Genomic DNA, 56,550 nt, shown 5'->3' on the forward strand with positions numbered 1-56,550 from the left:
CGGCCGTTGCTGTTCGTCGGAGCGCCACAGGGCGGTGGCCCGCTCCACGAAGCCGGACAGCGGTGAGCCGTGCGTGACGGCCGCCTCGCCGGGGACGCCGAGCCCGATGTCGTCGAGGGTGACCGGCCGGTGCAGCCGGGCGCCGAGCACCTCGCAGATCAGGTCCGGCACCTGGCCGCGCGGCCGCTGGCCCTTCAACCAGCGCGCCACGGCCGTGTGTTCGTACCGCAGTGCCAGGCCTCTGGCGCGGCCGGCCTGGTTGACGTGGGCGGCCAGGCCCGCGTGCGATATCCCCGCCTCGTCGAGCAGGGCGTCGAGCAGGGTGTTGGGCTGCATGGGTGCCCCTCCGGTGACTCGGTGTGCCCAGAGTAGTGGAGCCGGGTTCGCACGGGGTGTGAACGGAATGCCCGTATCCGTGCCCCGCGCGCTCTGCCGCCATGCCCCCGGCGCCGGTTGACTGGGCGGTCTCTCACAGAGGCGGCCGGGCCGTCGGCTCCCCCTCGTACAGTGCGACGGCCCGATGGAGCGCCGTCCGTCCTGCCGGATCTGCCCGACACTCCGCGGCAGGGCGGGCGGCGCGGCCGCACCGTCCCTGCCGGTCGCTATCGATTGGAGGGTGCAGGCCGGGTGCGGCGCGGCCCTGGGTCCGCGGACTGCGCCGGTACCCGGGAACGGTCGTGACGACAGTCGTGACGACGGTCGTCGCGACGGTCGTTGCGCACGACCATCAGGGCCACATCGTCGGTGAGCCGCCCGCCGGTGTGGCGCAGCAGCGCCGCGTGCACCCGGTGGATCAGGGCCGCCGGGGGCACCGGCGCCTCGCGCAGGGCCTGGTCGAGTACGTCCCGCAGCCGGAAGAACCGCCCCGAGGCGTCCCGCGCGTCCTCGGCGCCGTCCGTGTGCAGGAACAGCGCCTCACCGGGCGGCAGCGTCACGCACCGGTGCACGGGCAGCTCGTCCGGCAGCGGGAAGGCGCCGAGCGGCGGCAACGTCTCCCCGGCCACGACCTGCTCGGTCCGGCTGCCGAGCTGATAGGGCCACGGGTGCCCGCAGTTGAGGGCCAGCACGGCACCGTCCCGGCGGATCTCCAGCAGCAGTACGGTGACGAACTCCTCCGCCACCGGACTGTCCGGATCCCACCCGCCGACCGCCGGGTGCTCCTCCCGCGCCCGCTCCCGCAGGTGCCGCCCCAGCGCCCGGTCCAGCCGCCGCAGCACGCCGCCGAGTTCGGGCTCGTCGTGCGCGGCCTCCCGGAAGCTGCCCAGCACGGCGGCGACCGCCCCGAGCGCGGCCAGCCCATGACCGCGTACGTCCCCGATGACGATCCGTACGCCGTGCGGGGTGGCGACCGCCTCGTACAGGTCGCCGCCCACGGCCGCGCCCCGGGCGACGGACAGCTGGGCGGCGGCGACGGACAGGCCGTCGAGGCGGGGCGGCAGGGGGCGCAACAGCACCTGCTGGGCGGCCTGGGCGACGGCGCGCACCTGCTTCAGCTCCCTGGCCAGGCCACGGCGGATGCCCAGGACCAGGCCGGTGCCGACGGTGAAGAAGACGGCGCTGGTGGCGATCCGTGTGGCCGTCCCCTCCTGGTGGGCGAGGGGACAGGTGAGCTTCCACAGGGCGGCGACGCCGCCCCAGAGGGCGGGCAGGGCGAGCGGGGCAAGGCGACGAACCCAGGCTCGCGTACGCAGCATGCGGACCGCCCTTCTCCAGGCCCCTCCTCGCGGTCGGGACGATTCTGTCGATCGTCCACGGCAAGGGGGAAAGTCCACCAGGCTTCCCACCCGAACGAGTGAGGGCCATGGCCGGTGTTCCGGCCATGGCCCTCGGACGTCAAGCGGGATCAGGCGCCGCGCAGCACCGCGCCCGTCCGCTCGGCGGCGAGCGCCACCGCGGCGTCACGCGCGGCCGAGGCCTCCTCGACGGTCAGCGTGCGGTCGGCGGCACGGAAGCGCAGCGCGTACGCGAGCGACTTCTTGCCCTCGCCGATCTGCTCGCCCTCGAAGACGTCGAACAGCCGGATGGACTCCAGCAGGTCGCCCGCACCCTCGCGCAGGGCCTTCCCCACCTCGGCGGACGGCACCTGACGGTCCACGACCAGGGCGACGTCCTGCGTGGCGACCGGGAAGGCCGAGATCCGCGGCGCGCGCACGGCACCGGCCGAGGCGCGCTCGACGGTGTCGAGGTTCAGCTCCATCGCGCACGTACGGGCGGGCAGGTGCAGCGCCTTGACGACACGCGGGTGCAGCTCACCGGCGTACCCGACGACCTGCTCCTCGCCGTCCACCACGACGGCCAGCTCGGCGCAGCGGCCCGGGTGCCACGGCCCGTACTGACCCTGGCGCACGATCAGCTCGGCACCGGCCTCACGGGCGACGGTCCGGGCGGCCTCGATGGCGTCGGCCCAGTCGGACGGGCGGCCCTTGCCCCACCAGCCGGCCTGCTCGCGCGCCCCGGCGAGGACCACGGCGGCGTGCCGCGGCTGCTCGGGCAGGACGGCGTTGACGCCGGCGATCTCCTCGTCGGTCGGGCGCCGGTCGACGGGCAGCCGCACCGCGACGCCCGGCTCCCCGGCGGCCCGGAAGACCAGACCGGTCTCGAAGAGCGCCAGGTCGTGGCTGCCCCGGCCGTCGTTGCGGCGCAGCGCGCCGAGCAGGCCCGGCAGCAGCGCCGTACGGAGCGCGGGCTCCTCGTCGGAGAGCGGGTTGACCAGCTTGACGACCTGGCGGCAGGTGTCGTCCGCCGGGATGTCGAGCTGGTCGAAGACCTGCTCGCTGATGAACGGGTAGTTCAGCGCCTCGACGTACCCGGCGCCGGCCAGGGCGCGGCCCACGCGGCGGTGGGTGCGCTGACGCTCGGTGAGCCCGCGGCCGGCCGGGGGCTTGGGGAGCGTGGAGGGGAGGTTCTCGTACCCCTCCAGCCGGATGACCTCTTCGGCGAGGTCGTTGGGCTCGTTGAGGTCGGGGCGCCAGGACGGGACGGTGACGATCAGCTCGTCCTGCCCGTACACGTCGCAGCCGACCTCCTGGAGGCGGCGGACGACGGTCTCGCGGCCGTACGTGACACCCGCGACACGGTCCGGGTGGTCGGCGGGCATCGTGATCGTGCGCGGCGCGGACGGCGCGAGGATCTCGGTGACGCCGGCCTCGGCGCTGCCGCCCGCGAGGAGGACCAGCAGGTCGACGGTGCGCTGCGCGGCAGCGGCGGCGGCCTGCGGGTCGACGCCGCGCTCGAAGCGCTTGGACGCCTCGGAGGACAGCTTGTGGCGGCGCGCGGTGCGGGCGATGGAGATCGCGTCGAAGTGCGCGGCCTCGATGACCACCTCGGTGGTGCCCCGCACCTCGCCCGTCTCCGGGTCGGTCTCGGAGTCGGCGATCTCGGTGTTGGCGCCGCCCATGACGCCCGCGATGCCGATGGGGCCGCGGTTGTCGGTGATGAGCAGGTCGGCGGCGTCGAGGACGCGGACCGTGCCGTCGAGGGTGGTGATCTTCTCGCCCGCCTCGGCGCGGCGGACCCCGATGGGGCCGTCGAGCCGGGAGCGGTCGTAGGCGTGCAGCGGCTGGCCGAGCTCCAGCATCACGTAGTTGGTGATGTCGACGGCGAGCGAGATCGGGCGCATGCCGGCCTTCTGGAGGCGGCGCTTCAGCCAGATCGGCGAGTGGGCCTCGGGGTCGAGGCCGACGACGGTGCGCGCGGTGAAGCGGTCGCAGCCGATCGGGTCGGAGACCTTGACCGGGTAGCCGTACGAGTTGGGCGCGGGCACGTCGAGGAGCGCCGGGTCGCGCAGCGGCAGGCCGTACGCGATGGCGACCTCGCGGGCGATGCCGCGCATCGACAGGCAGTAGCCGCGGTCGGGCGTGACGGCGATGTCGAGGACCTCGTCGTACAGCTCCAGCAGCTCGGTGGCGTCGATGCCGACCTCGTACTCCGGCGGCAGCACGATGATGCCGTGCGTGCCGTCGTCACCCATGCCCAGCTCGTCGCCGGAGCAGATCATGCCGCGCGAGACCTTGCCGTACGTCTTGCGCTCGGCGATCCGGAAGTCGCCGGGGAGGACGGCGCCGGGCAGGGCCACGACGACCTTGTCGCCCTCGGCGAAGTTCCGGGCGCCGCAGATGATCTCCTGCGGCTCACCGGTGCCGTTGGCCTGGCCGACGTCGACGGTGCAGAAGCGGATCGGCTTCTTGAACTCGGTGAGCTCCTCGATGGTGAGAACCCTGCCCACCACCAGCGGGCCCGTCAGGCCGGCGCCGAGCTGCTCGACGGTCTCGACCTCCAGCCCGGCCGACACCAGCTTGGCCTGTACGTCACGGCCGGTCTCCGTCGCCGGCAGGTCGACGTACTCCCGCAGCCACGAAAGCGGGACCCGCATCAGATCTCCATCCCGAACGGCCGGGTGAACCGGACGTCACCCTCGACCATGTCTCGCATGTCTTCGACGTTGTGGCGGAACATCAGCATCCGCTCGATGCCGAACCCGAAGGCGAATCCGCTGTACTTCTCGGGGTCCACACCACAGGCGACGAGCACCTTGGGGTTGACCATGCCGCAGCCGCCCAGCTCGATCCAGCCCTCGCTGCCGCAGGTGCGGCAGGGCCGGTCGGCGTTGCCGACGGACTCGCCGCGGCAGACGTAGCAGAGCATGTCCATCTCGGCGGACGGCTCGGTGAACGGGAAGAAGTTCGGGCGCAGCCGGGTCTTCATGTCCGAGCCGAAGAGCGCCTGGACCATGTGGTCCAGGGTGCCCTTGAGGTCCGCCATGGTCAGGCCCTCGTCGACGGCGAGCAGCTCGATCTGGTGGAAGACCGGGGTGTGCGTGGCGTCGAGCTCGTCGGTGCGGTAGACGCGGCCGGGGCACACGACGTACACGGGCGGCTCGCGGTCGATGAGCGTGCGGGCCTGCACCGGGGAGGTGTGCGTACGCAGCACGATGCCGGACTCGTCACCGGAGGTGCCCTCCGGGCCCTCGACGAAGAAGGTGTCCTGCATCTGGCGCGCCGGGTGGTCCGGTACGAAGTTCAGGGCGTCGAAGTTGAACCACTCCGCCTCGACCTCGGGGCCCTCGGCGACCTCGTACCCCATGGAGACGAAGACGTCCGCGACGCGCTCCATGAGGGTGGTCAGCGGGTGGCGGGCGCCGGAGGGGACGCGGTCGTAGGGCAGCGTGACGTCCACCGCCTCCTCGACCAGTACGCGCGCGTCGCGCTCGGCCTCCAGCTCGGCCTGGCGGGCGGCCAGGGCCTTGTTCACGGCACCGCGCGCCTGGCCGACACGCTTGCCGGCCTCGGCCTTGGCGTGCGGCGGCAGGGCGCCGATCTCCCGGTTGGCGAGCGCGAGCGGCGAGGTGGGGCCGGTCTGCGCGACCTTGGCCTCGTGGAGCGCGTCGAGGTCACCGGCGGCGGCGAAGGCGGCGAGCGCCTCGTCCCGCATGCGCTCGATCTCTTCCGGTTTCAGTGCCTCGACCTCGACTGGGTCGTACGACTTGTTCGGTGCCGACATCTCTTCCCGTACTTCCGATGGGCTGGCTGGGGCCCCCGCTCGACGACCGAGGACGCAAAGGTGCCAAAGGACGAGTCTAACGGGGTGTGGGCAGGCGGATGAGCCGCGGATCAGCCCGTGGACGTCCTGGACCCTCGGTCAGGTGAGATACGAGGGGGCGCCCACGGGCAACGTAAATCGGAACTGGGCGCCACCGGCGGGTCCGCGGCCGACGCTGATCGTGCCGCCGTGCGCCTCGACGATGCCCTTGACGATGTAGAGGCCGAGGCCGGTCCCGCCGCGCTTGCTCCCCCGCCAGAAGCGGGTGAAGACACGGCCCATCGACTCCTCGGGGATGCCGGGGCCTTCGTCGCTCACGGTGACGGCCGTTCCCTTCTCGTCGTCGGTGGGGCCGGTGGGGGCCACCTCGATGGTGACGGTTCCCTCGCCGTGGCGCACGGCATTTTCGAGCAGGTTGCCGAGGACCTGGTCGATTTTGTCGGGGTCCGCCCACAGATCGGGCAGCGGGCGGCGTACGCGGACGAAGAACCGGTCCGGCGACTGGCCGCGCGTGGTGTGTGCCTGGATGTGGCGGCCGATGGCGGCGGCGATGTCGACCGGCTGGCGGCGCACTTCGAGGCGGCCGGAGTCTATTCGGGAGATGTCGAGGAGCTCGGCGATCAGCCGGGTGACACGGTTGGCGTCGGCGTCGACGGTCTCCAGCATCAGCCGCTTCTGGTCGTCGGTGAACCGCTCCCACTTGGCGAGCAGGGTCGCCGTGAAGCCCTTGACGGAGGTGAGCGGCGAGCGCAGCTCGTGGGCGACGGTGGCGATCAGCTCGGCGTGGCTGCGCTCGGTACGGCGCCTCGCCTCGGTGCCGCGCAGGGTGACGACGACCTTCCGTACGGGGCCGAGGGGCTCCTCGCGTACGTAGCGGGCGGCGACGAGGACCTCCCGGTTGCCGGGCAGCAGCAGGTTGCGCTCGGGCTGCCCGACGCGGATGGCGAGGCCGCCGTACGGGTCGGTCAGCGCCCACCAGCGCCGCCCCTTGAGGTCCTCCAGCGGCAGCGCCTGCTCCAGCGGCCGCCCGAGCGCCTCCGCGGCCGGTACGGCGGTGAGGCGTACGGCCGTGGCGTTGAAGCACACCACCCGGCCGTTCTCGTCGGCGACGACGAGCCCGTCGGGAAGGTCGTCGGGGTCGATCCCGGGCACGCCGGGACCCGCTGAAGCGCCCACGCCCACTAAGGCGCCCTCCCGTGCCGCGGGCCTGCTGGTGCCGACCGTCATCCCCGTCTCCCACCCCTCCGTGTGACGCAGTGGGCCCCCGAGCCCGTCACCCTACTAGCTGGAGGTGACGGAGCGGCACCCTCCGGCAGCACGCTGCGCACGCGCGGAGCCGTAGAGACATACGGCCGCGGCGGTCGCCAGGTTCAGGCTCTCGGCCTTGCCGTGGATCGGCACGCGTACGACGGCGTCCGCGAGGGCGCGGGTCTCCTCGGGCAGGCCCCACGCCTCGTTGCCGAAGATCCAGGCGGTGGGCCCGCCCATGGTGCCCGCGTCGAGCTCGGCGTCCAGGTCGTCCTCGCCCGCCCCGTCGGCGGCCAGGACCCGCAGCCCGGCGCCCTTGAGCCCGGCGACGGCCTGCTCGACGGGGACGCCGACGGCGACCGGGAGGTGGAAGACGGAGCCGACCGAGGCGCGCACGGCCTTGGGGTTGTAGAGGTCCACGGAGGCGTCCGTGAGGACGACCGCGTCGGCGCCGGCGGCGTCGGCGCACCGCAGCACGGTGCCGGCGTTGCCGGGGTCGCGTACGTGGGCGAGGACGGCGACGAGCTTGGGGCGGGCCTTGAGGATGTCCTCGAACGGCGAGTCCAGGAACCGGCACACCCCGAGCAGCCCCTGCGGGGTGACGGTCTGCGAGACCTCGGCGAGCACGGCGTCGGAGGCGTGGTGGACGCGGGCGCCGGTGGCGCGGGCGGCCTCGACGATGTCGGCGTACCGCTCGGCGGCCTCGACCGTGGTGAACAGCTCCACCAGGGTGGGCTCCCCGCCGCTGTGGTGCGCCACGGCCTCGCGCACGGCCTGGGGGCCCTCGGCGATGAACAGGCGCTCCTTGCCCCGGAAGTTCCGCTTGGCGAGCCGCCGGGCCGCGATGACGCGCGGGGAGCGGAAGGAGATCAGCTCAGGGGTGCCCATGGTGGTCGGCGGCTCTCTTCTCGTACGCACGGGATTCCCGGGCGCGGGGTCGAACAGACCGGACCCGCAGGCTCGGGGCCTGCGGGTCCGGAGGGAAGAACTGCGTCCTGGAGATCAGGCGGCGGCCTTCGGGGCGTTGACGTCGCTCGGGAGCGCCTTCTGGGCGACCTCGACGAGCGCGGCGAACGCGCCCGCGTCGTTGACCGCGAGCTCGGCCAGGATCTTGCGGTCCACCTCGATGTTGGCGGCCTTCAGACCCTGGATGAGGCGGTTGTACGTCATGCCGTTGGCGCGGGCAGCGGCGTTGATGCGCTGGATCCACAGCTGACGGAAGTCGCCCTTGCGCTTCTTGCGGTCGTTGTAGTTGTAGACCAGCGAGTGGGTGACCTGCTCCTTGGCCTTGCGGTACAGGCGCGAACGCTGGCCGCGGTAGCCGCTGGCCTGCTCGAGGATCGCCCGGCGCTTCTTGTGGGCGTTGACTGCCCGCTTGACGCGTGCCACTTGTTAACTCCTTGTAGCGGGGCCGTGGGTGGACTCACACGGCCCGGAAACGATATGGGTCCCGGTGTCGGGCTGCCCTCGTCACCGAGGGCGGGATGTCAGTCAGATGCCCAGCATCTTCTTGATCTTGGCGCTGTCACCCGGGGCCATCTCGGCGTTGCCGGTGAGGCGACGCGTCAGCTTGGACGACTTGTGCTCGAGCAGGTGGCGCTTGCCGGCGCGCTCGCGCAGGATCTTGCCGGAGCCGGTGACCTTGAAGCGCTTCTTGGCACCGGAGTGCGTCTTGTTCTTCGGCATAGCGCCGTTCTCTCCTCGTCAGTGGCGCTCCCAGCCGGTCCGGAGACCGGCACACGGGAGCGTCAGATGTGTCGGTTGAATCCTGGGCGGGTGCCCGGGAATCAGGCCTCGGCAGCCTCGTCGGCGGGCTCGTCCGCGTGGGCGGGCTGGCCCTGGCGTTCCGCCTTGCGGGCGGCCTGCGCCTCACGGGCCTCGGCCATTGCCTCGGTCTTCTTCTTGTGCGGTCCGAGAACCATGATCATGTTTCGGCCGTCCTGCTTCGGGTTCGACTCGATGAACCCGAGGTCCTGGACGTCCTCCGCCAGCCGCTGCAGCAGCCGGTAGCCGAGTTCCGGCCGGGACTGCTCGCGACCACGGAACATGATCGTGATCTTGACCTTGTCGCCCTGCTTGAGGAACCGGACGACGTGACCCTTTTTGGTGTCGTAGTCGTGCGGGTCGATCTTCGGCCGGAGCTTCATCTCCTTGATGACCGTGTGCGCCTGGTTCTTGCGCGCCTCACGGGCCTTCATGGCCGACTCGTACTTGAACTTCCCGTAGTCCATGAGCTTGCAGACCGGCGGACGGGCGTTCGCCGCGACCTCGACGAGATCGAGGTCGTACTCCTGCGCAAGCTCCAGGGCCTTGGCAAGCGGAACAATCCCGACCTGCTCGCCGCTGGGACCGACAAGTCGCACCTCGGGAACGCGAATCCGGTCGTTGATGCGGGGCTCGGCGCTGATGGATCCTCCTCGGTAGCACCACGCGACCGCCTGGCGGACGGACGCGTAACGTCTGTTTAGTAAGACCAACCGCGCCGGTGCATGAAAAATGCCCCGGACGGGACACAGGCGGGGCTCCTCGTGCTACCGGAGCACCGCCACGGCGTACCGCGGGGCGCACATCGGGCGGCTCCATCGTCCGTACGGAACGATGGGCGCCACCTGACCGGTGACCCGCCGTCCCGAGGGACGGCCAGGTGGGAGATCGGAGCCTCCACTTGTGGGCCGGATCACGAGTCGTGTCCAGCCGGTCGTCACACCAGGTTACCAGCTCCTGGGGGGTGGGGCTAACGGGGCGCGGGGCGCCTATCGTGTGGGGCATGAGTGACGCCACGCCGAGCAACGCCTCCGCCGCCGAGACCACCGACTACGAGACCATGACCCGCGACATCGCGGAGGTCCCCGCGGTCGAGGTGATCGTGACGGTCGCCGTCAACCTGATGAGCGCCGCCGCGGTCAAGCTGGGGCTCACCGAGGAGGGCGACCAGTACAAGGACCTCGACGAGGCGCGCAAGCTGATCCACGCGCTGGCGGGCCTGCTGGACGCGGGCGCGACGGAGGTCTCCTCGTTCCACGCCGCCCCCCTGCGGGACGGCCTGAAGTCGCTCCAGCTCGCGTTCCGCGAGGCGTCGATCGTCCCTGACGAGCCGGGCCAGGGGCCGGGCGAGAAGTACACGGGAGCCGTGTACGGCTGACGGGCCGCGCGGGCCGCAGCCGCGGCCGGGCCGCACCCGGGGCGTCGTACGTGGGGGTACGGGGGGTCGCTCCCCGGGTGACCGCAGTCACGGGAGCCGTGTACGGCTGACGGGCCGCGCGGGCCGCAGCCGGGGCTACGGGCACGGGAGCGGTGTACGGCTGAGTCAGTCGCGTACGTAGAAGGGCTCGCCCGGGGGCGTGGCCGTGGCCGGCAGGAGTGCCAGGTCGAGGCCGCGCACCAGGCGGGCCCTCAGCGTTTCGTCGGCCGCCAGGGCGCGGGCGACGCGCCGGGCCGCCTCGGCGGGGGGCGCGTCGGGGGCGAGGACCAGGGCGAGGGTGCCGTCCGCGCTGCCGGGGCGGAGGTGGGCGCGGAGGACGGCGGGCTCGGCGGCGACCGCCGTGCGTACCGCCTCCCTGACGGCGGGGTCGGCGAGCGGGTCGGTGGAGGTGCGGCCCTCGGCGACGGCGAGCAGCGCGGGGCCGGTCAGCTGGTACGGCACGGGGCCCGCGAGGTCCAGGACGAGCGTGTCGGCCTTCTCGTGGGCGGCCGCCTGGAGCGCCTGGTGCAGGGGTACGGCGACGGGGCGGGCGGCCGGGTCCCAGAGGGCCAGCGACTCCAGGGACGTGAACGCCGGCAGTGCGCGGCGGTCGCCCGCGGTGAGGGTCGGCACGGCCATGTCGCTGGTCTTCTCGCGGCGCAGTCCGGTCTCCTCGTCCTCCTCGACCTCGCCGAGGACGGCGACGACGGGGACGAGCAGCCGGGCGCCCCTGAGGGCGGCGAGGACGCGCGGCTCGGCGGCCCGGTCCTGGGCCCAGGCCGCGAGGGCCGCGGCCAGCTCGGGGTCGGCGGTGCCGTCGTCGTCGGAGAAGCCGGGGTCGGGGATGTTCTTGAGCGCCACGCGACGAGCCTAACGGCGCGGGTCAGCGCCCGGTGGCGCGGCCCCCGCGCCACAGGACGACCGCGGCGGCCAGCAGGAGCACGCCGAGGGCGCCGGTGACGGGCGCGAGCAGCCCGGTGCCCTGTTCCTCCTCGGGCGCGGCCACCGGCCCCGTCCCGAAGTACCGCTTGCCGTAGCCGGCGGTGGCGGCCTTGAGGTCGGCCGGGCGCAGTTTCCCGCCGGCCTCGATCGCGGCGGCCGGGTCGACCGTCCCGTACCCCTTGTCGATGTCGTGGCCGCCGCCCTCGGGGCGGTCGCGGGCGGTGTCGGCGAGGAGCGCCTTCACCTGGGCGGGGCTCAGGCCGGGGTGGGCGGCCCTGACCAGGGCGACGGCGCCCGAGACGAACGCCGACGCGGCGCTGGTGCCCCAGCCCTCGTAGTACTTGCGGTCCGGGTCGGCGATGACGATGTCGACGCCGGGCGCGCTGACGGTGGCGTACCAGCGGCTGGTGGAGAACGCGGCGTGGGTGCCGTACCGGTCGACGGCGGTGACCGCGATGACGCCCGGGTAGGCGGCGGGGTACGAGATGTGGTCGCCCTTGTCGCCGCCGTTGCCGGCCGACGCGACGACGACGGCGCCCTTGGCCAGGGCGTACTGGACGGCCGCGTCCTCGCCCGCGTCGGGGTGGGCGGACTCGCTGTCGTCGCCGAGGGAGAGGTTGATGACGTCGGCGCCGTGGTCGACGGCCCAGCGGATGCCCTGGGCGAGGGCGGTGCCACGGGTGTTGCGGGCCTTGGTGCGGGCCGGGTCGCCGCCTTCGAGGATGACGCGGACGGGGAGGATCTTCGCCTCGGGCGCGATGCCGAGGACGCCGTCCTCGCGGCCGTCGCCGTGTCCGTGGCCCGCGATGATGCCGGCCATGGCGGTGCCGTGGCGGGCCCAGGCGCGGTCGCCGCGCTTGGCGCCGAAGCCGATGAGGTCCTTGCCGGGCAGGACGTTGCCCGCGAGGTCGGGGTGGGTGGCGTCGACGCCGGTGTCGAGGACGGCGACGGTGATGCCCTCGCCCTTGGTGGTACGCCAGGCGTCGGCGGTGCGCATCGCCTCGAGGCCCCACTGCTGGGCGCGGATGGCGTCCGCGTGGGCGGGCGTGGCGGGCAGCACGGCGAAGGCGGTGGCGGCCAGGGCGGCGGCGAGGGCGGTACGGCGGTTGCGGGTCACTGGGGCTCCTGCGTGGCCTTGCGGGCCGTGGTGCGAAGACCGCGCTCGATCCGGTCGGCGATGCCGTCGGCGTCGTGGCCGAGCCCGGCCTGGGCGGGCGTGCTCGTCTGGCCCTCGGCCATCGCCTCGGCGGCGGGCTGCGGATCGTCGACGGTACGGCCGTCGGCGAAGCCGGACACCGCGTAGACGATGACGGGCACGTCGGTGAGGACGCTCACCCGCCAGCTCGCCCGCTGCGGGTCGCCGAACCCGGCGGCGACGGTGCCGGGGGCGGCGAGGGTGCGGGGCAGGAGGTCGGTGCGCTCGTCGAGGCTCTGGTCGGTGAAGCGGGTGCGCAACGCGGCCATGCCGGGGCGGTCGGCGTCGGTGAAGACCATGCCGACGGTGGTGACGCTGGTGGAGGTGGCGTCGGTGTACGTGGCGCGCAGCACGCGCTCGCAGCCCACCGGCTGCAGGGCCCTGACCAGGAGGGGGTCGAGGGCCCCGGTACACGGCCCGTCGGGTGCGACGGCGACGCGCGTCCAGGTCCGGTCGGCGCGGCCGGGTCCGGCGCCCTCGCCGTCGAGGGTGCGGGGGAAGAGCGTGTCGACGGGGACGCTGTGCCAGATGGTGCGGGCCTCGGTGAAGCGGTCCGCCGCGGAGGCGTGGGCGGCCGAGTCGCCCACGAGCCACGCCCCGGCGGCGGCTCCGCCGGTGAGCCCGAGCCCCAGGACGAGGCAGGCGACGGCCGCCGCCGCGCGGGCGGGGTGCCGGCTGCGGACGGGCCGCAGGCGGGTGGTGGTCTCGACGGGCGTCTCGGGCGGCATCCAGTAGGGCTGAGCGGCGCGCGGGACGGGGGCCCCGGGGCGGGCGGTGAGGTCGACGGCACCGACGGGCCGCCGCCGCGTGGGCGGCGTGACGGGCGCCGGCGGGACGGAGGACGGGGCGGAGGACGACGGCGCGGAGGGCGACGGCGCGGCCACGGACTCGCGCACGGGCCGCAGCCGGGCGGTGGTCTCGGCGGCCGCCTCCCCTGCGGGGCCCGCCACCGGCACGGGCCGCAGCCCGGCGGTGCCCTCGACGCCCGACGGGCCGGGCGCCGGCCGGGCGTCGGCCGCCGACGCCGGAGCGGTGGACCGCGCCGGGCGGGGCCCGTCAGCCGGGCCGGTACCGGAAGCGGCGCCCGGAACGCCCCCGGCCGCCACAGCCGGGGCTGGAACGGCCACCGGGCGGGCACCGGACGCGGGAGTTGCGGCGGGCGCGGGCGCCGGAGCGGGGGCCGGACGGGCGCCGGTTGCCCGCTCCGGAGCAGTGGCCGTGGCCGGGTTGGCGGCATCCGCGGGGGCGGGACCGGGCGCGGGCACCGGAGCGGCGGCAGGCGCGGGCCCGTGGGCCGGGGCGGAACCGGACGCGGGGGCCGGGCGGGTGGCAGGAGCGGGCGCCGGGGCCGGAGCGGGGGCCGGGCGCGAGCCGTGGGCCGGGGCGGGAGCCGGAGCGGCGGCCGGGCGCGAGCCGTGGGCCGGGACAGAACCGGACGCGGGCGCCGGAGCGGCGGCGGGACCGGGCGCGGGCACCGGAGCGGCGGCAGGCGCGGGAGCCGGCGCGGGGGCCGGGCGCGAGTCGTGGGCCGGGGCGGGACCGGGCGCGGGGGGCGGAGTGGTGGCCGGGGTCGGTGGTATGGGGGGCGTGGGATGGCGCGGGGCGTCCGGGATGCGCGAGGACGGGTGTCGTGCCTCGGTGCTCATCCGCCCCCCTGATGTCGTCCGGATCGCCTTGCGGGGCAGGCCCGTTCGTCAGCGCGTGCGGGTAACTCTACGGGCTGCGCCGGCCCCGGCGGGAACGAGGCCGCAGGTCGGGGCGGATCTGACCGGAACGTCCCCCTACCCCCGGGTAGGCAGGTCTGGCAGGCTCTGGCCATGACTCCGCGTGCCGCTGACCGAGCCCGGTACGACCGGGCCACCGCCCATCTCGACGCCCCGGTCGCCGTGGTCGACCTGGAGGCGTTCGACGCGAACGCCGACGACCTCGTCCGACGGGCCGGCGGGAAGCCGATACGGGTGGCGAGCAAGTCCGTACGCTGCCGGGCACTGCTGGAGCGGGTGCTGGCCCGGGACGGGTTCGCCGGGATCATGTCGTTCACGCTGGACGAGTCGCTGTGGCTGGCGCGGGCCGGGTTCGACGACGTACTGCTGGCGTATCCGTCGGCGGACCGGGCCGGTTTCTCGGAGCTGGCGCGGGACGCCAAGCTGGCGGGCGCGGTGACCGTGATGGTGGACGATCCGGCGCAGTTGGAGCTGATCGACCGGGCCCGCGAGGGTGGCGCGGAGGAGATCCGGGTCTGTCTGGAGCTGGACACCTCGCTGCGCCTGCTGGGCGGTCGGGTACGGATCGGGGCGCGGCGTTCGCCGCTGCGGACGCCCGCCCAGGTGGCGGAGCTGGCGCGGGCGGTGGCGCGGCGCCCGGGGTTCCGGCTCGTCGGGCTGATGGCGTACGAGGGTCATGTGGCGGGCGTCGGGGACGCGATCGCGGGGCGGCCCCTCCGCTCCCGTGCCGTGCGGGTGATGCAGGCGGCGGCCCGCAGGGAGCTGGCGGCGCGCCGGGCGGCCGTGGTGGCGGCGGTGCGGGCGGTGGCGCCGGACCTGGAGTTCGTGAACGGGGGCGGGACGGGGAGCGTTCAGCACACGGCGGCCGAGGACTGCGTGACCGAGATCGCGGCCGGGTCCGGGTTGTACGTGCCGCGGTTGTTCGACAACTACACGTCGTTCACGGGCCGTCCGGCGGCGCTGTTCGCGCAGCCCGTGGTCCGGCGCCCGGGCGTGGGCGTGGTGACCGTGCTGGGCGGCGGGTACCCCGCGTCGGGGGCGGCGGGCGCGGACCGGTTGCCGGTCCCGTACCTCCCGGAGGGGTTGCGCTACGACCCGCAGGAGGGTGCCGGTGAGGTGCAGACCCCGCTGCTGGGCTCCCCCGCCGACGATCTGCTGATCGGCGACAAGGTGTGGTTCCGGCACGCGAAGGCGGGCGAGCTGTGCGAGCGGTTCGAGGCGCTGCACCTGATCGAGGGCGACCGGGTCACGGCGACCGTACCGACGTACCGGGGCGAGGGCCGGACCTTCCTGTAGCGGTCAGGGGCCGATGCTGCTGCCGACGCCGCCTCCGGTCGAGCTGCCGATCGGGCGGATGCCCTGGGTGATCTCGTCCATGGTCGCGAGCGGCGGGGCGTCCGGCCCGGCGGAGAAGACGAACCGCACGATGACGGGCGACTCGCTGCCGAGCGACGACGGGAACACGAGGGACTGGACGTATCCGCCGGGGCCCTGGTTGGTGGTGACCTGCCAGCGGACCAGGTAGCCGGTGCGTCCGGCGACGACGGTGGGCCGCTCGGCGAGCACCTTGTGGGAGCGGATGCCGCCATGGGGACGGACGCCGAGGGAATCCGCCTCGAACGCGCGGTCGGCGGCCTTGGCGATGTCCTCCTTGGCGATGGTCTCGGGGTCGGTGGTGCCGGTGCCCGTGGCGGTGAGGGAGAACACCGAGCCGCGCTTGCAGGTGCGGCTGCTCGCGGCGGGGCACGGGTCGGCGGCGACCGTCGACACGGTCGGCACGTCCTCCGAGGTGAACTCCGGCTTCTCCCAGCCGTCGATGATGGGCAGGGTGATGCCGTTGAGCTGGTCGACGACGGCTGTCGGATCGTCCGTGGCGGAGGGGGACGGGGACGGGGACGGGGATGTGGCGGAACTCGTCGGCGCGGGTGGGTTCTTGGCGTCCGTGATGCCCGCCGGAGGACCGTCGTCGCGGCCGAACACGACCACCGCCGTGGCGATCGCCGCCGCGACGACCACTCCCGCGACGGCGGTCGGGACGACACCCGCGCGGCCGGCGCGCTTCGGCGCCCCGCCCGCCGGCCGGGTGTGCCCGGTCCACGCCGTGCCGTCCCACCAGTGTTCGACGGCGGGGTTGCCTGGATCCGGGTACCAGCCGGGAGGGGTCGTCATGCTCATGCGGTCACCTTAGGGGGCGTGCACCCGGTCCGCCTGATCCGGTACGACGCTCCCGTCGGCCCGGCGGACGGGACCGCGGGTGCCGTCGGCGGCGGTGTAGCCGGTCGTGGCGCAGGGGTACGGGGTGGCCTTGCGCGGCTTGGGCTGGAGGAACATGGGGTTGACGATCCAGCGGCCGTCGCCGTTGTCGTACGCCCTGCACATGACCTCGTCCTTGTTGCGGTTGAGGACGAGCCGCAGGGCGGTGGCGTCGCGCAGGAAGGAGACGTCGGTGTCGGAGTCGCCGGCCGCGAACACCTGCCTGCGGTGGGCGGGTTGGACCTGTTCGGCGGCGGCGCCGCGTACGCCGAGGATCTCCTGGTTGATCCAGCAGCGCTTGCCGTCGATGTACGTGATCATCGAGTCGTCGCCGTCGCGGACGGTGCCGCAGCCCTGGAGCCGGGCGGTGAGGCGGCCGCCTTCGGTGACGTTCCGGATGCCGATGGCGTGGGACGGCGTGATGCCGACGCCGCGCGCCCAGACGTCGACGACCGGCTCGGGCGAGGCGGAGGTGATCCACACGTCGAAGCCAGCCTTCTGGAGGGTACGGACGAGGTCGCGCTGCTGGTCGTAGTAGCGGACCCAGCCGGTGGCGGTGGCGCTGCCGACGCGCTGCTCGGCGCCGATGGGCGCGGCGAGGTTCTCGGCGCGGGCGGCTGCGGCGAAGTCCTGGACCTGGCGGGTGGTCCAGCCGTGCAGGAGCTGGGCGAGCCAGGCGTACTGCGGCTCCATGCGCCGGTGGTCGAACCCGGTGAAGGCCGCGTCGCCGGAGGTCGTCTCGCCGTCCCCGTACACGGACAGGATCTCGTCGGCGCAGTCGGTGTCGGTGGCGGTGGGCAGCGTCCGTACGCCGGTGGGGCAGGCGGCCGCGAGGGAGGTGGCCGCGGCGTCGGTGAGGTAGCGGCTGGTGGTGTGCCAGTCGCCGCCGTGGGGCGGGCGTATGCGGCTGTTGCGGAGCAGCCAGAACATGGTGGCGTCGCCGACGTCGTTCTTGATGACGGTGTTGTCCCAGTCGAAGACGGCGACGGGCTTCTTGCCGCTCGTACGGCTCTCGCCGCAGCGGCCGTGGCGGTCGATCAGCTCTTGCAGGCGGGCCCGGTTGTCGCCGTACCAGCCGTCGGAGACGGTGAGGCGCGGGCACTTCTCCGGAGTGGGGTGGGCGGTCGCGGACGCTGCGGTGAGGCCGGTGACCGTCAGGGTGAGGGCGGCCGCGGCGGCGGCCCAGCGGCGTATGTCTGTCACGTACACGCTCCTGGTGTATGCAGGACAGCCGGGCGTCGTGCGACGCCCGGCTGTCGGGGTGGTGGGAGAGGGGTGAACTACAGGGGGGTGACGTACGCGCCGGAGATGCCGCCGTCGACGAGGAAGTCGGTGGCGTTGATGAACGAGGAGTCGTCGCTCGCGAGGAACGCGACGGCGGCGGCGATCTCCTCGGCCTCGGCGAAGCGGCCGGCCGGGATGTGGACGAGGCGGCGGGCGGCGCGCTCGGGGTCCTTGGCGAACAGCTCCTGGAGGAGCGGGGTGTTGACCGGCCCGGGGCACAGGGCGTTGACGCGGATGCCCTCGCGGGCGAACTGCACGCCCAGCTCGCGGGACATGGCGAGGACGCCGCCCTTGGAGGCGGTGTACGAGATCTGCGAGGTCGCCGCGCCCATGACGGCGACGAAGGACGCCGTGTTGATGATGGAGCCCTTGCCCTGGCGCCGCATGTAGGGGATGGCTGCCTTGCAGCAGAGGTAGACGGAGGTGAGGTTGACCTCCTGGACCCGCTTCCAGGCCTCCAGGCCGGTGGTGAGGATGGAGTCGTCGTCGGGCGGCGAGATGCCCGCGTTGTTGAAGGCGATGTCGACACTTCCGTAGGTGTCGTACGCGGTCTTGAACAGCGCCTCGACCTCGTCGGCGTCGGTGACGTCGACGCGTACGAAGGTGCCGCCGACCTCGTCGGCCGCGGCCTTGCCCGCCTTCTCGTCGATGTCGCCGCAGACGACGTGGGCGCCCTCGGAGGCGAGGCGGCGCGCGGTGGCGAGGCCGATGCCGCTGCCGGCGCCGGTGATGACGGCGGTACGTCCGACGAGGCGGCGGCACACAGGGGTTTCGGTCATGGTGGTTCAGGCCTCCGTGCTGATGAAGACGTTCTTGGTTTCGGTGAAGGCGGTGAGGGCGTCGGGGCCGAGCTCGCGGCCGAGGCCGGACTGCTTGTAGCCGCCGAACGGGGTCCAGTAGCGGACGCTGGAGTGGGAGTTGACGGAGAGGTTGCCAGCGCGGACGGCGCCGGAGACGCGCAGCGCGCGGCCGACGTCGCGGGTCCAGATGGAGCCGGACAGGCCGTACTCGGTGGCGTTGGCCAGGCGTACGGCGTCCTCCTCGTCGTCGAAGGGCAGGACGACGGCCACGGGGCCGAAGACCTCCTCGACGGCGGCGGGCGCGTCGGGCGCGAGGCCGGTGAGGACCGTGGGCGGGAACCAGAAGCCGGGGCCTTCGGGCGCCTTGCCGCGGATGGCGGTCGCGTCCTCGGGGACGTAACCCCGCACCCTCTCCAGCTGGGTACGGGAGATGAGGGGGCCCATCTGGGTCTTCTCGTCGGACGGGTCGCCGACGACGATCTCCTCGATGGCGGGCGTCAGCAGCTCCAGGAAGCGGTCGTATGCGGTGCGCTGGACGAGGATGCGGGTGCGGGCGCAGCAGTCCTGCCCGGAGTTGTCCAGGAAGGACATGGGTGTGGCGGCGGCCGCGGCCTCGATGTCGGCGTCGGCGAACACGATGTTGGGGCTCTTGCCGCCGAGTTCGAGGGTCACGCGCTTCACCCGGCCGGCGCACGCCGCCATGATGCTCTTCCCGACGCGGGTGGAACCGGTGAAGACGATCTTGGCGACGCCGGGGTGTTCGACGAGGGCGTTGCCCGCGACGGGGCCGGCACCCGGCAGCACCTGGAAGAGGTGTTCGGGTAGCCCGGCCTCCAGGGCGAGTTCGGCGAGCCGAAGGGCCGTGAGGGGCGTGGTCTCGGCGGGTTTGAGGACGACGGCGTTGCCGGCCGCGAGGGCGGGGGCAGTGCCCCAGGCGGCGATGGGCATGGGGAAGTTCCAGGGGGCGATCACGCCGACGACGCCGAGGGGTTCGAGGATCGTGATGTCGAGTCCGCCGGGTACCGGGATCTGCCGGCCGTTCAGGCGCTCCACTCCCCCGGCCGCGTAGTCGAGCAGGTCGCGGACGTTGCCGGCTTCCCAGCGGGCGTTGCCGAGGGTGTGGCCGGCCTCACGGACCTCCAGCCGGGCCAGTTCCTCGACGTGCTCGTCGACGACGGCGGCGAAACGGCGCAGGAGGCGGGCGCGGTCGGCGGGCGCGGCCGCCGCCCACGCCCGCTGGGCCCTGGCGGCCCGCTGGACGGCGGCGTCGACGTCGGCGGCGGTGGCGGCCGGGACGGTGGCGATGACCTCTTCGGTGGCGGGGTCGAGGACGAGGTGCTCGGTGCTCACATGGGTCCTTACATGCGTTCGAAGGAGCGGCGCAGCTCCCAGTCGGTCACCGCGGCGTCGAAGGCTTCGAGCTCGACCCGCGCCATGTTGCGGTAGTGGTCGACGACCTCGTCCCCGAAGGCGGCCTTCGCGATGGGGCTGTTCTCCCACAGCTCGGCGGCCTCGCGCAGGGTGGTGGGGACGTGGGCGTAGTCGGCGGTGTACGCGTTGCCGTCGCACGGCTCGGGGAGTTCGAGCTGCTGCTCGATGCCGTACAGACCGGCCGCGACCAGGCCCGCGACGGCGAGGTACGGGTTGACGTCGCCGCCGGGGAGGCGGTTCTCGAAGCGCATCGAGCGGCCGTGGCCGACCACCCGGAGGGAGCAGGTGCGGTTGTCGTAGCCCCAGGCGACGGCGGTCGGCGCGAACGAGCCGGGCTGGAAGCGCTTGTAGGAGTTGATGTTGGGCGCGTAGAGGAGGGAGAAGTCCCGCAGCGCGGCCAGCTGTCCGGCGAGGAAGTGCCGCATCACCGGGGACATCCCTCCGGGCCCGTCGCCCGCCATGACGTTGCGGCCGTCGGCGTCCTGCAACGAGAGGTGGATGTGGCAGGAGTTGCCCTCGCGCTCGTTGTACTTCGCCATGAAGGTGAGCGAGACGCCCTCCTGCGAGGCGATTTCCTTGGCGCCGGTCTTGTAGACGGCGTGCTGGTCGCAGGTGACCAGGGCCTCGTCGTACTTGAACGCGATTTCGTGCTGGCCGGGGTTGCACTCGCCCTTGGCGGACTCGACGGTCAGTCCGGCGGCGGCCATCTCGTTGCGGATGCGGCGCAGCAGGGGCTCGATGCGGCCGGTGCCGAGGATGGAATAGTCGATGTTGTACTGGTTCGCCGGGGTCAGGTCGCGGTAGTCCGCGTTCCAGGCCTGTTCGTAGGTGTCCTTGAAGACGATGAATTCCAGCTCGGTGCCGACGTGTGCGGTGTAGCCGTGTCCGGCGAGCCGTTCCAGCTGGTGGCGCAGGATCTGGCGTGGTGCGGCGACGACGGGTGAGCCGTCGTTCCAGGCGAGGTCGGCGACGAGCATCGCCGTGCCGTCGTTCCAGGGGACGCGGCGCAGGGTGGACAGGTCGGGGCGCATGGCGAAGTCGCCGTAGCCCGTGGCCCAGGAGGACATGGCGTAGCCGTCGACGGTGTTGAGCTCGACGTCCACGGCGAGGAGGTAGTTGCAGCCCTCGGTGCCGTGCTCCAGCACGTCGTCGAGGAAGAACGGTGCGGCGAACCGCTTGCCCTGGAGCCGCCCTTGCATATCGGGGAAGGCCAGGACCACTGTGTCGATCTCACCGTGCGCGACGAGCCTGCGCAGCTCCTCGACGGCGAGTGGGGGTTTGCGGTCTGCCACGGGATTGCTCCTCCTTCGGTCAGCCGGGAGCCATAAGGTATTGCCGAAGACCATTGCTTGGGAAGGGGAACCGCGAGGTGGCGAAGAAGAGCTCGGGAAGTGCGTCCGAGGACCGGCTGGCGCCCGTGCTGCGGCCGGTGCGGGCGGGCAACGGCTTCGAGGAGGCGCTGGAGCAGATCCTCCAGGTCGTACGGCTCGGCCTGGTGCCCGGCGGCGAGCGGCTGCCCGCGGAGCGGGAGCTGGCGGACCGGATGGGGATCAGCCGGGTGACGCTGCGCGAGGTGCTGAAGGTGCTCCAGGAGCAGGGCCTGGTGGAGAGCCGGCGCGGCCGGTACGGCGGAACGTTTGTGCTGCACCGGGACCGGGCGCCCGGCGACTCGGGCGAGGAGGAGCTGCGGCGCCGTATCGCGTCGGTGGACGTGGAGGACACGCTGCGCTTCCGCGAGGTGCTGGAGGTCGGCGCGGCGGGGCTGTGCGCGGCGCACGGGCTGACGGAGGAGGGTGCCGAGCGGCTGCGTACGGCGCTGCGGGCGACGCACGACGCGCCGCTGGACGACTACCGGCGCCAGGACACGCTGCTGCACCTGACGCTCGCCGAGTTGTCCGGCTCGCCGACGCTGACGGCGCAGTACGCGGCCGTACGGGCGTCGGTGAACGACCTGCTGGACTGCATCCCGCTGCTCGTACGCAATCTGGAGCACTCGCAGCACCAGCACACGGCGCTGGTGGAGGCCGTCCTGGAGGGGGACGCGGACGCGGCGCGCGAGGTGATGCGGGAGCACTGCGCGGGGACGGCGGCGCTGCTGCGCGGCTTCCTCACGTAACTCCCGGGCGTAACCCGAAAGTAACGCACGGGTCTTGCCAATCACGCCCGACCACCGCAAAGGTATGGGACCACTCCATTGGGCCCCGACCACTGACGCGGGAGCGCTGCTGCCATGACGCTGGAAGAAACGAAGGACACGCCCGTCCCCGCCGACGACTACCTCAAGCGCCGGGCCCTTCGGCAGGGCAGCGCCGGCTGGCTGCTGCTGACCGGGCTCGGTGTGGGGTACGTCGTCTCCGGTGACTTCGCCGGCTGGAACATCGGCCTCGCCGAGGGCGGTTTCGGCGGGCTGGCGATCGCGACGGTCCTGATGGGCGTGATGTACGCCTGTCTCGTCTACGCGCTCGCCGAACTGTCCGCCATCCTGCCCGCGGCGGGCGGCGGTTACGGCTTCGCGCGCCGGGCGCTCGGCACCTGGGGCGGTTTTCTCACCGGTACGGCCATCCTCATCGAGTACATCCTGGCGCCGGCCGCCATCTCCATCTTCATCGGCGACTACGTCGAGTCCCTGGGCCTCTTCGGCCTGGAGTCCGGCTGGCCCGTCTACCTCGCCTGCTTCGTCGTCTTCCTCGGCATCCACCTCTGGGGCGTCGGCGAGGCACTGCGCTTCAGCCTGATCGTGACCGCCATCGCGGTGGCGGCGCTGCTGATCTTCGCGGTCGGCGCGTTCACCGAGTTCCGGGCGGACGGGCTCAACGACATCCCGGCCGACCCGAACGCCTTCGGGGCGAACTCCTGGCTGCCGTACGGACTGCTCGGCATCTGGGCAGCGGTCCCGTTCGGCATGTGGTTCTTCCTGGGCGTGGAGGGTGTGCCGCTCGCCGCCGAGGAGGCGAAGGACCCGGTGCGGTCGATGCCGCGGGCGCTGTCGCTGTCGATGATGGTCCTGGTGCTGCTCGCCGCGCTGACGTTCTTCGCGGCGACGGGCGTACGGGGTTCGGCCGCGATCCAGGACGCCGGCAACCCGTTGGTGGTCGCCCTCCAGGGGGACGGCGACCCGACCGCGCTGAGCCGGTTCGTCAACTACGCGGGCTTGGCGGGCCTGGTGGCGTCGTTCTTCTCGCTCATCTACGCGGGTTCGCGGCAGCTGTTCGCCCTCTCCCGGGCGGGGTACCTGCCCCGGTTCCTGTCCCTGACCAGCCGCCGCAAGTCCCCGTACCTGGGGCTGCTGATCCCCGGCGCGCTCGGTTTCGCGCTGGCGGCAAGTACCGGGAACGGGGCGCGGATGCTGAACATCGCGGTGTTCGGCGCGACCATTTCGTACGCCCTGATGGCGCTGTCCCACATCGTGCTGCGGCGCCGGGAACCCGACCTGCCGCGCCCGTACCGTACGCCCGGTGGGGTGGTGACGTCCTCGGTCGCCTTCGTGCTGGCGCTCGCCGCGCTGGTGGCGACGTTCCTGGTGGACAAGGACGCGGCGTTCATGGCACTCGGGGTCTACGCGGTCGCCCTCGCGTACTTCGCCTTCTACAGTCGTCACCGTCTTGTCGCGAGCGCGCCCGAGGAGGAGTTCGCGGCGCTGGCCGCGGCCGAGGCCGAGCTCGAACGCAACTGAGAGGAACCGGCTGTGCCTTCCAAGCCGCTCATCGGCGTCACCACCTACTTCGAGCCCGCCAAGTGGGGCGTGTGGGAGCTGCCCGCCGCCCTGCTCCCGGCGACGTACCCCCGCCTGGTCCAGTCGGCGGGCGGCATCGCCGCGATGTTCCCGCCGGACGCCCCCGGCGCCGCCACGGACGTCGTCGCCCGCCTCGACGGCCTCGTCGTCGCGGGCGGCGCGGACGTCGACCCCGCACGGTACGGCGCCGACCGCGACCCGCGTACGGGCCCGGCGGCGGTGGAACGGGACGCCTGGGAGCTCGCCCTCATCGAGGCGGCGCTGGCGGCCGGCACGCCGGTACTGGGCGTCTGCCGCGGTATGCAGCTGCTGAACGTGGCCCTCGGCGGCACGCTGCTCCAGCACCTGGACGGCCACACCGGTGGCCTGGGCGTCTTCGGCCGGCACACGGTCAAGCCGGTCCCCGGCACGCTGTACGCCTCGCTCGTCGGCGAGGCGACGTCGGTCCCGACCTACCACCACCAGTCCGTGGACCGGCTGGGCGAGGGCCTGACGCCGTGCGCGTACGCGGAGGACGGCACCGTGGAGGCGGTCGAGCTGACGGGCACGCGGTGGGCCCTGGGCGTCCAGTGGCACCCGGAGATGGGGACCGACGTGCGTGTGATGGAGGGGCTGGTACGGGCGGCGTCCTAGGCCTCCTCGGGAACCCGGACGGCTCAGCCCGTGCCGCCCCGTGCCAGGGACAGCAGGTCACGGGCCGGGCCGGTGGGGAGGGGGCCGATGGGCCAGACGGCGCGGAGGGCGCGCTGGAGGTGGACGCCTTCCACGGGGACCTCGACGAGGCGGCGGGAGGCGAGTTCCTCGGTGACGGCGAGCTCGCTGAGGACCGCCGGGCCCGCTCCGCTGATCGCCGCCGCCTTGACCGCTGTCGTGGAGGCCAGCTCCATGAGGGGGTCGGCGAGCCCGCCGTAGTCCGCGAGCGCCGCGTCCAGCACCTGGCGGGTGCCCGAGCCGTACTCGCGCAGCACCAGCGGGGTGGCCGCCAGTTCGGCGGGCGTGAGCGGGGCGCGGCGGCGGGCCCACCGGTGGGAGGGGGCCGTGACCACCACGAGCCGGTCGTGGGCGACGACCGCGGCGTCCAGGCCCTCGGGGACGGCGAGGCCCTCGACGTACCCGAGGTCCGCCTCCCCGGCGAGCAGGCCGGCCGCGACGGCGGTCGAGTTGCCGGCCCGGAGGGAGACGGCCGTGTCGGGGCGCTCGGCGCGCAGGGCGATGAGCCAGCCGGGCAGCAGGTACTCGGCGATGGTCATCGAGGCGGCGACCCGCAGCCGTGAGTCCCGCCGGTCGCGCAGCGCCTGGGCGCCCGCGTCGAACGCCTCGGCGGCCTCGACGACGCGCCTCGCCCAGTCGGTGACGAGCGCGCCCGCGTCGGTGAGGCGCGACCCGCGCGGGGAGCGGTCCACCAGGGCGACGCCCAGTTGCCGTTCCATGGAGCGGATACGGCTGCTGGCGGCCGGCTGGGTGATGCCGACCTCGCGCGCGGCCCGGCCGAGGCTGCCGTGCCGGGCGACGGCGAGAAGCAGTTCCAGGGCCCCGAGGTCGGGCACGCGATGCGAGATGCTCATAACTTCAGTTTATGGGGTCATAGGGACATGATCTCTGGTGTGGGCCATCGGCGCAGGTCAGGGTGGGTCCATGGCAACCCTCGCGCAGCAGCTTCCACTCCCCCGCGTACCCCGCACCATGGCTGTCCGGCACCTCGGGCCCAACTGGTACGCGACGGTGATGGGCACCGCGATCGTCGCCAACGCGGGCGCCGCACTGCCCCTCCGGATACCCGGTCTGCGCACCGCCTGCACCGCCGTCTGGGCGCTGTCCCTGCTGATGCTGCTGGTCCTGCTCGCGGCCCGCGCGCTGCACTGGACACACCATAGGGACCAGGCCCGGGCCCACCTCCTGGACCCGGCCATTGCGCCGTTCTACGGGTGCCTGGCCATGGCCCTGGTCTCGGTCGGCGGCGGCGCCGTCGTCGTCGGCCGGGACTGGATCGGACCGGAGGCCGCAGTCGCCCTGGGCGCGGGCCTGTTCGTGGCGGGGACGGTGATCGGCCTGACGGTCGCGGTGACGATCCCGTACCTGATGGTGGTGCACCACAAGGTCGACTCCGCCTCGCCGGTGTGGCTTCTGCCCGTCGTCGCGCCCATGGTGTCGGCCGCGGTCGGCCCCCTGCTCGTACCGCATCTGCCGCCCGGACAGTGGCAGCGAACGCTCCTGATCGCCTGCTACGGGATGTTCGGGCTGAGCCTGCTGGCGACCCTGGTGGTGCTGCCGCTGGTCTTCGGCCGGCTGATGACCGGCGGCCCGCTGCCGCTCACCCTGACGCCGACGCTGTTCCTGGTGCTGGGGCCGCTCGGCCAGTCCACGACGGCCGCCGCCAAGTTCGCCGACGCGGCGCCGGGCGTGCCGTACGCGGGTGAGATCGCCGTCCTGTACGGCGTGCCCGTGATGGGTTTCGCCCTGCTGTGGCTGGCGCTGGCCGGGGCGATGGTGCTGGGGGCGCGGCGGCGGGGCATGGGGTTCGCGATGACGTGGTGGGCGTTCACGTTCCCGGTGGGGACGTGTGTGACCGGCGCGGAGGGGCTGGCGCAGCACACCGGGCTCGTGGCGCTGCGGTGGCTGGCGGTGGGGCTGTACGCGCTGCTGGTGGCGGCCTGGCTGACGGCGGCCGTCAGGACGGCCCGCGGACTGGTCGGCGGAGCGCTGCTCGCAGCGCCTCCGGTGCCTGCACCAGTGACGGCCCGTACCAGGTGAGGTGCCGCCCGTCGACGAGGGCGGCGGGCAGTCCGTCGAACGCCTCGGGGCCGTCGTCGGCGGTGAAGCGGTACGGCTCGTCCGGCAGGACGACGAGGTCGGCGCCCGAGGCGCGCAGCTCGTCGAGCGGTATGCGCGGGTAGCGCTCGGCATGGTCCGCGTACACGTTCGCGACGCCGAGGCGGGCCAGCAGGTCGCCCGCGAAGGTGTCGCGGCCCAGCACCATCCAGGGGCGGCGCCAGATGGGCACCACGGCCTTGCGGTACGCGTCGGAGTGCGTCACCGCCCCCCAGGCCGCCTCCGCCTCGTCCAGCCAGCGCGGCCGGGTGCGCGCCCCGCAGGCGCGCAGCACCCGGTCCAGCTCGGTGAACGCCTGGTCCAGGTTCCGGACCTCGGTGACCAGGACGTCCAGCCCGGCGGCGCGCAGGGCGGCGAGGTCGGGGGCCCGGTTCTCCTCCTCGTTGGCGACCACCAGGTCGGGGCGGAGGGCGGCGACCGCGGGGACGTCGGGGTTCTTGGTTCCGCCGATACGGGTGACGTCCAGCCCGGCGGGGTGGGTGCACCAGTTCGTGGCACCGACCAGCAGTCCCGGGGCCGTGGCGGCGATCGCCTCGGTGAGGGACGGGACGAGCGAGACGACCCGCATCAGGTGGCCGTCTCGATGTGCTCGGCGACGGAGACGACGAGGATACGGGTGTGCGGGTCGCCGGCCCGCCAGCGGTGGCGGACGCCGCCGGAGAGGTAGAGCGTGTCGCCGCGCTCCAGCCGGTACGCCTGGCCCTCGGCCTCCACCTGAGCGGCGCCGTCGGCGACGTACAGCATGGCGTCGTTGCGCAGCACGAGCTCCCGTCCGGCGTCGTGCTCGCCGGTGAACTCCTCGGCGTGCATCTGGTGCTCGCCGCGCACCAGGGCCCGCGCGCCGGGCCGGCCGGGGTCGTCGGCGGCGCGTACGACGTCGACGGTTCGTGCCGGGTCGGCGGCGTCCAGCAGCGCGACCGTCGTGGTCTCCAGGGCGTCCGCGATCTGCTGGAGCGAGCGCTCACTGGGCCGGGCGCGCTCGTTCTCGATCTGGCTCAGGAACGGCACGGACAGGCCGCTGCGCTCGGCGACCGCGGCGAGGGTGAGCGCCATGGCTCTGCGCCGCCTGCGGACGGCCACGCCCACACGAAGCGTTTCCTTGTCGTCCATCTCCTCGGCTCCCTCCCTCTGCGACCACCTTACGCAGCGGCGGTACCACCGAGTAGCGCAACGGGAGGGAAAGCCGTGGAGCCGAGCTACACAGGAGCCATCTTGTCGGCGACGCCCGGGTTGTCCTTGAGCCAGGCGCGGACGGCCTCCTGCTCCTTGCCCTTGCCGGTCTGCTGGATCTTCGCTTCGAGGTCCGTGAGCTGCTTCTCGGTCATCGTGAAGTTCTTGAGCCAGGCGGCGACCTCGGGGTTGTCGGCGGCGAAGCCCTTGCGGGCGAGGGTGTGCACGCCGTCACCCTTGCCCCAGGTGCCCTTGGGGTCCTTGAGCTTCGTCAGGCCGTAGGTGGAGTAGGCCCAGTGCGGCGACCAGAGGGTGACGACGACCGGTTCCTTCTTGGCGTACGCGCGCTTCAGCTCGGCCAGCATGCCGGGCGTGGAGCCGTCGACGACCTCGTACTCGCCCTCCAGGCCGTACTCCTTGAGGACCTTGTCCTTGAGCAGGCCCATCATTCCGGCGCTCGGCTCGATACCGATGATCCGGCCCTTGAACTGCCCCGCCCTGCCCTTGAGGTCGTCGAGGGAGTCGATGCCCTTCAGGTACGAGGGGACGGACAGCTCCAGGGAGGTGGGGCCGTACCAGGCGCCCATGTCCTCCAGCTTGTCGTGGTACTTGTCCCAGTAGGTGGCGTGCGTGACCGGCAGCCAGGAGTCGGTCTGGACGTCGATCTGGCCGTTAGCCATCCCGGTGTAGAGGGCGCCCGCCTCGTACTGCTTGGCGTCGACCTCGAAACCGCGCCGCTCCAGGAACTCCTTCCAGAGGAAGGTGGAGGCGATGCCCTCGTCCCAGGGGATGTAGCCCAGGGAGATCTTCTTGCCCTGGCCGACGTTCGTGCCGTCGGCGACGGCCCGGGAGGTGGCCGCGCCGCCGAAGACGTTCATGCCGCCGGCGACGAGCGCGAGGACGACGGCACCGACGACCGCCACGGCGGGCCGGGGGCGGTGGTCGAAGATCCTGAGGCGGCCCCGGGTGAGGGCCTTGGCCTTGGCGAGGGCCCGGCGGCCCAGGGGCGAGACCTGACGGCCCAGCGCCCCGGTGATCCGGTCCAGGTACATGGCGAGGATGACGATGGAGATACCGGCCTCGAAGCCGAGGCCGATGTCGACGTTGCCGATGGCCCGGTAGACCGCGCCGCCGAGCCCTCCGCCGCCGACCATGCCGGCGATGACCACCATGGACAGGCCCAGCATGATCACCTGGTTGATGCCGGCCATGATCGTGGGCAGGGCGAGCGGCAGCTGGACGCGCAGAAGGGTGTTGCGCGGCGTGGTGCCGAAGGCCTCGGCGGCCTCCACGAGTTCCTTGTCGACCTGGCGGATGCCGAGCTCGGTCATCCGTACGCCGGGCGGCAGGGCGAAGATGATGGTGGCGATGATGCCGGGGACCACGCCGACACCGAAGAAGATGATGCCGGGGATCAGGTAGACCATCGCGGGCATGGTCTGCATGAAGTCCAGCACGGGCCGGGTCACGGCGCTGACGGCCTTGGAGCGCGAGGCCCAGATGCCCAGCGGGACGGCGATGGCCAGCGTGACGACGGTGGCGACCAGCACCAGGCTGAGGGTCGACATGGCGTCGTCCCACAGGTCGACGGAGTCGATCAGCGCGAACCCGGCGAAGGCGAGGACGCCCGCGAGCAGGCCGCGCAGCCACCAGGCGAGGACGGCGAGGATGCCGCCGAAGAGCAGCGGCTCGGGAGCGGAGAGGGCGGCGTCGATGCCGTCGTACATACCGGTGACGAGCGAGCTGATGGCGTCGAAGAGCCAGGAGAGATGCGACTGGAGCCAGTCGACACCACTGTCGACCCAGTCACCGAGCGGAAGCCTAGGCACGGGCGGCCTCCTGGGTGCTGCTCTCCGTGGTGGCGTCCGCCGTGGTGGCGTCCGCCGTGGTGGTGTCCACCGTGGTGCCGGGCACCGTGGTGTCGGCCGCCGGGGCGCCGGGGACGGGGGCGCCGGCCACCGTGGCGCCGAGCACCTGGGTTCCCGCCTCCTTGGTGGCGTCCCCCGGGGCGCCGGGGACGGGGGTGTCGGCCACCGGGGTGCTGGGCACCTGGGTGCCCGCCTCCTTGGTGCCGGCCGCCGGGGCGCCGGGCGCGGCCGCGGGCTCGGCCAGGGCGGCGAGCAGCGTGGCGCGGGTGACGACGCCCACGAGCTCGCCCGCGTCGTCGGTGACGGCGACCGCGACGCCGCTGGTGGAGCAGGGCGTGAACAGCTCGGCGATCGGCGTGTCGCGCGGGACGGTGGCGGGCGCGGCGGCCAGGACGTCGGCGGCGGTACGCGAGTCCCCGCCGCCGGCGCCGAGCACGGTGTCCGGGTCGGCCATGATCGCGCCGGCGGTCAGCACGCGGGACCGGTCGACGTCCTGGATGAAGGAGGCGACGTAGTCGTTGGCGGGCCTGACCAGGATGTCCTCGGCCGAGCCGAGCTGGACGATCCGGCCGTCCCGCATGACGGCGATGCGGTCACCGAGGCGCATGGCCTCGTTGAGGTCGTGGGTGATGAACACGATGGTCTTCTTCAGCCGCTTCTGCAGCTCCAGGAGCTGGTCCTGCATGTCGCGGCGGATCAGGGGATCGAGGGCGCTGAAGGACTCGTCCATCAGCAGCAGGTCGGCGTCGGTGGCGAGCGCGCGGGCCAGGCCGACGCGCTGCTGCATGCCGCCGGACAGCTCGTCGGGCCAGGACTTCTCCCAGCCGCCCAGGCCGCACAGCTCCAGGGCCTCGGCGGCACGCCGTTCGCGTTCAGCGCGCGGGACACCCTGCACTTCGAGGCCGTAGGCGGCGTTCTCCAGCACGCTGCGGTGCGGGAAGAGCGCGAAGTGCTGGAACACCATGCTGATCTTGTGGGAGCGTACGCGGCGCAGCTCGCGCGGGCTCAGTGCGGTGAGGTCCTCACCGTCGAACAGAACGCGACCGGCGGTCGGCTCCAGCAGTCCGTTGAGCATGCGCAGCAGCGTGGACTTGCCGGATCCGGACAGACCCATCACCACGAAGATCTGGCCCGGCTCGACGGAGAACGAGGCGTCGATCACCGCCGCGGTCGTTCCGTCGGCCCGCAGTTCGTCGCGGTTCGCGCCCGCTTCGAGCCTGCGTACCGCTTCGTCGGGTCGTCTGCCGAACACCTTGTACAGGTGCTCGGCCTGGAGCCTGGACACATACACCTCACGCGTTGAAACGAAAACGGCCTGCCACCCCCGATCGGCAGGCCGTGGAGCGGGTTTGTTGAAAACAGGACAGGACCCGCTCCGGTGCCGTGCCTGCCCTTGGGCACACACGGCAAACGGAAAGGTGATCCACTTCACGCGGGGTCACGCCGGGGCACGCCGGGCGGCCCGGAGCCGCGTGCGCTCCCGGCTGTCAGTGGGGTGCGGCATGATCGGAGCTGTGACGCGACGCCTGATGCTCCTCGACACCGCTTCCCTCTACTTCCGCGCCTACTTCGGGGTCCCGGACTCCGTGAAGGCCCCGGACGGCACGCCGGTCAACGCCGTGCGCGGGCTGCTGGACTTCATCGCCCGGCTGGTCCAGGACCGCCGGCCGGACGACCTGGTGGCCTGCATGGACGCGGACTGGCGTCCGGCGTGGCGGGTGGAGCTGATCCCGTCGTACAAGGCGCACCGGGTCGCCGAGGAGACGGAGGTGGGACCGGACGAGGAGGAGATCCCGGACACGCTGTCGCCGCAGGTCCCGGTGATCGAGGCGGTGCTGGACGCGCTGGGGATCGCCCGGGTGGGCGTCGCCGGGTACGAGGCGGACGACGTCATCGGGACGCTGGCGGGCCGGGCGGCGGGCCCGGTGGACATCGTGACCGGTGACCGGGACCTGTACCAGCTGGTGGACGACGCCCGGGGCGTACGGGTGCTGTATCCGCTCAAGGGCGTGGGCACGCTCCAGGTGACGGACGAGGCGTGGCTGCGCGCCAAGTACGGCGTGGACGGGCCGGGGTACGCGGATCTGACGCTGCTGCGTGGCGACCCGAGCGACGGGCTGCCGGGTGTGCCGGGCATCGGCGAGAAGACGGCGGCCAAGCTGCTCGACGCGTACGGCGACCTGGCCGGGATCCTGGCGGCGGTGGACGATCCTCGATCGAAGCTGACGCCCGCGCAGCGCAGGCGGCTCGACGAGGCCCGGGGCTATCTGGCGGTCGCGCCGACGGTGGTGCGGGTGGCCGGGGACGTACCGCTGCCGGAGTTCGACCCGGCGCTCCCGGTGGAGCCGCGCGACCCGGCGGCGCTGGAGAAGCTGGCCGCGCGGTGGGGCCTGGGGGGGTCGCTCGACCGTCTTCTCTCCACTCTCACGCGCTGAGGTGTTAAGTTAGGCAAGCCTAAGCAACCGATTCTCCGGGGAGACCACCGTGGCGGAACAGCCTGCCCGCAAGGCACCCAAGGCGCAGGAGGCGCGTGTCGTGCGCACCGAGCGGCTCACGCCGCACATGGTGCGCATCGTCCTCGGCGGCGAGGGGCTGGCCGGGTTCGCCGCGGACGAGTTCACGGACCACTACATCAAGCTGATCTTCCCGGCGGCGGGCGTGACGTATCCGGAGCCGTTCGACATGGCGCGGATCCGGGAGGAGTTCCCGCGTGAGCAGTGGCCCACGACGCGTACGTACACGGTACGGGCGTGGGACGCCGACCAGCTCGAGCTGACCGTCGACTTCGTCGTCCACGGCGACGAGGGCCTGGCCGGCCCGTGGGCGGCACGCGCCCAGGTGGGCGAGACGGTGCGCTTCCTGGGACCGGGCGGTGGGTACGCGCCGGACCCGGCGGCCGACTGGCACCTGCTGGTGGGCGACGAGAGTGCGCTGCCTGCGATCGCCGCCTCGCTGGAGCGGCTGCCGGAGGGGGCCGTGGGGCACGCCTTCATCGAGGTCGAGTCCCAGGACGAAGAGCAGAAGATCGCCCTCCCGTCCGGCGTCGAGCTCCGCTGGCTGCACCGCGGCGGCCGCCCGGTCGGCGACGCGCTGCTGGCGGCGGTCCGGGACCTGGACTTCCCGCCCGGCGACGTGCACGCCTTCGTCCACGGCGAGGCGGGCTTCGTCAAGGACCTGCGCCGTCACCTCCGCCTGGAACGCCAGGTTCCCCGCGAGCGCCTGTCCATCTCGGGCTACTGGCGCCTGGGCCAGACGGACGAGGCCTGGCGGGCGGTCAAGCGCGACTGGAACGAGCAGGTCGAGCGCGAGCAGGAGAACCCGGCAACCGCCGCCTGACGCCTTGCCGTCCCCGCCCGGACACGTCGCTGGGACCGCCGCCCGGGCCAGTGCCCACGTTCGACTCCTGGGGCCCGTCCCGGAACGCACAATTCCCGCGCGGGATCCCGGCGGCGATCGCGTGTCGTCCCGCAGCTCCATGACCGCGCCGTGTCCGGCCCGGGGGACGTACTCGGCGAGCCATTCGAGTCCGGCCTGCCTGGCGTGTACTCCGCCCGTTTCCCGGACGGCGTCGGTGAGACGTGCGGAGGCGGCGGCCGGGACCCGGGCGAGGCCCTCGCGGCGGGCTGCGCCGCACCGTGACGCGCCAAGGGGCCCGGCCGGAAGACCGGCCGGGCCCCTTGGCGTACGACGGCGGGAGGTCAGCCCACCGAGCTGTATGCGACGACGCCCCGCAGCAGCGCGTCGACCGCCTTGCGGGCGTTCTTGGCGACCGTGCTGCCCTCGCCGGGCGCGGCCGCGGCGATCTGGCCCAGTACGTCGATGACCTGCTTGCACCAGCGGACGAAGTCGCCGGCGGGCATCTCGGCCTCGCGCAGCACCTCGTCGAGGCCCTTGTCGGAGGCCCACTGGTAGGCGGCCCAGGCGAAGCCGAGGTCGGGTTCGCGCTGGCCGACGCCCTCGGCCTGGTTGATGCGGAAGTCCTCCTCCAGGGCGTCCAGCCGTCCCCAGATCCGCACCATCTCGCCGAGCGCCGCCTTGGCCTTGCCCGACGGGAGTTTCGGCGCGACCGCGTCGTCCGCCTGCCTGGCCTCGTAGACCAGGGCCGAGACGCACGCGGCCAGTTCGGCCGGGTTGAGGCCCTCCCAGACACCGTCGCGCAGGCATTCGCTGGCCAGCAGGTCCAGCTCGCCGTAGAGGCGGGCGAGCCGCTTGCCGTGCTCGGTGACCTCGTCGCCGCGCAGGTAGTCCATCTCCGTCAGGAGCGCGACGATCCGGTCGAAGGTGCGGGCGATGGTGTTCGTACGCCCCTCGATGCGCCGCTCCAGCTGCCGTGTGTCGCGCTGGAGCCGGTGGTACCGCTCGGCCCACCGCGCGTGGTCCTCCCGCTCGTCGCACCCGTGGCAGGGGTGCGCGCGCAGCGCGGCGCGCAGGCGGGAGATCTCGCGGTCGTCGGCGGCCGCGGAACGCTGCTTGCGGTGCCGCTCCGGGGCTATGTGCCCGGCCTTGGTGCGCAGCGCTGACGCGAGGTCGCGCCGCGACTGCGGCGAACGCGGGTTGAACGACTTGGGGATGCGCATCCGCTCCAGCGGCTCCACCGGCACCGGGAAGTCGATCGACGCGAGCCGCTTGACCTGCCGTTCGGCGGTGAGCACGAGCGGGCGCGGCCCGTCCTGGTGCTCGAAGCCGCGGTGCCCGTTGGCCCGTCCGGCGGGCAGGCCCGGGTCCAGAACCAGCGCCAGCCCGGCGAACTTGCCGGTCGGCACATGGATGACGTCACCCGGCTTGAGCCGCTCCAGCGACGTGGCGGCGGCCACCCGGCGCTGTGCGGCGCCCTGCTTGGCCAGCTCCGTCTCACGGTCCTTCAGCTCGCGGCGCAGCCGCGCGTACTCCTCGAAGTCACCGAGGTGGCACGTCATGCCCTCCCGGTAGCCCTCCAGCCCTTCTTCGTTGCGCTGGACCTGGCGCGAGATGCCGACCACGGACCGGTCCGCCTGGAACTGGGCGAACGACGTCTCCAGCAGCTCGCGCGAGCGGTGCCGGCCGAACTGGTCGACCAGGTTGACCGCCATGTTGTACGAGGGCTTGAAGCTGGAGCGCAGCGGGTACGTGCGCGTGCCGGCGAGGCCCGCGAGGTGACCGGGATCCATGCCGCGCTGCCAGAGCACCACCGCGTGGCCCTCGACGTCGATGCCGCGCCGCCCCGCGCGCCCGGTCAACTGGGTGTACTCGCCCGGGGTGATGTCGGCGTGCTGCTCGCCGTTCCATTTGACCAGCTTCTCCAACACCACCGAGCGGGCGGGCATGTTGATGCCGAGCGCCAGCGTCTCGGTGGCGAACACCGCCTTGACCAGGCCCTGTACGAACAGCTCCTCGACGACCTCCTTGAAGGTCGGCAGCATGCCCGCGTGGTGCGCGGCGATGCCCCGCTCCAGGCCTTCCAGCCATTCGTAGTACCCGAGGACGTGCAGGTCCTCGGTGGGGATCGAGGCGGTGCGCTCCTCGACGATCTCCCGGACCCGTGCGCGTCCTTCCTCGTCGTTGAGGCGGAGTCCCGCGTACAGGCACTGCTGTACGGCGGCCTCGCAGCCCGCCCGGCTGAAGATGAACGTGATGGCGGGCAGCAGCCCCTCCGCGTCCAGCCGCTCGATGACCTCGGGCCGTCCGGGCGTCCAGATCCGCGACCGCTGCCGCCGCTCCCGCTCGCGGTCGGCCTCACGGCCGCGGCGCCGGTCACGGCCGTTGAACGACGGCCGCGAGTTCTCCATGCGCGCCAGGCGGACCAGGTCGGGGTTGACCTCGCGCCGGCCGGACCCGCGGCCGCCGTGGTCGGTCTCCTCCTCGAAGAGGTCGTAGATCCGGCGTCCCGCCAGGACGTGCTGCCACAGCGGCACGGGGCGGCTCTCGGAGACGATCACCTCGGTGTCGCCACGGACGGTGTCGAGCCAGTCGCCGAACTCCTCGGCGTTCGACACGGTCGCGGAGAGCGACACGAGTGTCACGGATTCGGGGAGGTGGATGATCACTTCCTCCCAGACCGCTCCGCGGAACCGGTCGGAGAGGTAGTGCACCTCGTCCATCACCACATAGCCGAGGCCCCGCAGGGACTGGGAGCCCGCGTACAGCATGTTGCGGAGGACCTCGGTGGTCATGACGATCACCGGCGCCTCGGAGTTGACGCTGTTGTCACCGGTGAGCAGGCCGACCTTGCCGGGGCCGTACCGCTTGACGAGGTCGGCGTACTTCTGGTTCGACAGCGCCTTGATGGGCGTGGTGTAGAAGCACTTGCGCCCCTGCTCCAGGGCGAGGTGCACGGCGAACTCACCGACGATGGTCTTGCCCGAGCCGGTGGGTGCCGCGACGAGTACTCCCTTGCCGGCCTCGAGGGCTCGGCAGGCCTCGATCTGGAACGGGTCCAGCTCGAAGTCGTACAGGGCGCGGAAGGGAGCGAGCGCGGTCGCCTGCTCGGCGGCGCGGAGCCGGGCCGCCGCGTACGCTTCCGCGGGTGTGAGTTCTTCTGTCATCTTGTTATCGAGCCTACCCGCCGGGACTGACAGTCAGCCGATCTTTAATCACCACGGCAGGCCGTGACCGGGGGCTTACCCAGCGAGAACGGCCGAAGGCCCTCCGGGTCTCCGGAGGGCCTTCGCACCGCATGGGGGGGCGCGCCGTGGGTGCGCACCCGTCAGGTCACCCGTCACGTGACGTCGTCGTATCCGCTTCCGTTCAGCCGGTCCGACCGCCTGCCGTCCGCCTGCTCGGGCAGGGCCGGGGCGGTGGGCACGGGCTCGACGGCGCCGATGGCCTCGGGCGTGAGGTCCAGTTCGGAGGCTTCGTCGTCGGCGAGGCCGCGATCGGGGTTCCGGAACTGCCGCCGCCGGTCGTTGAGCAGGGAGATGCCGACCGCGATGAAGTAGAGCACCGCCAGCGGACCCGCCAGCAGGAGCATCGAGATGGGGTCACCACCAGGGGTGGCGATCGCGGCGAACGCCGTCAGACCGATGATCATGCCGCGCCACCAGTGCAGCATGCGCCGACCGGTGAGGACACCCGTGAAGTTGAGCAGGATCAGCAGCAGCGGCAGCTCGAAGGCGAGACCGAAGACGACCACCATGCGCGTGATGAGGTCGAGGTAGTCGTCGAGCGGCAGCAGGTTCTTCGCGCCCTCCGGTGTGAAGCCCAGCATGATCTCGGCCGTCTGCGGCAGGACCGAATACGCGACGTACGCGCCGAGCACGAACAGCGGGACGCCGACCGCCACGAAGCTGAGCGTGTAGCGCTTCTCCTTCTTGTGCAGGCCGGGGGCCACGAAGGCCCAGAGCTGGTAGAGCCACACCGGGGTGGCCACCAGGACGCCCGCCATCAGCGCGACCTTGAGCGCGATGGTGAACGGCGACAGCAGCCCCTGTGTCGTCATCTCCGCGCACGGCTTGCCGTTCACCATGGTGTCGGCGCCGTTCTTGCAGCCCACCGACTCCAGGATCGGCCTCATCAGGAACTCGAAGATGTCCTTCTGGAAGAAGGCCGCGACGATCACTGCAACCGCAATGGCGATGACCGACTTCAGCAGCCGGTTTCGCAGTTCACGCAAATGATCGACAAGGGGCATCCGCCCCTCGTCGTTCTTCTCCCGCTTGCGGGCAGACTTGAGCAACCCACTTCCCTTGTCTCGTGCGAGTGCGGCAGCCGTCGGCGCGTAACGCTCAGCGCGTGTGCGTCAGCTCTTGGTGGTGTTCTGCTCGGCGACCGGGCGGGCGCTGCTCACATCGCCGGGCGCGGCCTGGATGGTGCGCGGGGCGGGCGGCTGCTGGGCCGTCGTGTCCGTGGTGGACGCCGGGGCGGAGTCGGCGTCGTCCTTCTTCATGGCCTTCGCCTCGCTCTTGAGGATGCGCGCCGACTTGCCCAGCGAGCGAGCCATCTCAGGAAGCTTCTTGGCACCGAAGAGCAGCAGGATGACTACGATGATCAGAACGATCTCGAGGGGCTTCAGATTGCCGATCATGTGCGACTTCCTTCTCACCGAGGCGGCTGGGGAGTGGGATTTACCCGTGCGACCGGACGGTTGTCCAGCCCCATGCTGCAAGGATCGTAACTCGCACGGGTAAACGTCGGGCAATCCCTGTGCATACTCCGCGTTCCCGGCCGGGGCCCAACGCCTGCGCCGGAACCAGCAGCGTACCTCTCGTACCTGCCGGCGAGGAGACCGCGGACTGCCCTCCGGCGGACCGCCGGCGCTACCGCAACGTCTCCCCGGTGCGGGCCAGGTCGGTGGCCGCCCGCTCCAGGTCCTCGGCGGCGCGGTTGATTCGCTGTGTGGTGTGCGTCACTTGACGGCCGAGGCGCTGGGCCTCGACGAACACCCGGATACCGAGGACACCGAGGACGGCGATACCGAGGAACCCCAGGGCGATGGCGAGCATGGGCCAGAACATGCGCAGAGCCTAGACGACGCTCAGACGGTGGAGTAAAGGCGCAGCGTCCGCACGCCGCCGCCGGTGAGGAGTTCGACGATGCGCTCGCCGGCGGGCTTGCGTACGGCGGAGCCGCATTCGGGGCAGGTGAAGGAGTAGAAGGTGGTGCGGCGGCTGGCGCCGATGGCGAGGCGCAGGGAGCCGGCCGAGAGCTCGAAGCGGGCCTGGCACTCGGGGCAGCCGGCCTTGAAGAGGACCGGGGCCACCGACGACGAGACACTTCCGGGCATCGCAGACCAGTCCCTCAATTCCTTACCACTGCCTGTACTACTCCTGACCGTCGTACGCGGCCAGCGCCTCGCACGCCGCCTGCCGTGCACTCGCCGCCAGCTCCGGCGGGGACACGATCCGGCCCTCCCTGCCCAGGCGCAGGGCGAGCCGCCGCAGCGACGCCGGGTCCGGCGTACGCAGAGTGATGCGCAGGCCCCCGTCGGGCAGTTCCTCGGCGCTGTCGTGGGGGTAGTACTCGGCCACCCACCGGCCGCCCGGCCCCACGTCCACCACGACCTCCGGGTCGTCGGCCGACGGCTGGACCAGGCCCTCGGACAGGTCACGCAGCTCGATCTCGGGCGGCGCGGAGGGCTCGTCCAGCAGACGGATCTCGGCCACCCGGTCGAGGCGGAAGGTCCGCCGCGCCTCGGACAGGCGGCACCAGGCCTCCATGTACGTATGGCCGACGGCGAAGAGCCGGATCGGGTCGACCTCGCGCTCGGTCAGCTCGTCCCGCGCGGGCGAGTAGTAGCGCAGCCACAGCCGGCGCCGCTCCGAGATCGCGCGGTCGACCTCCGCGAACACCCCGCCCTCGGACTCGAACGTCACCGACAGCCGGGAGCTGGCGCCCGCCGCCTCGCCCGCCGCGGCCTCCAGCTTCGCGGTGGCGCGCAGCAGTGCCTCCCGGTCGCCCTCGCGCAGCCCGGGCAGGGTGGCGACGGCCCGCGCCGCGACCAGCAGCGCGGTCGCCTCGTCGGCGGCGAGCCGCAGCGGCTCGGCGACGTCGTCGGGGTTGTGCCACCAGATCTGCTCGCCGTCCGTGTCGATGTCGAGCAGGTCGCCGCCGCGGAAACTGGTCCCGCACATGGGCAGGACGTCGAGGTCGGAGATCAGCTCGTCCTCGGTGATGCCGAACGCCCGGGCGACGTCCCCGACGTGGGCGCCGGGACGCTCCCGCAGATAGGTCACCAGCGAGAGCATCCGCCTGGTCTGGTCGATCGCGTTCGCGGCCATCGTCTCTCCGTCCCCCTCAGCCCTTGGCCACGGCACGCAGCCGGTCCACCACATCGGCCCGCAGATCGGCGGGTTCCAGTACGACGACGTCCGGGCCGAACTCCACGAGCCAGGCGTCCAGCCCGTGGCCGTACGGAATCTCCAGCTCGTCCCAGCCGTCCCCCAGCTCCCGTACCGACAGGGCGCGGGCGCGCAGCGGGTAGCCGCAGTCGGTGCGCAGCCGGATGCGGGCGGAGCGGGTGGCGGTCTCCCCCGCCCAGCTCTCGACGGTCTCGCGGACGGTCGACACGTCCGGTACGGGCGCGGTGAAGGCCCCGGCCCGGGAGCGGACCTTGCCGGTGATCCGGGAGAGCCGGAAGACACGCTCGGCGCCGCGCTCGCGGTCCCAGCCGGCGAGGTACCAGTGGCCGCGCCAGCACTCCAGTGTCCAGGGCTCGACGTGGCGGGTCTCGGGGCGGGCGGCGTTGCCCTTGCGGTACTCGAAGACGACGGGACGCCGGTCACGGCAGGCCAGCATCAGCGGCTCGAAGGCGGCCTCGTGGACCGGGATGCGCGGTTCGAGGGCGCTGTGCGGGGTGTCGTACGAGTCCTCCGCCTCGGGCATGCCGGCGGCCCGCAGCTTCTGCAGGGCGCCGCTGGCGGCTCCGGCGAGGCGGGCCTGCTGCCAGACCTTGGCGGCGAGGCCCAGGGCGGCGGCCTCCTCGGCGTCGAGCTGGATCGGGGGCAGCCGGTTGGAGTCGCGGCGGGCGAGGTAGCCGGTCTCGCCGTCGAGGTTCTCCACGGTCTCGATGACCAGGCCGAGCTCGCGCAGATCGTCCTTGTCGCGCTCGAACATGCGGTTGAAGGAGTCGTCGGAGCCGGCTTCCAGGTAGGCCTCGATCGAGCCGCGCAGCTCCCGCTTGCTGAGCGGGCGCCGGGTCCCCAGCAGGCACAGCGCCAGATTCATCAGCCGCTCGGCCTTGGCAATGGCCATCGACGCCCTGCACCTCTTCTTATGGAGTCACTTTTTCCCGCTCAACGTACCGCCCCGGGGTGTCGCGGCAAAAGTCGCGGCCGGGCCTCACGGCAAGGGGCGAGGGCCCGTGCCTGGAGGCACGGGCCCTCGAAGTGACCGGTTCTCGACCCCGCGTCGTGACCGTGACGGGTCAGACGGCGACCAGGTCGCAGACGAAGATCAGCGTCTCGCCCGGCGCGATGCGGCCGCCACCGGCGCCGCTGTCGCCGTACGCGAGGTGCGGGGGAATGGTCAGCTTGCGGCGGCCGCCGACCTTCATGCCCTGCACGCCCTGGTCCCAGCCCGGGATGACCTGGCCGGCACCGAGCTGGAACGCCAGCGGGTTGCCGCGGTTCCAGGACGCGTCGAACTCCTCACCGCTGGAGAAGGAGACGCCCACGTAGTGGACCTTGACCATGTCACCGGCCTTGGCCTCGGGACCGTCGCCCTCCCAGATGTCCTCGATCTGGAGCTCGGTCGGCGCCGGGCCCTCGGGGAAGTCGATCTCGGGCTTGTCGATGTTCACGTAAAACAGTGCTCCTCAAACGATGTACTGATCAACCGGGACAGTCTTACATCACGGCCAGGATGTCGAGTGAGAAGACGAGGGTCGAGTTGGCGGGGATGTCCCCGGACGCCTGGGCGCCGTAGCCCAGCTCCGGCGGTACGACGAGCATCACGCGGCTGCCGACCTTCTTGCCCGCGAGGCCCTGCTGCCAGCCCTTGATCAGGTTCTGCAGCGGGAACTGGGCCAGCTCCCCGCCCTTGTAGCTGGAGTCGAACTCCTTGCCCCCGTTCCACAGGACGCCCTTGTACTGGAGCAGCAGCTTGTCCGTGGGCTTGACCGCCGGACCGTCGCCCTCCAGCACGTACGTCGCCACCAGTTCCTTGGGCGCGGGCTTCTTCGGTACGTCGATGGACGGGGCCTTGCCGTCGGTGTTGGTGCCGACCTTGGGCAGGTCGATGTTGTCCTGGGCGACCTCCCGGCCCTTGGCGGAGCTCTTGCCGTTGAAGGTGCCGCGGATGTCGACGACGAACACCAGCGTGTCGGTGCCCTTGATGCCGGCCTGCGGGTTGCCCTGGGTGCCGTATCCGAGCGCCGGGGGAATGGCCAGCTCGACCCGGCTGCCGACCGTCTTGCCGGGCAGCGCCCGGTCCCAGCCCGGGATGAGCTGCCCGACGCCGATCGGCATGGTCAGCGGCACGCCGCGGTCGTAGGAGTTGTCGAAGACCTTGGCGGTGTCCCAGATCTGTCCGAGGTAGTCGAACTGGAGGATGTCGCCCTTGGCCACCTTCGCCCCCGTACCGACGATGACCGACTTCGCCGCGAGGTCGGACGACGGCTTGCCCGAACCCTTGGCGACGGTCGGCTTCTCACCGAACTTCGTCCCCGCCGTGATGGCGGGCAGCGGGCCCTCCACGATCTTCGCGGAGGGCTCCGCGGGCGTGGACGGGCTCTCGTCGGTCTTGGCCTCGTCGGCCTTGTCGTCGCCGCAGCCCGCGAGGGTGAGCAGGCCGGCGGGGACGGCGAGAAGGAGGGAGCGACGGCGCACGGAATGCCTCGTATCTTGGTCGGGATCTCGGGATCTGTAGGTCTTCGCAGTCGAGCTCGCGAGGGTGTCGCGTCACTCTACGGCGTGACTCTACGGCGTCCACGGGACACCGCACGAGCAACGCACGGCGCCTCACGCGCGTCACCCCTCTCGGTGGCCCCGAGCCGCCAGGGGCCCCGCCCAGGGCGTCGGGGCGCGAGGCCCGCCCAGGAGCCGGGGAGGCCCACCCACGCGTCCGGGCGAGAGGCGCCGCCCGTGCATCCCGCGCGAGAGGGGCCCGAAGTACCCGGGCGGGAGGCCCCCGAAGCCGGGTGTCCCCACGAACCGGAGAAAGGCCCGACACACGCGTAGCCGAAGCCCGCCCCCCCCACACACACCGGGAGAAAGCCCCGACCCGGGTGAGACGCCGCGAGGCGCAGGCGGTCCCGCCCGCGAACCGGGAGAGGCCCGGCGCCAAGCCCGCGGAGCCAAAGGCCCATCCAGCGCCCGGCTGGGGCGCGGGGCATGGCCGACCGGGCCGGCCAGGCCCGGCGCGGCGGGCCTGGCCGGGGAGGCGGGAAGGTGGGTCACATTCCGGCGATGAGCTTCTCCACCCGGTCGTCGACCGACCGGAAGGGGTCCTTGCACAGCACGGTCCGCTGGGCCTGGTCGTTGAGCTTGAGGTGGACCCAGTCGACGGTGAAGTCCCGTCGCTGCTCCTGCGCACGGCGGATGAAGTCGCCGCGCAGCCGCGCCCTGGTGGTCTGCGGGGGCACCGACTTGCCCTCGAAGATCTTCAGGTCGTTGCAGATCCGGGCGGCCTGTCCCTTCTTCTCCAGCAGGTAGTAGAGCCCGCGCCGACGGTGGATGTCGTGGTACGCGAGGTCTATCTGGGCGACCCTCGGGTGCGACATGGTCATGTTGTGCTTGGCGCGGTACCGCTCCAGCAGCTTGTACTTCATGACCCAGTCGATCTCGGTGCCGATGCGGTCGAGGTCCTCCTCCTCGATCGCGTCCAGCGTGCGGCCCCACAGCTCCAGGACCTGCGCGACCGTGCCCGTACGGATGCCGCGCCGGTCGACGAAGTCGGCGGCCTTCTCGTAGTACTCGCGCTGGACCTCCAGGGCGGAGGCCTCCCGTCCGCTGGCGAGGCGGACCTTGCGCTGTCCGGTGATGTCGTGGCTGACCTCGCGGATCGCCCGGATCGGGTTCTCCAGGGTGAGGTCGCGCATCACCGTGCCGGCCTCGATCATGCGCAGCACGAGGTCGGTGGCGCCGACCTTCAGCAGCATGGTCGTCTCGGACATGTTCGAGTCGCCGACGATGACGTGCAGGCGGCGGTACCGCTCGGCGTCCGCGTGCGGTTCGTCGCGGGTGTTGATGATGGGCCGGGAGCGGGTCGTCGCGGAGCTGACGCCCTCCCAGATGTGCTCGGCGCGCTGGCTGACGCAGTAGACGGCGCCGCGCGGGGTCTGCAGCACCTTCCCGGCACCGCAGAGCAGTTGCCTGGTGACGAGGAACGGAATGAGGATGTCCGCGAGCCGCGAGAACTCTCCGTGACGGGCGACGAGATAGTTCTCGTGGCAGCCGTAGGAGTTTCCCGCCGAGTCGGTGTTGTTCTTGAAGAGATAGACGTCGCCCGCGATTCCCTCCTCGTGCAGGCGGCGTTCGGCGTCGACGAGCAGGCCCTCGAGAATGCGCTCGCCGGCCTTGTCGTGGGTGACCAGTTCCGTCACGTTGTCGCATTCGGGAGTTGCATATTCCGGATGCGATCCCACGTCGAGGTAGAGGCGGGCGCCGTTCCGCAGGAAGACATTGCTGCTGCGGCCCCATGACACGACACGGCGGAAGAGGTAGCGCGCCACTTCGTCAGGAGACAGTCGGCGCTGTCCCCTGAACGTGCACGTGACGCCGTACTCGTTCTCCAGCCCGAAAATGCGGCGGTCCATGACTGAACATTACGCCTGATGGCGTGTGCTGAAACCGGGTTCGACGGCACCGTTTCGATCATTTTCCGATGTCGCCACGACATCTGCGGTGTGTTGTGCTGCCCGGCGGGGAACTGCCAGTACGCGCTGGGTGGCCAGGAGGACGAACAGGGCGACGAATCCGCCGACCGCCGCCACGCCGAAACTCGCGGTGGTGCCGGAGAGCTGGACTACCGGCCCGGCCACGGCCGTTCCGGCGGCGGCCCCGACGCCGAAGGTGGTGACCAGCCAGGAGAACGCCTCGGTGACCGTCCCGCGCGGGGCGTGCCGGTCGACGACGATGAACGCACACGCGATGGCGGGCGCCAGGAACACGCCCGAGAGGGCCGCCAGGGCCGTCATGGCCACCACGCCGGGGGTGAGCATCAGCGGCAGGTAGCCCAGCGCGAGCAGGCCGGCGAGGACGCGCAGGCGGCGCTCCGGAGCGCCCGCCCACTGCCGGGCTCCGTACACCGCGCCACCGACCAGGGCCCCGAGGCCGAGGGCGGCCATCAGCCAGCCGTAGACGGACTCGCGGCCGTGGTCCTCGGCGTACGCGAACCCGGCGACGGTGATGGAGCCGAGGGCGAGGCCGACGAAGAAGAACGAGCCGAGCAGGGCCAGCAGCCCGGGTGAGCGCAGCGCGCCCAGCCAGTGGGCCTCGCGGGGCGCGGAGCGCCAGGTGCGGGACGGTTCGGACAGGACGACGGACAGGGCGCCGAGCACCCCGATCGCGTTGATGACGAGCAGGGCGGCGGCGGGCGACCAGAGCGAGACGAGCAGCGTCACCAGCAAGGGTCCGACGGTGAACATGACTTCCTGGGCGACCGCGTCCATGGCGTACGCCCGGTGGACCCGGTCCTCGCGGCCCAGGACGCTCGGCCACAGGGCGCGCAGGCCGCCCTCCAGGGGCGGGGTGAACAGCCCGGCGACGGCGACGGCCGCGTAGGCCAGGAGGAGCGGGTCGATGCCGGTGAGAACGAGCAGCGCCATGCCGAGGGCCGAGACGAAAGCGGCGGGGAGCTGGACGCGGGGCTGGCCGTACAGGTCGACGGCGCGGCCGAGGAGGGGCTGGCCGATGGCGTTGCCGATGCCGTACACGGCGGCGAGCCCGCCGGCGAGGCTGTAGCTGCCGCCCTCGGCCCGGGTGAACACCATGATCGCGATCGGGCCTGTGCCATTGGGGAGGCGTCCTATGAGGGTGCCTATGAGCAGCCTGGCGGCATGGGGTGCCTTCAGGATGTCGGCGTACCCGCCCGGTGCGGCGGCCATGTGCTGCCCCTCTCCCCCGGCACCTGCCCGAGGTTTTACGTATAACGTCCGCCGTCATACGTACCATGACGGCATCCCGCGGGTCCACCCCCGCGGTCCTGATCGTCGAATCGGAGGCGTGCGTGCACCACCCGGACCCAGCGGTTCCAGACCCGGACCCGACACCCCGCCAGGCGCGCCCCACCAGCCGGGACGTGGCGCGTGCCGCAGGGGTGTCGCAGGCCACCGTGTCGCTCGTGCTGGGCGACAAGTGGCGCGGCCGGGTCTCGGAGCGCACCGCGCGGCTGGTGCGGGGGGCGGCCGACGAGCTCGGATACCGGCCCAATCTCGCGGCGCGCAACCTCCGCCTGGGCCGTACCAGGACCGCGCTGCTGGTCGTGCCCGCCCTCACCAACGAGTTCTTCGCCCGGGTCTACACGGGCGCCGCCGCCGTCGCCGCCCGATACGGGTTCGGCGTGGTCCTGTACCCCTCGCCCGAGGGCGTCGGCCCGGCGAGGGACCCGTTCGCTTCGGCTCGGGCGGCACTGGACGGGGTGATCGCCTCCTCCATGGCCGCCGACGCGCTACGGACGATCCGTGGCACGGACCTGCCGCTGGTGATGCTCGACAGCGATCCGGCCGACCCTGGCGCCGCCGCCCATGTGAACCTCGACATCGCCGACGGCATGCGGCAGGTGACGGACCATCTGCTGACCCTGGGTCACCGCCGCTTCCTTCACCTGTCGTCCGCCGTCCCGTCCTGGACCTTCGACGTACGCGGCCGGGCCCTGGCCGCATGCCTGGGCGGCGTCCCGGACGTCTCCGTACGGACCGTCGCGGCGCCGCTGGAGGTGAACGGTGCCCGTGTGGCCACCGAGCGCGCGCTGACCGCGCCCGGACCGCGCCCCACCGCCCTGGTCTGCGACGACGACATCGTGGCCGCGGGCGCCTGCAAGGCGGTACGGCGACTGGGGCTGCGGGTCCCGGAGGACGTGTCGGTCACCGGGTTCGACGACCTGGCGCTCGCCACGGCGGTGGAGCCGGAGCTCACCACGGTCCGGCTGCCCGCAGAGCGGATCGGTGAGCGCGGTATGGCGGCCCTCCTGGACGTCCTGGCGGGCCGCCCGCCGGAGCGCGGCGACCTCCCGGTCACCCTGATGCCCCGCGGCTCCTCCGGGCCCCCACCGGCCGCCTGACCGCCGGCGCCGGAACCTCCCGCCGCCGGCCCTTCAAGCGGGGCCGCTCACGCCCGTGGCTCTCACGCCCGTGCCCCTACACGCCCGTGGCCCTTCACACCCGATCCCCCGGGGCTCGGGCCCCACCGGGCCCGTGGCCCCTGACGCCCGTGCCCGGACACCGGGCCCGTGCCCCGAGCCGATACATGCCTCGGCGGCTCACCGAGGGGCGCCCGGAGCCGGCACGCCGGTGCCCCGGGTCCCCCGCGCGGGGATCCGGGGCACCGGTCGGCCTGGGGTCAGTCCTCCGACTCCTCCGGCTCGTCGTCCGAGGGCGCGTCCGTCGGGGTGGAGGCAGAGGCGTCCGCCTCCAGGAGCCGGGACAGCTGGCGCCCGACGATCCGCTTGAACTTGCGCTGCTGCGGGCGCGTCCGGTCCAGGATCGCCACCTCCAGCCGCTCGGCGGGGATCTCCCGCTCGCTGCCGTTGGTGTCCCGGGACAGCGCCTGCACGGCGAGCTTCAGCGCCTCGGCGAGCGACATCCCGTCGCGGTGCCGCTGGTCGAGGAAGCTGCTGATCTGCTCGGCGTTGCCGCCGACCGCGACCGAGCCGTGCTCGTCCACGATCGATCCGTCGTGCGGCAGCCGGTAGATCTGGTCGCCCTCCGGGGAGGTCCCCACCTCGGCGACGACCAGCTCCACCTCGTACGGCTTCTCGCCCGCGCTGGAGAAGATGGTGCCCAGCGTCTGGGCGTAGACGTTGGCGAGGCCACGGGCGGTCACGTCGTCGCGGTCGTACGTGTAGCCGCGCAGGTCCGCGTAGCGCACGCCGCCGATCCGCAGGTTCTCGTACTCGTTGTACTTACCGGCCGCGGCGAAACCGATCCGGTCGTAGATCTCGCTGAACTTGTGCAGCGCACGGGACGGGTTCTCACCGACGAAGACGATGCCGTCGGCGTACTGCATCACAACCAGGCTGCGACCACGGGCGATGCCCTTGCGGGCGTACTCCGCCCGGTCCTGCATGGCCTGTGCGGGCGAGACATAGAACGGCGTCGTCACCGGCTATCCGTCCCTTTCTTCAGATGGGCAAACATCAGAGCGCGACCTCGGAGCGCGGACGTCAGAGCAGCGCGGCGCGCGGGCCGTCGGGCTGTTCCAGGCGGCGCTCCAGGATCGCTCGGGCCGTCTCGGAGGACTCGGCCTCGGTCAGCCGCCGGAAGCCCTCGTCGGTGATCACGGTGACGATCGGGTAGATCCTGCGGGCCACGTCCGGGCCGCCGGTCGCCGAGTCGTCGTCCGCCGCGTCGTAGAGCGCCTGCACGACCAGGGTGATGGCCTGCTGCTCGGTGAGGTCGTCGCGGTAGAGCTTCTTCATGGCGCCCCGGGCGAAGATCGAACCCGAGCCGGTGGCCGCGAAACCGTGCTCCTCGGAACGGCCGCCCGTCACGTCGTAGCTGAAGATCCGGCCCTTCTCGCGGTCGACGTCCCAGCCGGCGAAGAGCGGGACGACGGCCAGGCCCTGCATGGCCATGCCCAGATTGCTGCGGATCATGGTGGAGAGGCGGTTCGCCTTGCCCTCCAGGGACAGCTGGACGCCCTCGACCTTCTCGAAGTGCTCCAGCTCCAGCTGGAAGAGCTTGACCATCTCCACGGCGAGGCCGGCGGTCCCGGCGATGCCCACCGCCGAGTACTCGTCGGCCGGGAACACCTTCTCGATGTCCCGCTGGGCGATCATGTTGCCCATCGTGGCGCGCCGGTCACCGGCGAGCACCACACCGCCGGGGAACGTGGTGGCGACGATGGTCGTGCCGTGCGGTGCTTCGATGGCGCCCTGCAGGGGCGGCAGCGTCCGCTTGCCGGGCAGCAGCTCGGGTGAGTGGTCGGCCAGGAAGTCCATGAAGGACGAGGAGCCAGGCGTCAGGAAGGCTGCCGGCAGACGCCCGATGCTACGAGGGTTGGCTTCCACGCGTTTCCTTCCGAAATGAGGCGGCGGCCCGCCGCTGCGACGGCCGGGCCGATCATGCGTGCTGTGCACGGACCTTACCCGTGCCGTCGCCGGTCATCCGTCCCGGTGCCGTCGGCTTTCCCCGACGGCACCGGGAGGGACAACGAGCTCTACTGTCCGCCCTTTTGCACGAAGGACCGTACGAAGTCCTCGGCGTTCTCCTCAAGTACGTCGTCGATCTCGTCGAGTACGGAGTCGACGTCGTCGGACAGCTTCTCCTGGCGCTCCTTGAGGTCCTCGGAAGCCTGCGCGTCCTGCGCCTGCTCCTCGACCTCCTCGGTGGAACGTGTGGCCTTCTGCTGCCCGCCGCCGGTGTCCTTGGTCGCCATATCCCTCACCCCGCTCGGTTTGCCCGCTTGGTTCGGTCTCTCAAGATCAGACCCTACAAGGACGGTCTGACATCGGCCCTGTACTTTCTCCAACGTCCAGGGAGTATCCCCATGATTCCCGGAGATCCCCGGACCAAGCTCTTTTCGTACGAGTACCCGGCCGGCCCTCAGTGGCCGGACAGGACGCGGACCAGGTCCTCCGCCGTACGGCAGCGGTCCAGGAGCTCCTTCACATGGTTACGTGTACCGCGCAACGGTTCCAGGGTGGGGACCCGCTGCAGAGAGTCACGTCCGGGCAGGTCGAAGATCACCGAGTCCCAGGAGGCCGCGGCCACGTCGTCGGCGTACTGCTCCAGGCACCGGCCCCGGAAATAGGCCCTGGTGTCCTCAGGAGGCTTCGCCTGCGCTCGTACGACCGCGTCCTCGTCCAGCAGCCGCTTCATCCTCCCCCGGGCCGCCAGACGGTTGTACAGGCCCTTGTCGGGCCGTACGTCCGCGTACTGGAGGTCCACGAGGTGCAGCCGTGCCGCGTCCCAGTCGAGCCCGTCACGGCGCCGGTAGCCCTCCATGAGCTCCCGCTTGGCGACCCAGTCCAGCTCCCCCGCCAGGCTCATCGGGTCGTTCTCCAGCCGGTTCAGGGTGTCCTCCCACCTGACCAGCACGTCCTTGGTCTGCTCGTCGGCGTCGGCGCCGAAGCGCTCCTCCACGTACTTGCGGGCCAGCTCGAAGTACTCCATCTGCAGTTGCACAGCGGTGAGTGTCCGGCCGCTGCGCAGCGTGATCAGATACTGGAGCGAGGGGTCGTGGGAGACCTGGTGCAGCGTGCGCACCGGCTGGTCGACGGCGAGGTCGACGGTGATGAAGCCGTCCTCGATCATGGACAGCACCAGGGCCGTCGTGCCCAGCTTGAGATACGTCGAGATCTCGGAGAGGTTCGCGTCGCCGATGATCACATGGAGCCGGCGGTACTTCTCGGCGTCGGCGTGGGGCTCGTCCCGGGTGTTGATGATCGGCCGCTTGAGGGTGGTCTCCAGGCCGACCTCGACCTCGAAGTAGTCGGCGCGCTGGCTGAGCTGGAAGCCGTGCTCGTGGCCGTCCTGGCCGATGCCCACACGGCCGGCGCCCGTGACGACCTGCCGGGAGACGAAGAACGGGGTCAGGTGGCGCACGATGTCCGAGAAGGGGGTCTCCCGCTTCATCAGGTAGTTCTCGTGCGTGCCGTAGGAGGCGCCCTTGTTGTCCGTGTTGTTCTTGTAGAGGTGGATCGGCTGGGCGCCGGGGAGCTGGGCGGCCCGCTCGGCGGCCTCCGCCATGATCCGCTCGCCGGCCTTGTCCCACAGGACGGCGTCGCGCGGGTTGGTGACCTCGGGGGCGCTGTACTCGGGGTGGGCGTGGTCGACGTAGAGCCGCGCGCCATTGGTGAGGATCACATTGGCCAGGCCGATGTCCTCGTCCGTGAGCTGGCTGGAGTCGGCGGCCTCGCGGGCGAGGTCGAAGCCGCGGGCGTCCCGCAGCGGGTTCTCCTCCTCGAAGTCCCAGCGGGCGCGCCGCGCCCGGTGCATCGCCGCCGCGTAGGCGTTGACGATCTGGGACGAGGTGAGCATGGCATTGGCGTTCGGGTGGCCGGGGACGGAGATCCCGTACTCCGTCTCGATGCCCATTACTCGCCGTACAGTCATGCGGCCCTCCTTGCCCGGCGGCGTCCCCGTCCGGGAACGGCGCTCAAGTACCGCTGCTTCTCCGGTGCGTGTGCGGTGCCCGTCCCCGCACTGCGCGACTCGGCGGTACGGAAGAGCCTAGAACGCCTCTGCGCTGGTGGGGAGATCAATTGAGTCATTGCTCGGTGGTGGTCGGAATGATGGCCGGGGGCCGGTGAAAGCAACCGGCCACGGATGCCCTCCCCCGCCGTGGACGGGGACTCCGGGGCACCCGCAGCCGGAATGCGATCTACAGGTACTGACCGGTATTCGCCACCGTGTCGATGGACCGACCGGTGTCGGCGCCCTGCTTTCCGGTGACGAGGGTACGGATGAAGACGATCCGCTCTCCCTTCTTTCCGGAGATCCGGGCCCAGTCGTCCGGGTTGGTGGTGTTCGGCAGGTCCTCGTTCTCCTTGAACTCGTCCACGCAGGCCTGGAGGAGGTGGGAGACCCGAAGGCCCTTCTGGTTGTGGTCGAGGAAGGCCTTGATGGCCATCTTCTTCGCCCGGTCGACAATGTTCTGGATCATTGCGCCGGAGTTGAAGTCCTTGAAATACAGGACTTCCTTGTCACCATTGGCGTACGTGACCTCGAGGAACCGGTTCTCCTCGGATTCCGCGTACATCTGCTCCACGACCGACTGGATCATCGCCTGGGCCGCGGCTTCCTTGGACCCATTGTGCTCGGCCAGGTCGTCCGCGTGCAGCGGCAGCGAGGGTGTCAGGTACTTGGCGAAGATGTCCTTGGCCGCCTCCGCGTCCGGACGCTCGATCTTGATCTTCACATCGAGCCGGCCCGGCCGCAGGATGGCGGGGTCGATCATGTCCTCGCGGTTGGAGGCGCCGATGACGATGACGTTCTCCAGGCCCTCCACACCGTCGATCTCGGCGAGCAGCTGCGGAACGATGGTGTTCTCCACGTCCGAGCTGACACCGGAGCCACGGGTGCGGAAGAGGGACTCCATCTCGTCGAAGAAGACGATCACCGGGGTGCCCTCGCTCGCCTTCTCACGAGCGCGCTGGAAGACCAGGCGGATGTGCCGCTCGGTCTCACCGACGTACTTGTTGAGGAGCTCGGGGCCCTTGATGTTGAGGAAGTAGCTCTTCCCGGCGGGCTGCCCGGTCACCTCGGCGACCTTCTTGGCAAGGGAGTTGGCGACGGCCTTCGCGATCAGCGTCTTGCCGCAGCCGGGCGGACCGTAGAGCAGGATGCCCTTCGGGGGCCGCAGTTCGTGCTCCTTGAACAGGTCGGGGTAGAGGTACGGAAGCTCGACCGCGTCGCGGATCAGCTCGATCTGGTTGCCCAGACCGCCGATCTTGCTGTAGTCGACGTCCGGGACCTCCTCCAGGACGAGCTCCTCGACCTCGCTCTTCGGGATCACCTCGTAGACGTAACCGGACCTGGGCTCGAGCAGCAGGGCGTCACCGGGCCGGATGGTGATGTCCAGCAGCGGCTCGGCGAGCCTCACCACCCGTTCCTCGTCGGTGTGCCCGAGCACCAGGGCGCGCTCGCCGTCCTCGAGGATCTCCTTGAGGGTGACGATGTCCCCGGCGCGCTCGAACTCCATGGCCTCGACCACGTTGAGCGCCTCGTTGAGCATCACTTCCTGGCCGCGCCGCAGCTCGTCGAGCTCGACGCTGGGGCTGACGTTCACCCGGAGCTTGCGGCCCCCGGTGAAGATGTCGCAGGTGCCGTCCTCGTTCGCCTGCAGGAAGACACCGAAGCCGGCCGGAGGCTGCGCGAGCCGGTCGACCTCCTCCTTGAGGGCCACGATCTGGTCGCGGGCCTCACGGAGCGTATTGGCGAGTCGCTCGTTCTGCGCGGACACGCCGGCCAGGTTGGTCTGCAGCTCGACGATCCGCTCTTCGAGAATCCTCGTGTGACGCGGAGAGTCGGCGAGCTTACGTCGCAGGACGGCGATTTCCTGCTCGAGATAGGCAACCTGGCCGGCAGGGTCTTCAGACCCCCGCCCCGGCCGGATGCCGCGGTTGATGTCGTCGTCGTGGGCTGCCACGGTCCTCACCTCCTCCAAGGGGAGCTGGACGCTTCCTGACCCTACCTGGGTGGGTGGTGATTGAAACCCCTAGATCACAAAGACTCTCGGGGTGTGTCCGATCTTCACCCTTGCGCTCTCCCTCGCACCAGGGGGATACCCACCCATCAACACTTGAAAGCGGGCGGTTGTATCGTCGGAGTGGTCAACACCCGTCAGGGTTGGCCCGACTTACCACACCAGAGGCAGGAACATGACCGTGCAGCACGAGGCTCCGACCACGGGCGCCGGCGAGGCCCTGGAGGTCTGGATCGACCAGGACCTCTGCACCGGCGACGGCATCTGCGCGCAGTACGCCCCCGAGGTCTTCGAGCTGGACATCGACGGCCTGGCGTACGTGAAGAGCACCGACGACGAGCTGCTGCAGGACCCCGGCGCCACGGCGCCCGTTCCGCTGCCCCTGCTCCAGGACGTGGTGGACTCCGCGAAGGAGTGCCCCGGCGACTGTATCCACGTGAGGCGCGTCTCGGACAGGGTCGAGGTCTACGGACCTGACGCTGGGTGACCGATTACGCACCAAGGGCTTCGGCCGGGGCGGAACGGACGAACTTGTCCCCCTCCCACCGCCACTTGACCGTCTCCCACTGATCGGGACAGCACCGCGGTACGCCGGGCGAGGAGTAGCCGAGCAGGGTCGCGGTGACCACTCCCGCACGTACGGCGACGTCGCTGACGCTGCGCCGCTCGGCGGGCTCGACGAGGGTGGCCACCACACGCGCCCCGGAGCCGCCGCGGGACAGGACGTACACGCCGCTCGGCGGCGTTCCGGAACCCGCCTGGCAGTGCGCCGCCACGACCGTTTCCGGCCGGCCGTCGCCGTCGATGTCACCCGTCGCCCTCTTCGCCACCACGCTGGGCGCGCCCGCGCATTCGAGCGGGTACGTCACCGCGGCCGGGTCGGGAGCGGGCGCCGGGGCGGGGGCTCCCGCTGTCCGGATGCCGCCCGTCTGGGAGGCGGTGGCGGCTTCCGGCTGGAACATCCCCGCGGCGGCGACCACCGCGGCCATCGCGGCGGCGGTGGCGAGCCAGTGCACCGGGCGGGCGTGGGTGTGCGCGAGGTCCGGGAGGGCGGAGGTCTGCACGCGGAGTGTCTCCTGTGAGCTGTGCGGTGGGGGGTGGCCAGCATCGTGCCATACGTCACAGTGAGGCGGAACCGGGGGGTCGAGCTGTGTTTCCCTCGCAGCGCACCACGGAGTGCCGGCGGAGCGCCGAACGTAAAGGCGCCGCCGTCGAGTTCCCCCACCGGTGGCGGGAACTCGACGGCGGCGCCGTCGCGTTGTCGGGGCGTCAGCCCCGGTCATTTCCCTGCGTCAGCCCTTGTTGGGGCCTTCGTAGTCCTCGCCGTACGCGCCCTTGGCGGGGCGGCGGCGGCGCATCGGGGGCTCCACGCCGTCCGCGAGGCGGCGGGCGGTGAGCAGGAAGCCGGTGTGGCCGATCATGCGGTGGTCCGGGCGGACCGCCAGGCCCTCGACGTGCCAGTTGCGGATCATCGACTCCCAGGCGGCCGGCTCGGCGAAGCAGCCGATCTCGCGGATGGACTCCACGGTGCGGGCGAGCTGGGTGGTGGTCGCGACGTAACAGCAGAGGATGCCGCCGGGGACGAGCGCCTTGGAGACGGCCTCCAGGCACTCCCAGGGGGCCAGCATGTCCAGGATGACCCGGTCGACGTCGGTGTCGGACAGGTTGTCCTGGAGGTCGCCGACGGTGAGCTGCCAGGCGGGGTGCGGGCCGCCGAAGTAGCGCTCGACATTGCCCTTGGCGATCTCGGCGAAGTCCTCGCGGCGCTCGTAGGAGTGCAGCATGCCGTCGTCTCCGATGGCGCGGAGCAGGAAGCTGCTGAGCGAGCCGGAGCCCACACCGGCCTCGACGACACGTGCGCCGGGGAAGATGTCGGCGAAGGCCAGGATCTGCCCCGCGTCCTTGGGGTAGACCACGGCGGCGCCGCGGGGCATGGACAGGACGTAGTCGGGGAGCAGGGGACGCAGCGCGAGGTAGGCGACGTTTCCCGTGGTACGGACAACACTGCCCTCGGGAGCACCGATCAGCTCGTCGTGCGGGAAGGAACCCTTGTGGGTGTGGAAATTCTTCCCGGCCTCGAGCGTGAACGTGTAGTGGCGTCCCTTGGGGTCGGTGAGCTGGACCTGGTCCCCGACCTCGAAGGGCCCGCGACGGCGGGCGGCACCGGTCGGTTCGGACATGTGACCAGTGTATGGGCTTCAGGAACCCGGACGTGCCATGGCCTGGACGAAGGCCCGCTCGACGTCCGCGGTGGACAGGACGCCGTAGATCTCGCCGGACTCCTCGACCACCAGGTACTCGGTGGCCGGAGTCGCGCGCAGCCGGTCCAGGAGCGCCTCCCCGGCGAGGTCGGCGGGGACCCTCATGCCCTCGGTGAGGTCCTGGGCGAGGCCGCTGACCGCCACCCAGGGGCGGCGGTGCTGGGGGACGCCGACGATCGCCGTCTCACGGACCAGGGCCTTGGGCTCGCCCTGGCCGTCGACGACGACGAGGGCGCGGGCGCCGGCCTCGTTGGCGCGGCGGAGGGCCTCGGAGAGGGGGGTGTCGGACTCGACGGGGACGGCGCGCCGGGTGAGGGTGCGGGCGCGCAGTTCGGGGAGGTGTTCGCGCAGCCGGGCCATGCGGAGGCTGTTGCCGGCGCCGGTCCAGATGATCGCGGCGAGGATGGCGGCGAGGAGCGCGTCGGTGACCGTCTCCAGGCCACTGATGTCCTCGGTCGCGTTGCCGAGGGCGCCGGTGTGGGTGAGCAGCGGGAGGCCGATGAGGACGGTGACGGCGAGGGCGCGGCCGACCCAGGCGGCGGCGACGGTGCCGCTCATGGGCTTGCCGGTGATCTTCCACACGACGGCGCGGAGCATGCGGCCGCCGTCGAGCGGGAGGCCGGGCAGCAGGTTGAAGGCGGCGACGATGAGGTTGGAGATCATCAGGCCGGCGAGCAGGACACCGGGCACGGTGCCGGGCTCGACGCCGTACATCGCGGCGTAGAAGACCCCGGCGAGGACCAGGGAGAGCAGCGGGCCGACGACGGCGAGGACGAATTCGCGGCCGGGGGTCTCGCAGTCCTTCTCGATCTCGGAGACGCCGCCGAAGAACTGGAGCTGGATGCGGCGCACCGGCAGTTTGAAGCGGAGCGCGGCGACGGTGTGGGCCAGCTCGTGCACGAGCACGGAGGCGTAGAAGGCGACCGCGAAGAAGAGGGAGACCAGGTAGCGGGCGTTGCCGAGCTCGGGCAGGACCCGCTCGATCTGGTCGCCGAAGACCCAGGTGATGAGGGCCGCGACCAGGAACCAGCTGGGGGCGACGTACACGGGCACGCCGAAGACGCGGCCCATCAGGATGCCGCCGCCTTCCCGGGTCCGCCGTGGTTTTCCGCTGTCGGGAGCGGCTCCGGCCGGGTCGGACCGCGGGCGGGTGTGCTCGCCGCTCTCGTCGTCCTTGTTCACAGGTTCCCTTCGGTGTGAAGCGTCACACGACGATCATGCAGTGTGGGAGGTTCTGGCGTCGATGGTATGCCGCTCGCTGTCAGTGGCGGGCCGTAGGGTTTGGAACCATGACCACGAGCCCCTCCAGCTCTCCGAGCTCGCCCACCCCTCCGGCCCCGCAGCGGCCGGCCTCGCTCTCGCCGTCGCGGGCGAGCGACTTCATGCAGTGCCCGCTGCTGTACCGGTTCCGGGTGATCGACAAGCTGCCGGAGAAGCCGAGCGCGGCGGCGACGCGCGGCACGCTGGTGCACGCCGTGCTGGAGCGGCTCTTCGACGATCCGGCGGTGGAGCGGACGGCGCCGCGGGCGAAGGCGATGGTGCCGGGGCAGTGGACGCGGCTGCTGGAGTCGAGGCCGGAGCTCGGGGAGCTGTTCGAGGGGGACGCCGACGGGGAGCTGCTGGCGCGCTGGCTGGCGGAGGCGGAGCAGCTGGTCGAGCGGTGGTTCACGCTGGAGGACCCGACGCGGCTGGAGCCGGCGGAGCGGGAGCTGTTCGTGGAGACCGAGCTGGAGTCGGGGCTGCGACTGCGAGGGGTGATCGACCGGGTCGATGTGGCGCCGACGGGCGAGGTGCGGATCGTCGACTACAAGACGGGCAAGGCGCCGCGTCCGGAGTACAGCGAGGGCGCGCTGTTCCAGATGACGTTCTACGCCCTGGTGGTCTGGCGGCTGAAGGGCGTGGTGCCGCGCCGGCTCCAGCTGGTGTACCTGGGCAGCGGTGACGTGCTGACGTACGACCCGGTGGAGGCGGACCTGCTGCGGGTGGAGCGCAAGCTCCAGGCGCTGTGGGACGCGATCGCCCATGCCACCGAGACGGGTGACTGGCGGCCGCGTCCGACGAAGCTGTGCGGGTGGTGCGACCACCAGTCGGTCTGCCCCGAGTTCGGCGGCACTCCCCCGGTGTATCCGCTGCCGATCGTCCCGGCGCCGCGGGCGGACGAGCCGTAGGGGCCGCGGGGGGGGGCGGAGCCGGGGCTTCCGGGTCGACACGGGCACGTGGCGCCGGGACCGGCGGAGTCGGGGCGGGACGGCCAGGGCAGAATGGGCCCGGTCAGCTGAGCCGTGAAGGAGTACCTGTGGCTATCCGCGTCCTACTGGTCGACGACCAGCCGCTGCTGCGCACCGGCTTCCGGATGATTCTGGAGGCGGAGCAGG

General features: G+C 72.0%; 53 protein-coding genes and 1 pseudogene (2 of these 54 only partly in view). 13 read left to right on the top strand and 41 right to left on the bottom strand.

Translation table 11 applies throughout. The features are described 5' to 3' along the window. From AMK26_RS29620 to infC, 9 genes are all read right to left on the bottom strand, one after another. Positions 1–336, bottom strand: the 5' portion of a protein-coding gene (locus tag AMK26_RS29620) for a transcriptional regulator (RefSeq protein ID WP_073758243.1). The gene continues 1,005 nt to the left of window position 1, outside the view; 336 of the gene's 1,341 nt are visible here — the first part of the coding sequence; it begins with the start codon at positions 334–336; the stop codon falls past the left edge of the window. Between the two features lie 266 nt (positions 337–602). Next, positions 603–1,694 (bottom strand): PP2C family protein-serine/threonine phosphatase, encoded by a 1,092-nt coding sequence (locus tag AMK26_RS29625; RefSeq protein WP_073758245.1) that lies wholly within the window; start codon positions 1,692–1,694, stop codon positions 603–605. A gap of 149 nt (positions 1,695–1,843) precedes the next feature. Then, the gene (pheT, locus tag AMK26_RS29630) at positions 1,844–4,372 is read right to left on the bottom strand and encodes a phenylalanine--tRNA ligase subunit beta (protein WP_073758247.1); all 2,529 of its coding nucleotides are present in this window, start codon (positions 4,370–4,372) and stop codon (positions 1,844–1,846) included. Next, the gene (pheS, locus tag AMK26_RS29635; RefSeq protein WP_073758249.1) at positions 4,372–5,499 is read right to left on the bottom strand and encodes a phenylalanine--tRNA ligase subunit alpha; all 1,128 of its coding nucleotides are present in this window, start codon (positions 5,497–5,499) and stop codon (positions 4,372–4,374) included. The genes pheT and pheS overlap by 1 nt, the downstream gene beginning before the upstream one ends. A gap of 138 nt (positions 5,500–5,637) precedes the next feature. After that, positions 5,638–6,765 carry a sensor histidine kinase gene (locus tag AMK26_RS29640; protein WP_073758251.1) on the bottom strand — a complete coding sequence of 376 codons (1,128 nt, stop codon included), beginning with the start codon at positions 6,763–6,765 and terminating at the stop codon, positions 5,638–5,640. A 54-nt stretch (positions 6,766–6,819) separates the two neighbouring features. After that, complete coding sequence (locus AMK26_RS29645; RefSeq protein WP_073758253.1) at positions 6,820–7,674, bottom strand: TrmH family RNA methyltransferase; 855 nt, start codon at positions 7,672–7,674, stop codon at positions 6,820–6,822. A gap of 114 nt (positions 7,675–7,788) precedes the next feature. Beyond that, on the bottom strand, positions 7,789–8,175 hold the full coding sequence (gene rplT / locus AMK26_RS29650; RefSeq protein WP_073758255.1) for a 50S ribosomal protein L20: 387 nt from the start codon (positions 8,173–8,175) through the stop codon (positions 7,789–7,791). 102 nt (positions 8,176–8,277) lie between these two features. Further along, positions 8,278–8,472 carry a 50S ribosomal protein L35 gene (gene rpmI / locus AMK26_RS29655; RefSeq protein WP_041128339.1) on the bottom strand — a complete coding sequence of 65 codons (195 nt, stop codon included), beginning with the start codon at positions 8,470–8,472 and terminating at the stop codon, positions 8,278–8,280. 101 nt (positions 8,473–8,573) lie between these two features. After that, on the bottom strand, positions 8,574–9,263 hold the full coding sequence (gene infC / locus AMK26_RS29660) for a translation initiation factor IF-3 (RefSeq protein ID WP_073758257.1): 690 nt from the start codon (positions 9,261–9,263) through the stop codon (positions 8,574–8,576). Positions 9,264–9,553: 290 nt separating this feature from the next. Between infC and AMK26_RS29665 the strand changes: the two genes are divergently transcribed. Then, on the top strand, positions 9,554–9,928 hold the full coding sequence (locus AMK26_RS29665; protein ID WP_198944195.1) for a DUF1844 domain-containing protein: 375 nt from the start codon (positions 9,554–9,556) through the stop codon (positions 9,926–9,928). Positions 9,929–10,093: 165 nt separating this feature from the next. Here AMK26_RS29665 and AMK26_RS29670 read toward each other — a convergent pair whose 3' ends face one another. Genes AMK26_RS29670 through AMK26_RS29680 form a run of 3 tightly spaced genes read right to left on the bottom strand, consistent with a single transcriptional unit; the run spans position 10,094 to position 13,231 of the window. After that, positions 10,094–10,828, bottom strand: a complete 735-nt coding sequence (locus AMK26_RS29670; protein WP_073758259.1) for an SseB family protein — start codon at positions 10,826–10,828, stop codon at positions 10,094–10,096. Between the two features lie 22 nt (positions 10,829–10,850). Then, positions 10,851–12,026 carry a type VII secretion-associated serine protease mycosin gene (gene mycP / locus AMK26_RS29675; RefSeq protein WP_073758261.1) on the bottom strand — a complete coding sequence of 392 codons (1,176 nt, stop codon included), beginning with the start codon at positions 12,024–12,026 and terminating at the stop codon, positions 10,851–10,853. Beyond that, positions 12,023–13,231 (bottom strand): hypothetical protein, encoded by a 1,209-nt coding sequence (locus AMK26_RS29680; RefSeq protein WP_338015606.1) that lies wholly within the window; start codon positions 13,229–13,231, stop codon positions 12,023–12,025. Before AMK26_RS29680 ends, mycP begins: the two co-directional genes overlap by 4 nt. 690 nt (positions 13,232–13,921) lie before the next feature. Between AMK26_RS29680 and AMK26_RS29685 the strand changes: the two genes are divergently transcribed. Further along, positions 13,922–15,124, top strand: coding sequence for an amino acid deaminase/aldolase (locus AMK26_RS29685; protein WP_073758263.1), 1,203 nt, complete (start codon positions 13,922–13,924; stop codon positions 15,122–15,124). Between the two features lie 3 nt (positions 15,125–15,127). Here AMK26_RS29685 and AMK26_RS29690 read toward each other — a convergent pair whose 3' ends face one another. The 5 genes from AMK26_RS29690 to AMK26_RS29710 all read right to left on the bottom strand — a co-directional run bounded on the left by AMK26_RS29690 (position 15,128) and on the right by AMK26_RS29710 (position 20,888). Next, positions 15,128–16,003 (bottom strand): DUF2510 domain-containing protein, encoded by an 876-nt coding sequence (locus tag AMK26_RS29690; RefSeq protein ID WP_073758265.1) that lies wholly within the window; start codon positions 16,001–16,003, stop codon positions 15,128–15,130. Between the two features lie 9 nt (positions 16,004–16,012). After that, positions 16,013–17,284 (bottom strand): HAD family hydrolase, encoded by a 1,272-nt coding sequence (locus tag AMK26_RS29695; protein ID WP_073758269.1) that lies wholly within the window; start codon positions 17,282–17,284, stop codon positions 16,013–16,015. Positions 17,285–17,361: 77 nt separating this feature from the next. Next, positions 17,362–18,144: a 3-oxoacyl-ACP reductase gene (locus AMK26_RS29700; protein WP_073758271.1), complete on the bottom strand. Its 783-nt coding sequence runs from the start codon at positions 18,142–18,144 to the stop codon at positions 17,362–17,364. Positions 18,145–18,150: 6 nt separating this feature from the next. Further along, on the bottom strand, positions 18,151–19,557 hold the full coding sequence (locus tag AMK26_RS29705) for an aldehyde dehydrogenase family protein (protein WP_198944209.1): 1,407 nt from the start codon (positions 19,555–19,557) through the stop codon (positions 18,151–18,153). Next, the gene (locus AMK26_RS29710) at positions 19,524–20,888 is read right to left on the bottom strand and encodes a glutamine synthetase family protein (protein ID WP_073758275.1); all 1,365 of its coding nucleotides are present in this window, start codon (positions 20,886–20,888) and stop codon (positions 19,524–19,526) included. Before AMK26_RS29710 ends, AMK26_RS29705 begins: the two co-directional genes overlap by 34 nt. 77 nt (positions 20,889–20,965) lie before the next feature. On the opposite strand from AMK26_RS29710, the gene AMK26_RS29715 reads away from it, so the two are divergent. The 3 genes from AMK26_RS29715 to AMK26_RS29725 all read left to right on the top strand — a co-directional run bounded on the left by AMK26_RS29715 (position 20,966) and on the right by AMK26_RS29725 (position 23,962). Beyond that, the gene (locus AMK26_RS29715; protein WP_073758277.1) at positions 20,966–21,712 is read left to right on the top strand and encodes a FadR/GntR family transcriptional regulator; all 747 of its coding nucleotides are present in this window, start codon (positions 20,966–20,968) and stop codon (positions 21,710–21,712) included. Positions 21,713–21,826: 114 nt separating this feature from the next. Continuing rightward, positions 21,827–23,269, top strand: coding sequence for an ethanolamine permease (gene eat / locus AMK26_RS29720; RefSeq protein WP_073758279.1), 1,443 nt, complete (start codon positions 21,827–21,829; stop codon positions 23,267–23,269). Between the two features lie 12 nt (positions 23,270–23,281). Further along, positions 23,282–23,962 carry a gamma-glutamyl-gamma-aminobutyrate hydrolase family protein gene (locus tag AMK26_RS29725; protein WP_073758281.1) on the top strand — a complete coding sequence of 227 codons (681 nt, stop codon included), beginning with the start codon at positions 23,282–23,284 and terminating at the stop codon, positions 23,960–23,962. 23 nt (positions 23,963–23,985) lie between these two features. On the opposite strand, the gene AMK26_RS29730 is transcribed toward AMK26_RS29725, so the two are convergent. Beyond that, positions 23,986–24,894, bottom strand: a complete 909-nt coding sequence (locus AMK26_RS29730) for a LysR family transcriptional regulator (RefSeq protein ID WP_198944196.1) — start codon at positions 24,892–24,894, stop codon at positions 23,986–23,988. A gap of 70 nt (positions 24,895–24,964) precedes the next feature. On the opposite strand from AMK26_RS29730, the gene AMK26_RS29735 reads away from it, so the two are divergent. Beyond that, on the top strand, positions 24,965–26,080 hold the full coding sequence (locus tag AMK26_RS29735) for a TDT family transporter (protein WP_073758283.1): 1,116 nt from the start codon (positions 24,965–24,967) through the stop codon (positions 26,078–26,080). Here the strand turns inward: AMK26_RS29735 and AMK26_RS29740 are convergent. The 4 genes from AMK26_RS29740 to AMK26_RS29755 form a co-directional block, all read right to left on the bottom strand. Continuing rightward, positions 25,998–26,726 carry a helical backbone metal receptor gene (locus tag AMK26_RS29740; RefSeq protein WP_073758285.1) on the bottom strand — a complete coding sequence of 243 codons (729 nt, stop codon included), beginning with the start codon at positions 26,724–26,726 and terminating at the stop codon, positions 25,998–26,000. The genes AMK26_RS29735 and AMK26_RS29740 overlap by 83 nt on opposite strands. Next, the gene (locus tag AMK26_RS29745) at positions 26,726–27,268 is read right to left on the bottom strand and encodes a helix-turn-helix domain-containing protein (protein ID WP_073758287.1); all 543 of its coding nucleotides are present in this window, start codon (positions 27,266–27,268) and stop codon (positions 26,726–26,728) included. Before AMK26_RS29745 ends, AMK26_RS29740 begins: the two co-directional genes overlap by 1 nt. An 86-nt stretch (positions 27,269–27,354) precedes the next feature. Further along, positions 27,355–29,157 (bottom strand): ABC transporter permease/substrate binding protein, encoded by a 1,803-nt coding sequence (locus tag AMK26_RS29750; RefSeq protein ID WP_073758289.1) that lies wholly within the window; start codon positions 29,155–29,157, stop codon positions 27,355–27,357. Continuing rightward, positions 29,150–30,481, bottom strand: coding sequence for a quaternary amine ABC transporter ATP-binding protein (locus AMK26_RS29755; RefSeq protein WP_079277869.1), 1,332 nt, complete (start codon positions 30,479–30,481; stop codon positions 29,150–29,152). Before AMK26_RS29755 ends, AMK26_RS29750 begins: the two co-directional genes overlap by 8 nt. 244 nt (positions 30,482–30,725) lie before the next feature. Between AMK26_RS29755 and AMK26_RS29760 the strand changes: the two genes are divergently transcribed. The 3 genes and pseudogenes from AMK26_RS29760 to AMK26_RS38105 form a co-directional block, all read left to right on the top strand. After that, the gene (locus tag AMK26_RS29760; RefSeq protein WP_079277882.1) at positions 30,726–31,631 is read left to right on the top strand and encodes a 5'-3' exonuclease; all 906 of its coding nucleotides are present in this window, start codon (positions 30,726–30,728) and stop codon (positions 31,629–31,631) included. Between the two features lie 49 nt (positions 31,632–31,680). Then, positions 31,681–32,532 carry a siderophore-interacting protein gene (locus tag AMK26_RS29765; RefSeq protein WP_073758293.1) on the top strand — a complete coding sequence of 284 codons (852 nt, stop codon included), beginning with the start codon at positions 31,681–31,683 and terminating at the stop codon, positions 32,530–32,532. Between the two features lie 150 nt (positions 32,533–32,682). Beyond that, a pseudogene (locus tag AMK26_RS38105) lies at positions 32,683–32,808 on the top strand (ADP-ribosylglycohydrolase family protein); the annotation flags it as partial. A gap of 86 nt (positions 32,809–32,894) precedes the next feature. Here AMK26_RS38105 and AMK26_RS29770 read toward each other — a convergent pair. From AMK26_RS29770 to AMK26_RS29820, 11 genes are all read right to left on the bottom strand, one after another. Further along, entirely contained in the window at positions 32,895–35,717 is a 2,823-nt protein-coding gene (locus AMK26_RS29770) for a DEAD/DEAH box helicase (RefSeq protein ID WP_073758294.1), read from the bottom strand. A gap of 173 nt (positions 35,718–35,890) precedes the next feature. Continuing rightward, on the bottom strand, positions 35,891–36,847 hold the full coding sequence (tatC, locus tag AMK26_RS29775; RefSeq protein ID WP_073758296.1) for a twin-arginine translocase subunit TatC: 957 nt from the start codon (positions 36,845–36,847) through the stop codon (positions 35,891–35,893). Between the two features lie 63 nt (positions 36,848–36,910). Then, entirely contained in the window at positions 36,911–37,195 is a 285-nt protein-coding gene (gene tatA, locus AMK26_RS29780; RefSeq protein ID WP_073758298.1) for a Sec-independent protein translocase subunit TatA, read from the bottom strand. A gap of 232 nt (positions 37,196–37,427) precedes the next feature. Continuing rightward, positions 37,428–37,625 (bottom strand): hypothetical protein, encoded by a 198-nt coding sequence (locus AMK26_RS29785; RefSeq protein WP_073758300.1) that lies wholly within the window; start codon positions 37,623–37,625, stop codon positions 37,428–37,430. A gap of 20 nt (positions 37,626–37,645) precedes the next feature. Continuing rightward, positions 37,646–37,894, bottom strand: coding sequence for a hypothetical protein (locus AMK26_RS29790; RefSeq protein ID WP_198944197.1), 249 nt, complete (start codon positions 37,892–37,894; stop codon positions 37,646–37,648). 37 nt (positions 37,895–37,931) lie between these two features. Further along, positions 37,932–38,888, bottom strand: coding sequence for a helix-turn-helix transcriptional regulator (locus AMK26_RS29795; protein WP_073758304.1), 957 nt, complete (start codon positions 38,886–38,888; stop codon positions 37,932–37,934). Between the two features lie 16 nt (positions 38,889–38,904). Continuing rightward, entirely contained in the window at positions 38,905–39,861 is a 957-nt protein-coding gene (locus AMK26_RS29800) for a helix-turn-helix transcriptional regulator (protein ID WP_073758306.1), read from the bottom strand. 172 nt (positions 39,862–40,033) lie between these two features. After that, positions 40,034–40,408 (bottom strand): FKBP-type peptidyl-prolyl cis-trans isomerase, encoded by a 375-nt coding sequence (locus tag AMK26_RS29805; protein WP_073758308.1) that lies wholly within the window; start codon positions 40,406–40,408, stop codon positions 40,034–40,036. A 46-nt stretch (positions 40,409–40,454) separates the two neighbouring features. Beyond that, positions 40,455–41,435 carry an FKBP-type peptidyl-prolyl cis-trans isomerase gene (locus AMK26_RS29810; RefSeq protein WP_073758310.1) on the bottom strand — a complete coding sequence of 327 codons (981 nt, stop codon included), beginning with the start codon at positions 41,433–41,435 and terminating at the stop codon, positions 40,455–40,457. 566 nt (positions 41,436–42,001) lie between these two features. Beyond that, positions 42,002–43,363, bottom strand: coding sequence for a Pup--protein ligase (pafA, locus tag AMK26_RS29815; protein ID WP_073758312.1), 1,362 nt, complete (start codon positions 43,361–43,363; stop codon positions 42,002–42,004). 9 nt (positions 43,364–43,372) lie between these two features. Continuing rightward, positions 43,373–44,653, bottom strand: coding sequence for an MFS transporter (locus AMK26_RS29820; protein WP_073758314.1), 1,281 nt, complete (start codon positions 44,651–44,653; stop codon positions 43,373–43,375). A gap of 65 nt (positions 44,654–44,718) precedes the next feature. On the opposite strand from AMK26_RS29820, the gene AMK26_RS29825 reads away from it, so the two are divergent. After that, a complete protein-coding gene (locus AMK26_RS29825; protein WP_079277870.1) occupies positions 44,719–45,828 on the top strand; it encodes a LacI family DNA-binding transcriptional regulator in 1,110 nt (369 codons plus the stop codon). Positions 45,829–46,106: 278 nt separating this feature from the next. Here AMK26_RS29825 and prcA read toward each other — a convergent pair whose 3' ends face one another. The 5 genes from prcA to arc all read right to left on the bottom strand — a co-directional run bounded on the left by prcA (position 46,107) and on the right by arc (position 51,857). Continuing rightward, the gene (gene prcA / locus AMK26_RS29830) at positions 46,107–46,868 is read right to left on the bottom strand and encodes a proteasome subunit alpha (RefSeq protein ID WP_073758316.1); all 762 of its coding nucleotides are present in this window, start codon (positions 46,866–46,868) and stop codon (positions 46,107–46,109) included. 61 nt (positions 46,869–46,929) lie between these two features. Further along, entirely contained in the window at positions 46,930–47,775 is an 846-nt protein-coding gene (gene prcB, locus AMK26_RS29835; protein ID WP_073758318.1) for a proteasome subunit beta, read from the bottom strand. A 149-nt stretch (positions 47,776–47,924) separates the two neighbouring features. Beyond that, entirely contained in the window at positions 47,925–48,143 is a 219-nt protein-coding gene (locus AMK26_RS29840; RefSeq protein ID WP_016325855.1) for a ubiquitin-like protein Pup, read from the bottom strand. 167 nt (positions 48,144–48,310) lie between these two features. Next, positions 48,311–49,822 (bottom strand): depupylase/deamidase Dop, encoded by a 1,512-nt coding sequence (gene dop / locus AMK26_RS29845; RefSeq protein ID WP_198944198.1) that lies wholly within the window; start codon positions 49,820–49,822, stop codon positions 48,311–48,313. 268 nt (positions 49,823–50,090) lie between these two features. Next, the gene (arc, locus tag AMK26_RS29850) at positions 50,091–51,857 is read right to left on the bottom strand and encodes a proteasome ATPase (RefSeq protein WP_073758322.1); all 1,767 of its coding nucleotides are present in this window, start codon (positions 51,855–51,857) and stop codon (positions 50,091–50,093) included. Between the two features lie 232 nt (positions 51,858–52,089). Here arc and AMK26_RS29855 point away from each other — a divergent pair, with 232 nt between their 5' ends. After that, positions 52,090–52,401: a ferredoxin gene (locus tag AMK26_RS29855; protein WP_073758324.1), complete on the top strand. Its 312-nt coding sequence runs from the start codon at positions 52,090–52,092 to the stop codon at positions 52,399–52,401. Between the two features lie 4 nt (positions 52,402–52,405). On the opposite strand, the gene AMK26_RS29860 is transcribed toward AMK26_RS29855, so the two are convergent. From AMK26_RS29860 to AMK26_RS29870, 3 genes are all read right to left on the bottom strand, one after another. Next, positions 52,406–52,978 carry a hypothetical protein gene (locus AMK26_RS29860; protein ID WP_073758326.1) on the bottom strand — a complete coding sequence of 191 codons (573 nt, stop codon included), beginning with the start codon at positions 52,976–52,978 and terminating at the stop codon, positions 52,406–52,408. Positions 52,979–53,206: 228 nt separating this feature from the next. Further along, entirely contained in the window at positions 53,207–54,094 is an 888-nt protein-coding gene (locus AMK26_RS29865; protein ID WP_073758328.1) for a tRNA (adenine-N1)-methyltransferase, read from the bottom strand. 18 nt (positions 54,095–54,112) lie between these two features. Continuing rightward, on the bottom strand, positions 54,113–55,357 hold the full coding sequence (locus AMK26_RS29870; protein WP_073758330.1) for a site-2 protease family protein: 1,245 nt from the start codon (positions 55,355–55,357) through the stop codon (positions 54,113–54,115). Positions 55,358–55,464: 107 nt separating this feature from the next. On the opposite strand from AMK26_RS29870, the gene AMK26_RS29875 reads away from it, so the two are divergent. Next, on the top strand, positions 55,465–56,343 hold the full coding sequence (locus AMK26_RS29875) for a RecB family exonuclease (protein WP_073758332.1): 879 nt from the start codon (positions 55,465–55,467) through the stop codon (positions 56,341–56,343). Positions 56,344–56,471: 128 nt separating this feature from the next. Then, on the top strand, positions 56,472–56,550 hold the 5' end (the start) of the coding sequence (locus AMK26_RS29880; protein WP_064069109.1) for a response regulator. Its footprint extends 593 nt past the window's final position; only the first 79 of its 672 coding nucleotides appear in the window; the start codon lies at positions 56,472–56,474; its stop codon lies off the right edge, out of view.

It is taken from the genome of Streptomyces sp. CB03234 (assembly GCF_001905885.1).
GTDB lineage: Bacteria > Actinomycetota > Actinomycetes > Streptomycetales > Streptomycetaceae > Streptomyces.

Excerpts from the sequence above, each read along its gene's own strand:
- AMK26_RS29625 (WP_073758245.1), bottom strand. The coding sequence starts at position 1,694 with ATGCTGCGTACGCGAGCCTGGGTTCGTCGCCTTGCCCCGCTCGCCCTG.
- pheT (WP_073758247.1), bottom strand. The coding sequence starts at position 4,372 with ATGCGGGTCCCGCTTTCGTGGCTGCGGGAGTACGTCGACCTGCCGGCG.
- pheS (WP_073758249.1), bottom strand. The coding sequence starts at position 5,499 with ATGTCGGCACCGAACAAGTCGTACGACCCAGTCGAGGTCGAGGCACTG.
- AMK26_RS29640 (WP_073758251.1), bottom strand. The coding sequence starts at position 6,765 with ATGACGGTCGGCACCAGCAGGCCCGCGGCACGGGAGGGCGCCTTAGTG.
- AMK26_RS29645 (WP_073758253.1), bottom strand. The coding sequence starts at position 7,674 with ATGGGCACCCCTGAGCTGATCTCCTTCCGCTCCCCGCGCGTCATCGCG.
- rpmI (WP_041128339.1), bottom strand. The coding sequence starts at position 8,472 with ATGCCGAAGAACAAGACGCACTCCGGTGCCAAGAAGCGCTTCAAGGTC.
- AMK26_RS29665 (WP_198944195.1), top strand. The coding sequence starts at position 9,554 with ATGAGTGACGCCACGCCGAGCAACGCCTCCGCCGCCGAGACCACCGAC.
- AMK26_RS29685 (WP_073758263.1), top strand. The coding sequence starts at position 13,922 with ATGACTCCGCGTGCCGCTGACCGAGCCCGGTACGACCGGGCCACCGCC.
- AMK26_RS29690 (WP_073758265.1), bottom strand. The coding sequence starts at position 16,003 with ATGAGCATGACGACCCCTCCCGGCTGGTACCCGGATCCAGGCAACCCC.
- AMK26_RS29700 (WP_073758271.1), bottom strand. The coding sequence starts at position 18,144 with ATGACCGAAACCCCTGTGTGCCGCCGCCTCGTCGGACGTACCGCCGTC.
- eat (WP_073758279.1), top strand. The coding sequence starts at position 21,827 with ATGACGCTGGAAGAAACGAAGGACACGCCCGTCCCCGCCGACGACTAC.
- AMK26_RS29730 (WP_198944196.1), bottom strand. The coding sequence starts at position 24,894 with ATGAGCATCTCGCATCGCGTGCCCGACCTCGGGGCCCTGGAACTGCTT.
- AMK26_RS29735 (WP_073758283.1), top strand. The coding sequence starts at position 24,965 with ATGGCAACCCTCGCGCAGCAGCTTCCACTCCCCCGCGTACCCCGCACC.
- AMK26_RS29740 (WP_073758285.1), bottom strand. The coding sequence starts at position 26,726 with ATGCGGGTCGTCTCGCTCGTCCCGTCCCTCACCGAGGCGATCGCCGCC.
- AMK26_RS29745 (WP_073758287.1), bottom strand. The coding sequence starts at position 27,268 with ATGGACGACAAGGAAACGCTTCGTGTGGGCGTGGCCGTCCGCAGGCGG.
- AMK26_RS29760 (WP_079277882.1), top strand. The coding sequence starts at position 30,726 with ATGCTCCTCGACACCGCTTCCCTCTACTTCCGCGCCTACTTCGGGGTC.
- AMK26_RS29770 (WP_073758294.1), bottom strand. The coding sequence starts at position 35,717 with ATGACAGAAGAACTCACACCCGCGGAAGCGTACGCGGCGGCCCGGCTC.
- tatA (WP_073758298.1), bottom strand. The coding sequence starts at position 37,195 with ATGATCGGCAATCTGAAGCCCCTCGAGATCGTTCTGATCATCGTAGTC.
- AMK26_RS29785 (WP_073758300.1), bottom strand. The coding sequence starts at position 37,625 with ATGTTCTGGCCCATGCTCGCCATCGCCCTGGGGTTCCTCGGTATCGCC.
- AMK26_RS29790 (WP_198944197.1), bottom strand. The coding sequence starts at position 37,894 with ATGCCCGGAAGTGTCTCGTCGTCGGTGGCCCCGGTCCTCTTCAAGGCC.
- AMK26_RS29795 (WP_073758304.1), bottom strand. The coding sequence starts at position 38,888 with ATGGCCGCGAACGCGATCGACCAGACCAGGCGGATGCTCTCGCTGGTG.
- AMK26_RS29800 (WP_073758306.1), bottom strand. The coding sequence starts at position 39,861 with ATGGCCATTGCCAAGGCCGAGCGGCTGATGAATCTGGCGCTGTGCCTG.
- pafA (WP_073758312.1), bottom strand. The coding sequence starts at position 43,363 with ATGGACCGCCGCATTTTCGGGCTGGAGAACGAGTACGGCGTCACGTGC.
- AMK26_RS29820 (WP_073758314.1), bottom strand. The coding sequence starts at position 44,653 with ATGGCCGCCGCACCGGGCGGGTACGCCGACATCCTGAAGGCACCCCAT.
- AMK26_RS29825 (WP_079277870.1), top strand. The coding sequence starts at position 44,719 with ATGACGGCATCCCGCGGGTCCACCCCCGCGGTCCTGATCGTCGAATCG.
- AMK26_RS29840 (WP_016325855.1), bottom strand. The coding sequence starts at position 48,143 with ATGGCGACCAAGGACACCGGCGGCGGGCAGCAGAAGGCCACACGTTCC.
- dop (WP_198944198.1), bottom strand. The coding sequence starts at position 49,822 with ATGACTGTACGGCGAGTAATGGGCATCGAGACGGAGTACGGGATCTCC.
- AMK26_RS29855 (WP_073758324.1), top strand. The coding sequence starts at position 52,090 with ATGACCGTGCAGCACGAGGCTCCGACCACGGGCGCCGGCGAGGCCCTG.
- AMK26_RS29865 (WP_073758328.1), bottom strand. The coding sequence starts at position 54,094 with ATGTCCGAACCGACCGGTGCCGCCCGCCGTCGCGGGCCCTTCGAGGTC.
- AMK26_RS29875 (WP_073758332.1), top strand. The coding sequence starts at position 55,465 with ATGACCACGAGCCCCTCCAGCTCTCCGAGCTCGCCCACCCCTCCGGCC.